At 59.5% G+C, this 45,354-nt stretch carries 43 protein-coding genes; 35 read left to right on the top strand and 8 right to left on the bottom strand.

The window, feature by feature from the left end:
- The first annotated feature begins 74 nt into the window (after positions 1–74).
- From AK2_RS13365 to AK2_RS13355, 3 genes are all read left to right on the top strand, one after another.
- Complete coding sequence (locus tag AK2_RS13365; RefSeq protein WP_157076347.1) at positions 75–728, top strand: hypothetical protein; 654 nt, start codon at positions 75–77, stop codon at positions 726–728.
- Positions 729–904: 176 nt separating this feature from the next.
- Positions 905–1,576 carry a menaquinol-cytochrome c reductase cytochrome b subunit gene (qcrB, locus tag AK2_RS13360; protein ID WP_067929048.1) on the top strand — a complete coding sequence of 224 codons (672 nt, stop codon included), beginning with the start codon at positions 905–907 and terminating at the stop codon, positions 1,574–1,576.
- Positions 1,577–1,648: 72 nt separating this feature from the next.
- Positions 1,649–2,419, top strand: a complete 771-nt coding sequence (locus AK2_RS13355; RefSeq protein ID WP_067935324.1) for a menaquinol-cytochrome c reductase cytochrome b/c subunit — start codon at positions 1,649–1,651, stop codon at positions 2,417–2,419.
- A gap of 68 nt (positions 2,420–2,487) precedes the next feature.
- On the opposite strand, the gene AK2_RS13350 is transcribed toward AK2_RS13355, so the two are convergent.
- Entirely contained in the window at positions 2,488–3,333 is an 846-nt protein-coding gene (locus tag AK2_RS13350) for a YitT family protein (protein WP_067935321.1), read from the bottom strand.
- Positions 3,334–3,404: 71 nt separating this feature from the next.
- A complete protein-coding gene (locus tag AK2_RS13345; protein WP_067935318.1) occupies positions 3,405–4,493 on the bottom strand; it encodes a YkvI family membrane protein in 1,089 nt (362 codons plus the stop codon).
- Between the two features lie 121 nt (positions 4,494–4,614).
- Between AK2_RS13345 and AK2_RS13340 the strand changes: the two genes are divergently transcribed.
- A complete protein-coding gene (locus AK2_RS13340; RefSeq protein WP_067935313.1) occupies positions 4,615–5,418 on the top strand; it encodes an undecaprenyl-diphosphate phosphatase in 804 nt (267 codons plus the stop codon).
- Positions 5,419–5,612: 194 nt separating this feature from the next.
- Positions 5,613–5,807 carry a protein kinase family protein gene (locus AK2_RS13335; RefSeq protein ID WP_067935309.1) on the top strand — a complete coding sequence of 65 codons (195 nt, stop codon included), beginning with the start codon at positions 5,613–5,615 and terminating at the stop codon, positions 5,805–5,807.
- A gap of 63 nt (positions 5,808–5,870) precedes the next feature.
- Here AK2_RS13335 and spoVV read toward each other — a convergent pair whose 3' ends face one another.
- The gene (gene spoVV / locus AK2_RS13330; RefSeq protein ID WP_439645105.1) at positions 5,871–7,127 is read right to left on the bottom strand and encodes a dipicolinic acid transporter SpoVV; all 1,257 of its coding nucleotides are present in this window, start codon (positions 7,125–7,127) and stop codon (positions 5,871–5,873) included.
- Positions 7,128–7,283: 156 nt separating this feature from the next.
- On the opposite strand from spoVV, the gene AK2_RS13325 reads away from it, so the two are divergent.
- From AK2_RS13325 to ku, 9 genes are all read left to right on the top strand, one after another.
- Positions 7,284–7,583 carry a nucleotide pyrophosphohydrolase gene (locus AK2_RS13325; RefSeq protein ID WP_067935341.1) on the top strand — a complete coding sequence of 100 codons (300 nt, stop codon included), beginning with the start codon at positions 7,284–7,286 and terminating at the stop codon, positions 7,581–7,583.
- Between the two features lie 126 nt (positions 7,584–7,709).
- Positions 7,710–8,423, top strand: coding sequence for a 4-hydroxy-tetrahydrodipicolinate reductase (gene dapB / locus AK2_RS13320; protein ID WP_067935304.1), 714 nt, complete (start codon positions 7,710–7,712; stop codon positions 8,421–8,423).
- 20 nt (positions 8,424–8,443) lie between these two features.
- Positions 8,444–8,851, top strand: a complete 408-nt coding sequence (gene mgsA / locus AK2_RS13315; protein ID WP_067935301.1) for a methylglyoxal synthase — start codon at positions 8,444–8,446, stop codon at positions 8,849–8,851.
- A 2-nt stretch (positions 8,852–8,853) separates the two neighbouring features.
- Positions 8,854–9,984 carry an N-acetyl-alpha-D-glucosaminyl L-malate synthase BshA gene (bshA, locus tag AK2_RS13310; protein ID WP_067935298.1) on the top strand — a complete coding sequence of 377 codons (1,131 nt, stop codon included), beginning with the start codon at positions 8,854–8,856 and terminating at the stop codon, positions 9,982–9,984.
- Complete coding sequence (locus AK2_RS13305; RefSeq protein ID WP_067935295.1) at positions 9,981–11,309, top strand: CCA tRNA nucleotidyltransferase; 1,329 nt, start codon at positions 9,981–9,983, stop codon at positions 11,307–11,309. Before bshA ends, AK2_RS13305 begins: the two co-directional genes overlap by 4 nt.
- Positions 11,306–12,343, top strand: coding sequence for a biotin--[acetyl-CoA-carboxylase] ligase (locus AK2_RS13300; protein WP_067935292.1), 1,038 nt, complete (start codon positions 11,306–11,308; stop codon positions 12,341–12,343). The genes AK2_RS13305 and AK2_RS13300 overlap by 4 nt, the downstream gene beginning before the upstream one ends.
- 87 nt (positions 12,344–12,430) lie before the next feature.
- Positions 12,431–13,609: a tetratricopeptide repeat protein gene (locus tag AK2_RS13295; protein ID WP_067935289.1), complete on the top strand. Its 1,179-nt coding sequence runs from the start codon at positions 12,431–12,433 to the stop codon at positions 13,607–13,609.
- Positions 13,610–13,659: 50 nt separating this feature from the next.
- Positions 13,660–16,512 (top strand): ATP-dependent DNA helicase DinG, encoded by a 2,853-nt coding sequence (dinG, locus tag AK2_RS13290; RefSeq protein WP_067935286.1) that lies wholly within the window; start codon positions 13,660–13,662, stop codon positions 16,510–16,512.
- Positions 16,513–16,557: 45 nt separating this feature from the next.
- Positions 16,558–17,400: a non-homologous end joining protein Ku gene (gene ku / locus AK2_RS13285; protein WP_245632911.1), complete on the top strand. Its 843-nt coding sequence runs from the start codon at positions 16,558–16,560 to the stop codon at positions 17,398–17,400.
- Positions 17,401–17,403: 3 nt separating this feature from the next.
- Here ku and AK2_RS13280 read toward each other — a convergent pair whose 3' ends face one another.
- A complete protein-coding gene (locus tag AK2_RS13280; RefSeq protein ID WP_067935280.1) occupies positions 17,404–18,291 on the bottom strand; it encodes an ATP-dependent DNA ligase in 888 nt (295 codons plus the stop codon).
- A gap of 76 nt (positions 18,292–18,367) precedes the next feature.
- Here AK2_RS13280 and ligD point away from each other — a divergent pair, with 76 nt between their 5' ends.
- The 4 genes from ligD (at position 18,368) to AK2_RS13260 (ending at position 22,555) form a co-directional block, all read left to right on the top strand.
- Positions 18,368–19,276, top strand: a complete 909-nt coding sequence (gene ligD, locus AK2_RS13275) for a non-homologous end-joining DNA ligase (protein ID WP_067935275.1) — start codon at positions 18,368–18,370, stop codon at positions 19,274–19,276.
- A gap of 76 nt (positions 19,277–19,352) precedes the next feature.
- Positions 19,353–20,153, top strand: coding sequence for an S-methyl-5'-thioadenosine phosphorylase (mtnP, locus tag AK2_RS13270; protein WP_067935272.1), 801 nt, complete (start codon positions 19,353–19,355; stop codon positions 20,151–20,153).
- Position 20,154: 1 nt separating this feature from the next.
- Positions 20,155–21,243, top strand: coding sequence for an S-methyl-5-thioribose-1-phosphate isomerase (gene mtnA / locus AK2_RS13265; RefSeq protein ID WP_083521199.1), 1,089 nt, complete (start codon positions 20,155–20,157; stop codon positions 21,241–21,243).
- A complete protein-coding gene (locus AK2_RS13260) occupies positions 21,227–22,555 on the top strand; it encodes an amidohydrolase (RefSeq protein WP_067935268.1) in 1,329 nt (442 codons plus the stop codon). The genes mtnA and AK2_RS13260 overlap by 17 nt, the downstream gene beginning before the upstream one ends.
- Positions 22,556–22,576: 21 nt before the next feature.
- On the opposite strand, the gene AK2_RS13255 is transcribed toward AK2_RS13260, so the two are convergent.
- Positions 22,577–22,759, bottom strand: a complete 183-nt coding sequence (locus AK2_RS13255; RefSeq protein WP_067935265.1) for a hypothetical protein — start codon at positions 22,757–22,759, stop codon at positions 22,577–22,579.
- A gap of 129 nt (positions 22,760–22,888) precedes the next feature.
- On the opposite strand from AK2_RS13255, the gene surE reads away from it, so the two are divergent.
- The 13 genes from surE (at position 22,889) to AK2_RS13190 (ending at position 37,141) form a co-directional block, all read left to right on the top strand.
- Positions 22,889–23,866 carry a 5'/3'-nucleotidase SurE gene (surE, locus tag AK2_RS13250; protein ID WP_083521198.1) on the top strand — a complete coding sequence of 326 codons (978 nt, stop codon included), beginning with the start codon at positions 22,889–22,891 and terminating at the stop codon, positions 23,864–23,866.
- Positions 23,867–23,870: 4 nt separating this feature from the next.
- A complete protein-coding gene (locus AK2_RS13245; protein WP_157076346.1) occupies positions 23,871–24,383 on the top strand; it encodes a hypothetical protein in 513 nt (170 codons plus the stop codon).
- A gap of 94 nt (positions 24,384–24,477) precedes the next feature.
- Positions 24,478–24,999: a hypothetical protein gene (locus AK2_RS13240; protein ID WP_067935259.1), complete on the top strand. Its 522-nt coding sequence runs from the start codon at positions 24,478–24,480 to the stop codon at positions 24,997–24,999.
- On the top strand, positions 24,996–26,534 hold the full coding sequence (locus AK2_RS13235; protein WP_083521197.1) for an ATP-dependent metallopeptidase FtsH/Yme1/Tma family protein: 1,539 nt from the start codon (positions 24,996–24,998) through the stop codon (positions 26,532–26,534). Before AK2_RS13240 ends, AK2_RS13235 begins: the two co-directional genes overlap by 4 nt.
- A 208-nt stretch (positions 26,535–26,742) precedes the next feature.
- Positions 26,743–28,032 carry an asparagine--tRNA ligase gene (gene asnS, locus AK2_RS13230; RefSeq protein WP_067935338.1) on the top strand — a complete coding sequence of 430 codons (1,290 nt, stop codon included), beginning with the start codon at positions 26,743–26,745 and terminating at the stop codon, positions 28,030–28,032.
- A gap of 26 nt (positions 28,033–28,058) precedes the next feature.
- Positions 28,059–28,811 (top strand): DnaD domain-containing protein, encoded by a 753-nt coding sequence (locus AK2_RS13225; RefSeq protein ID WP_067935256.1) that lies wholly within the window; start codon positions 28,059–28,061, stop codon positions 28,809–28,811.
- A 176-nt stretch (positions 28,812–28,987) separates the two neighbouring features.
- Positions 28,988–29,944 (top strand): ZIP family metal transporter, encoded by a 957-nt coding sequence (locus AK2_RS13220; protein WP_067935254.1) that lies wholly within the window; start codon positions 28,988–28,990, stop codon positions 29,942–29,944.
- Positions 29,945–30,069: 125 nt separating this feature from the next.
- Positions 30,070–31,443 (top strand): 3-phosphoshikimate 1-carboxyvinyltransferase, encoded by a 1,374-nt coding sequence (gene aroA, locus AK2_RS13215; RefSeq protein ID WP_067935335.1) that lies wholly within the window; start codon positions 30,070–30,072, stop codon positions 31,441–31,443.
- A 30-nt stretch (positions 31,444–31,473) separates the two neighbouring features.
- Positions 31,474–32,160 carry a response regulator transcription factor gene (locus AK2_RS13210; RefSeq protein WP_067935249.1) on the top strand — a complete coding sequence of 229 codons (687 nt, stop codon included), beginning with the start codon at positions 31,474–31,476 and terminating at the stop codon, positions 32,158–32,160.
- A complete protein-coding gene (locus tag AK2_RS13205) occupies positions 32,157–33,566 on the top strand; it encodes a sensor histidine kinase (protein ID WP_067935244.1) in 1,410 nt (469 codons plus the stop codon). The genes AK2_RS13210 and AK2_RS13205 overlap by 4 nt, the downstream gene beginning before the upstream one ends.
- Positions 33,567–33,732: 166 nt before the next feature.
- Complete coding sequence (locus tag AK2_RS13200) at positions 33,733–35,211, top strand: efflux RND transporter periplasmic adaptor subunit (protein WP_083521196.1); 1,479 nt, start codon at positions 33,733–33,735, stop codon at positions 35,209–35,211.
- Entirely contained in the window at positions 35,211–35,933 is a 723-nt protein-coding gene (locus AK2_RS13195) for an ABC transporter ATP-binding protein (RefSeq protein WP_067935238.1), read from the top strand. Before AK2_RS13200 ends, AK2_RS13195 begins: the two co-directional genes overlap by 1 nt.
- Positions 35,930–37,141 (top strand): ABC transporter permease, encoded by a 1,212-nt coding sequence (locus AK2_RS13190; RefSeq protein ID WP_067935234.1) that lies wholly within the window; start codon positions 35,930–35,932, stop codon positions 37,139–37,141. Before AK2_RS13195 ends, AK2_RS13190 begins: the two co-directional genes overlap by 4 nt.
- A gap of 145 nt (positions 37,142–37,286) precedes the next feature.
- Here the strand turns inward: AK2_RS13190 and AK2_RS13185 are convergent, their stop codons facing one another.
- Positions 37,287–38,423 (bottom strand): MFS transporter, encoded by a 1,137-nt coding sequence (locus AK2_RS13185; protein ID WP_245632910.1) that lies wholly within the window; start codon positions 38,421–38,423, stop codon positions 37,287–37,289.
- A gap of 343 nt (positions 38,424–38,766) precedes the next feature.
- On the opposite strand from AK2_RS13185, the gene AK2_RS13180 reads away from it, so the two are divergent.
- Both AK2_RS13180 and AK2_RS13175 read left to right on the top strand, forming a co-directional pair.
- Positions 38,767–39,264, top strand: coding sequence for a MarR family winged helix-turn-helix transcriptional regulator (locus AK2_RS13180; RefSeq protein WP_067935230.1), 498 nt, complete (start codon positions 38,767–38,769; stop codon positions 39,262–39,264).
- A 207-nt stretch (positions 39,265–39,471) separates the two neighbouring features.
- Complete coding sequence (locus AK2_RS13175) at positions 39,472–40,689, top strand: murein hydrolase activator EnvC family protein (protein WP_157076344.1); 1,218 nt, start codon at positions 39,472–39,474, stop codon at positions 40,687–40,689.
- A gap of 227 nt (positions 40,690–40,916) precedes the next feature.
- Here AK2_RS13175 and AK2_RS13170 read toward each other — a convergent pair whose 3' ends face one another.
- Positions 40,917–41,900, bottom strand: a complete 984-nt coding sequence (locus AK2_RS13170) for an aldo/keto reductase (protein ID WP_067935224.1) — start codon at positions 41,898–41,900, stop codon at positions 40,917–40,919.
- Between the two features lie 74 nt (positions 41,901–41,974).
- On the opposite strand from AK2_RS13170, the gene AK2_RS13165 reads away from it, so the two are divergent.
- The gene (locus tag AK2_RS13165; protein WP_067935221.1) at positions 41,975–42,649 is read left to right on the top strand and encodes an aminoglycoside 3'-phosphotransferase; all 675 of its coding nucleotides are present in this window, start codon (positions 41,975–41,977) and stop codon (positions 42,647–42,649) included.
- Positions 42,650–42,897: 248 nt separating this feature from the next.
- Positions 42,898–44,085 carry an ABC transporter permease gene (locus AK2_RS13160; protein ID WP_157076343.1) on the top strand — a complete coding sequence of 396 codons (1,188 nt, stop codon included), beginning with the start codon at positions 42,898–42,900 and terminating at the stop codon, positions 44,083–44,085.
- Between the two features lie 634 nt (positions 44,086–44,719).
- Here the strand turns inward: AK2_RS13160 and AK2_RS13150 are convergent.
- Positions 44,720–45,022 carry a hypothetical protein gene (locus tag AK2_RS13150; RefSeq protein WP_067935210.1) on the bottom strand — a complete coding sequence of 101 codons (303 nt, stop codon included), beginning with the start codon at positions 45,020–45,022 and terminating at the stop codon, positions 44,720–44,722.
- Between the last annotated feature and the right edge of the window lie 332 nt (positions 45,023–45,354).

The following is a 45,354-nucleotide window of genomic DNA, read 5'->3' as shown; positions in this document are numbered from 1 at the left end:
ACCGGCCCATTCTTTCTATGGTATTGTCAAGATAAGCACTCTGGATGACGTACGCCCTGAGAGGGAGCGAGAAAGTGGAGCTTCAATGGTGGACACCGCACCAGTACCAGAAGATCCGGCCCTATGTGGACACTGTTTTGCTTGGCACCTGGCAACTGAAGCCTTTTGATGTGGCTATTCCATACGGTGCATCTCGCATCATCTGCCAGGAAATCGTCCGTCGCTTGTCAGAACGTTATCAGGGACGAATCGCCTCATTGGAGCTGGGAGCCACCCTTCATCTCCCGTCTGCGCCAGAGGCCCCAGCTGTACCCCAGTGGTTGGACAATGTGCTGCACGATTCGATAGACCCCAGTATCCGCTTTGGCATCATGATGGTCGACAGGCAATTACCCAGGGGATTCGAACGGCTGCAGAGCGGCGGCATGGAATGGCTTTTGTGTGATTGGTGGCAGTGGCTATCACGGCGAATACCGTCTGCCAGACATCTGGATGCCTGGATGTACCTGTGCATGACCTCGGTGGAATATCGGTCTCAGCCCGGGTTCCACAGCCTTGGTGTCTCACCGGCCACTGCCGAGTCCATGTACAGGGAGGGAGAGCGCATCATGGAGGCCTGGGTGCGAGTTGCCGCAGCGGCGGTGGAACGCATGTGGCAGGAAACGGCCCATGCTCAGGGACAGCGGCAAGCTCCGATTGGCGCAGACCAATCCCAACTTGACACGTGAAAGTTGCGAAAGATAAGATGAAAGCGTGCAGTAGGCGCTCGTTTACATACTCTCGTCGGCACTAGAGAGCTAGACTCTGCCACTATTTGCAGGAAAATTTCGTGTTGAAGGCTGAGTATGTAAAATTGAAACATCAAGACAGGGATATGGAAGCTCAGGGCAGGTGATGAAACAGAATGCTGAAAAAGGCGTATGATTGGATTGATGAGCGGTTGAATGTCACTCCGCTGTGGCGCGATGTCGCCGATCATGACGTGCCGCCTCATGTCAATCCAGCTATCAAGATGTCGGCTTTTATCTACTGCTTTGGCGGTCTCACCTTTCTAGTCATCACCACCCAGATTCTCTCCGGCATGTTCTTGGCCATGTATTACACGCCCGACATCAACAATGCCTGGTACAGTGTGAAGTACATCGACGACCAGGTGCTGCTCGGCCAAGTTGTACGGGGAATGCACTTCTGGGGGGCCAGCTTGGTCATTGTCATGATGTTCCTGCATATGCTGCGCGTGTTTTTCACGGGCGCCTACAAGAAACCCCGCGAGATGAACTGGGTAGTTGGGGTCCTCATCTTCTTTGTCGTGCTTGCCTTTGGATTTACCGGTTACCTGCTGCCGTGGGATCAAAAAGCCTATTGGGCGACCAGCGTGGGTGCACAGATTGCAGGATCCATCCCGTGGATTGGCCCTTGGATTCAAACCCTGCTGCTCGGGGGCCATTACGTCGGGGCTTTGACCCTGTCTCGCTTCTTCGCCATCCACGTCTTTTTCCTGCCCGCCGCTTTGCTTGTCCTGTTGGCCCTACACTTTATCATGATCCGGACCCAACACATTTCAGGGCCGCTGTGATGGCAAGGGGCAGGCGAGCCATCATCGAAACGTCGCAGCGCCGATTGTGCCTGAAAGCGAGGAGATACGGATATGGCTGAAGGCGAGCGCATTCCAGGTACCCCGAGGTACCGGCACAGTTTGCAGGTCCATTCAGGCTTTGAGCCGTTTTTTCCAAATTTCTTGCTCAAGGAATGGATAGTCGGTGCTGTATTCCTTTTTGCGTTCGCGCTGTGGATTGTGTTCAATCCGGTGGATTTAGGACCCAAGGCCAACCCGGATGACACAACGTTCATCCCGATTCCAGATTGGTATTTCCTCTTTCTCTACCAGATTCTAAAGTATTATCCGGGATCCCAGATTGTGGTGGGTGTCGTCCTCGTGCCGCTCATCGGGACGTTGCTTCTACTGTTCACGCCTTGGCTGGATGTTTCCACAGAACGGCACCCCTATAAACGCCCAATTGCCACAGCTGTCATGGTGCTCGTGACCTTTCTCGTCATCTGGCTGACCAACGAAGCGCGCGTTCAACACCTGGCGGAAACCGGGCAACTCAGCAGCAACGCCAATCTGCCGCAATTGAAACCGGTGTCCGCTTCGCAAATCAAGTTCAGCGACACCAACATGCCCGGATACAAGCTGTTTGAGTCCACATGCGCTACTTGCCACGGATCGAAAGGAGAGGGCCATATCGGGCCCCCGATTTACGCCATCGGTCACTTCTGGAATGAACAACAACTCAAGGACTTCGTTGAAAATCCAAGCGGCGGCATGCCGCCCAAGGGCGGACTGCCCAGCGACAAACAAGTTGACCAGGTGGTGGCTTGGCTCGTCAAGCAGAGCCACAGTGGCGGAGGGTATTGAGAGTTCGCACCGACAGCCAGATCCTCATGGGGGCGTGCGGCGCCCCTGTGCCCCTTCCCATGTACGGATTAGTCAAAAGTAAATCCTTCGCCCAGCACCTCATGCACATCATTAATGACGACAAACGCCCTTGGATCCGTTTCCGTCACGATTTGTTGAACCCGGGTAACCTCTTCCCTTGGCACCACACAGTAAACGACGGAGCGATCCTGTCCGGTGTAACCCCCTGTGGCCTTCAGGATGGTAGTTCCGCGTTCCAATCGCTCATGAATCGCGGATGCGATTTCCAGGTTGTGGTCCGAAATGATGGTCAACGCCTTGCCGGTCTTCACGCCTTCTATGACGAAATCAATCACTCGGCTGGCCACAAACAGAGCCACCAGCGAATACATCGCAACTTCGCGTCCCACCTCAATGACGACCAAACCGATGACACACAAATCGATGGCAAACAGGACTTTGCCCATGGCGATCCCGTACCTGTGGCGCACCAAACGGGCAATGATATCGGAGCCCCCCGTGGTTGCGCCGGATCGAAAAATCAATCCCAGGCCCAAGCCGGTCACGACTCCGGCGTACAGGGCCGCCAATAATGGGTCATGGGTGGGGACCTTGAGGTCACTGGTCAGCGAGGTGAACAATGAGACAGCTCCGACTCCGACCGCCGTCTTCACGATGAATCCGGCGCCGAAGACGCGGGCGCCCAGAAATAAAAGCGGGATATTGATGATGAAGAAGGTGAGCCCGACTGGCCAATGGAGCTTGTAATACAAGAGCAGTGAGATGCCGACAAAGCCGCCTTCAGCGAGATGATTGGCTACCAAAAACGCATTGAGTCCGAGTGAGTACATCAAGGAGCCGAGCAGGATTTGAAGCCATTTCCATATTTCTTTCCCGAGGTATTGCCGCCGCATCCAAAAACTCCTTTAACCGATAGTGAACACAAGTCGTCCAGAAGACGCATCATTCCCCATTTTAACCTCCATTATAGATTTTGGCAGTCATTGGGGCAAAATCGGTGCGGCCACATGAGCGCCAACAGCAAAAGCAGGCTGACCCAGCCAAACAGCGTGTAACCGAACGCCACCATGCGAGTAAAACCCACGCTGCTTAACGCCGCGGCCAACAGCAACAGGACCAGGTGGTAGAGGTCCTGAACCCAATCGGAGCGGGTCCATCGTCGGGGGATGGGTATCTGGCTGCCGATGGCGTACACGTTGCCCACCAACGTGGAATAAATCTCGCCCCACAAAATGAAGCTGAACAGCCATTGCAATAAGCCGCCGTACTGCGATGCGATGAACCCCATGGGAACCGCATAACGGACCGCCTGCGGGTGATGGGCCAAGAGCATAAACGTCACGGCAACCAGCATGAAACCGAGCGCCGCCGCACCAGACCGCGCGCCCGCCTGCAGCACGCGACGCTCCTGCACCTTGCTGCCAAGCGGTATCAGAACGCCGGCGGCCAGTCCGGTATTGAAGGCCACGTACAACACGGCGTACATGCCCGCCGTGAGGGGCTTGGGCGTCGAAAGGAGAAAACCGGCCTCCAGCGCGCGATGGATGCCGTTTGGGACGCAGGCGGACCGGATTGCGGTCGTCAGGATGACGGCAATCAAGACGGGTACGATGACGCTGTTGGCGCGCATCACGCCGGACATACCACGCAACAGGGTGAGAAAAGTGACAGCCAAGGTCACCCACACGCCGACTGCGAACGGCAAGCCGAGGCTCTCCCGCGCCAATTCACCGGTTCCAGCCATCATGGTGGCGCTCACGCCGAACAGCATCAACAGAAGAATCAGATTCACAGCGCCCCCCAGCCAACGGCCGAACAGGTGGATGGCCACATCGCGAAAAGATTGAGCCTGCAAGGAGGCCCCCAAGGCCATCATGCGATACCCAATCCAACTGAAAAAGGCCACAGAAGCCAGGATGGCCAATACCCCCCAGAATCCAAACCGGCCGTAAAACTGGTAGATCTCTCGCCCCGAGGCAAAGCCGGCCCCCACCACTGTGCCGATGTAGGTGCAGGCGACCTGGAAGGCGCGCACGCGCTGTGCACCGGTCATGGGACATCCCTCCCCCTTACACCATATGGCCGAGCCCGCGGGTTCAGACCGTGGACATGTTTGCCGAGACAAGCCATATACATAAAGCGATCCCGTTTAGGATGAAGCGAGGAGGGATGCCATGACCCATCTCCAAGCCGTTGTCTTGGGCGTTGTGCAGGGACTTACAGAGTTCCTGCCGATCAGCAGCTCAGGACACCTGGTTCTGTTGCAACGGATTTGGCACATCGGAAACGAGCAACTGTTGTTTGTGGTGTGCGTGCACGTGGGAACCTTGGTGGCAGTGTGTGCGGCCTTCCGGCGAGAGATCCGATGGCTCGTCCAACATCCCTGGTCGTGGACAGCGCGCATGTTGTACGCGGCGCTGATTCCCACAGCCGCAGCCGGCATCTTGTTGGAAGACTGGTTTGAGAACGTGTTTGCCCACGGTGGGACGGTGGGGCTGGAATTTGTCATTACCGGTGTCATCCTCTGGTGGATGGACAGTGCCCCCACGTTCGGCAAGCTGGAGGAAGACATGCAGGTTTGGGACGCCCTGTGCATTGGGGTCTTCCAGGCAGCCGCCATCCTGCCCGCATTATCCCGCTCCGGTCTGACCATAGCCGGCGGGTTGTGGCGAGGAATGGACCGGCAGGCGGCCGGACGCTTCTCCTTTCTGCTCTCCATACCTGCCATTCTGGGAGCGACGGCAGTTCAGCTGGAAGAGCTGATGGAAACCCCGTCGGTTCTCGCGCGCGTTGAATGGTCCAACCTCGGATTGGGTACGGCAGCGGCCGCAGCGAGTGGATACGTGGGCGTACGCGCCACCTTGTGGTTGTTGCGGAAGGCCCGCATGCGCGTGTTCGCCGTGTATGTATGGGCGCTGGCCGCCTGGATTCTTCTCGACCAAGTGACGTTTCATAGGTGGTTCCCGCCGCTGTTTTGATCCGCGCACCCAGCTAGCCGGCGAAATGCCTACAGATGTGGTTGTGGGCATTTCGCCGCTTGCCCCTTCTTCGCGTTGAAAAACCGGCGGCATGGAGCTAGAGGGTCATGCCCGAACGACCTGCCGAACGAAGTGGGGGCATCCAGCATTCAGACACAGCCGGTCTAAACGTGGCGAATCAGGGAGACATGGCGATGTTTCTGCAACTTCTTTTTTTAGGAGAAAACGAGGGGACATTGTCTGCCGTGATCGACTCGGGAGATGTCCACCTGGGCCATCCGCCGAGTGACCTTGCCGCGGCCTTAGCCTACAGTGTCTTGCCTGAGCGGGCGCGGGCCGTGTTTTGGCGTGTCTATGGCCGCGCTCCCGAAGCGAGGTACAGGCGCTGACTCGATTCGGCGCGTTGGGCGACATAACCTCAGGGCGAGCACAGATACGCCGTGCCCAGGCGCTCAACGCGCGCGTCTTACCAGCAGGCGCAGTCTCTGCATCAGGGTCCACACCAGCGACAGCGCAAGCAGACCGGCAATCAGCCAAGCCCAAGCCGTGACCCCGCGCCACATCGTCACTGCCCATGGCGCTCCGCTTGCCCCGCTTGCGGCAGCGGCAAACACGGGCACCTTATCGGCTAGCGCGTGCGCTACCGGTCTGCCCACACCCAGCAGCCAAAACAAGACGGTCAACCCTGCGGCCAAGACGGCATGCAGAAACCGGGCCACGAAGTAGGGCGTCATGCGGATATCCGTCTGGGTCAGGACGCTGGCGACCTGAGCGTGAACCGCCAAACCGCTCCAGGCAATAATGCCGCTGACCAGGGCAACTTTCTGCAGCATAGGTGCACTGGAGGCCGCAGCCTGGGCTGTGCCGATGTCAATCTCCAAGAGACCGGCCATTGTAGGGCTCATAAGACTAGGATGAACGCCCGACAGTTGATACAAAAAGGCCACTGGCGAACCGATGACACGCATCAAGCCGGACAAATTCAGGATCTCGATAAGCACGGCAAAAAACACGATGAAGCCGCAGATCATCAACAGCGTCTGCACCGACTCCGTGACAGCCGCGCCGAGCAATTTGCCGAACCCACGGCCATCTTCCTCCCGAGCTTTCAGCATCTCCCGATAGGCGCGGCGCAGGATATTCCCGCGTTCCCGAACCGGCTGCGAGCGAGTGACGTCGCTGCCGCGCCCCCAAAACTTAAAGGCTACGCCCACCAGGAAGGATGAAACGTAGTGTGCAACGGCAAGCAGGGCTCCCAGTTCTGGACTCTTGAACATCCCCACGGCCACGGCTCCAAACATGAACAATGGGTCTGCCGTATTGGTGAAGGCCAACAACCGCTCTCCTTCTACTTGTGTGCACATCCCCGTTTCACGAAAGCGCGCCGTGACCACGGCATCCATCGGATAGCCGGCCGCCAGCCCCATGGAGAGGGCGAAGGCGCCCACACCGGGCACGCTGAACAGGGGACGCATCAAGGGCTCCAGCAGGACGCCAAAGCCGCGTACAATCCCTAGGCCCAGCATCAGTTCCGACAGGATGAAAAATGGCAGCAAAGACGGGAACACGACATCCCAGAACAGCTTGAGCCCAACTAATCCCGCCTCCACGCTCTGCTTGGGATAGATCACCAAAGCTATCGTGAACACGACGACAGCTGTCCCAAGCAATAGAGTCGAGAGCTGGCCGCTTTTCCACCATCGCTTCAACCGCTTCATCTCCTTCATCGCGGCACCCGGCCACAGGTCCAAGACATTCACTAAAACATATGTCCAAGCCCAAGGTTTATGTTTTGCGGCCGCAGTTCGCTATAATAGCAGACAAAGGCAGGTCAGAAACGGGGGACGGACGTGACACTCAACGAGATGCAAAAACGCATCGATGCCTATATCAGCCAATTTCGCGAAGGCTACTTTTCCCCGATGACTTTGGTCGTGCGGCTTTCCGAAGAGCTGGGAGAACTTGCGCGCGAGGTCAACCACGCATACGGAGAAAAACCGAAAAAGCCAGACGAGCCAGAGGGCAGCATCGCCCTGGAGCTGGCCGACATGCTGTTTGTCATTGGCTGCCTGGCCAATCGCTTGGGGATTGATCTCGACGAAGCCTTCCAGTCCGTGATGCATAAGTTTGAGACACGGGACCACGACCGCTGGACCCGCATCTAACCTGCGCCGGCAGTCCGGCCCCGTGCCGACGGGTGAACCTGCGTGGGAGGTTGCGTTACATCCAAACAGCTAGCATGCTCGTCCGGTTGTTGCAGAGACAGCGCTGAGAGAAGCAGGAGGATATAAATGCCAGGTCCAATTCGAGTCGCGATTGCAGGTATTTACGGCAAAATGGGGCGCGAGGCAGCGCAGGCGCTGAGTGCCGACGAGCGTTTCTCCGTTGTGGGTGGGCTTGTGCGCAGCCGTGGACAAGCCCGCCAAGATTGGCCCGTGTTCCAGGACAAGTCGGAATTGTTAGCAGAAACCCGACCGGATGTATGGTTGGACCTGACCGATTCCACAAGCGTGGTCGAGAACATTGATTTCGCTATTGCCAACGGTGTTCGACCGGTGGTTGGGGCCACCGGCTACGGGGAAGCGGATGTCAAGCGGTGGCACGAGGCCTGTTTGGAGCGGGGAATCGGCGGGATCGCAGCCCCTAATTTCGCCATCGGGGCCTTGTTGATGATGCGGTTTGCCCGCGAGGCCGCTCGCTTCCTGCCAGCCGCAGAGATCATTGAATTGCATCACGATGGGAAGAAGGACGCCCCGTCCGGCACCGCGCGCAGAACCGCCGAACAGATGCAAGAGGAACTGGGGAGGGACGTGCCCATCCACAGCGTTCGCCTGCCGGGCTTGGTGGCGCATCAGGAGGTGTTGTTCGGCGGCGCCGGCGAGACATTGACCATTCGGCACGACTCGCTGTCACGGCAAAGCTTCATGCCGGGCATCTTGGTCGCGTGCGCAAAGGTCGGCCGTATTCGCGGCATGGTCCATGGTTTGGAACACATTCTCTGGTAACCGGACAGGAGTGGAACAAAATGAACATCGCACTCATTGCGCATGACGCGAAAAAGGAACAACTGGTCAATTTCGCCGTCGCTTACCAGCACATCTTTGCCCAGCACACCCTATTCGCCACGGGGACGACAGGGCGGCGCATCATGGACGCAACGGGTCTGCATATCCAGCGCGTCCTCTCCGGTCCATACGGCGGAGACCAACAGATAGGCGCGAAGATAGCGGAGGATGCGATGGACCTGGTCATCTTCCTGCGCGATCCGCTCACCGCCCAGCCGCATGAACCAGACATCACAGCTCTCCTGCGCTTGTGCGACGTCCACGACATTCCGGTGGCCACCAATCTGGCGACAGCAGAAGCGTTGATGCGAGCGCTTGAACGCGGTGACCTGAACTGGCGCAAGGCGGTGCACCCGAAGGAGTCGTAACGATGCGGATTGGCATCAGTTGTTACCCGACCATCGGAGGGTCTGGCGCTGTGGCGACCGAACTCGGCAAAGCCCTTGCCCGTCGCGGCCATCAGGTCCATTTCATCGTCACAGACGTGCCCTTTCGTCTAGGTGAGTTTCATCAAAACATTTACCTGCACGAAGCCGATACCATGACCTATCCGGTCCTGCGTACGCCGCCCCACGATTTCACTCTGGCGGCGCTGATGGCCGATGTGATCTTGCAGTACAATTTGGAGATCCTGCACGTCCATTACGCGCTCCCGTTCGCCGTTTCGGCCTTTCTCGCGCGGGAGATGCTGCCTGGCCACCCGGTGCGCGTGGTGACAACCCTGCACGGCACCGACGTCACCGTGCTCGCGCAGGACAAGAGCCTCTACCGCGTGATTCAGCTGGGACTGACCAAAAGCGACGTCGTGACCGCCGTCAGCCACAGCTTGGCCCGCCAGACGCATGAGTTGTTTCACATCGACACGCCGATTCAGTGTGTGCACAACTTTATCGATCCGAACGTGTTCCATCCGGCTGCGACGGACCTGCGTGAATGCTTTGCACGGCCCGGAGAGCGGATTTTGTTGCACATTTCGAATTTCCGCAAGGTCAAACGGGTGCTGGACCTGATTCAGGTGTTTCACCTGGTCAACCAGCGCATCCCGAGTCGGTTGTTGTTGGTAGGAGAAGGCCCGGAATTGAGCGCAGCGCGGGAGCTGGTGTCCGGATTGGGATTGGAAGGGAGGGTCCACTTCCTGGGCAAACAGGACGAAGTCGCGGAGCTCTATCGGGCCTCAGACCTGTTTCTGCTTGTATCCGAAAAGGAGAGCTTTGGTTTGGTCGCGCTCGAAGCCATGGCGAGCGGACTGCCCGTGGTTGGCACCACCGCCGGTGGCATCCCCGAGGTGGTGGCGGACGGCGAGACTGGCTTGCTGGCGCCAGTCGGGGACATTTCGCGGTTGGCTGAACTTGCGATGCGATTGTTGACGGACGAAGCCCTGCACCGGCGCATGGGGGAGGCGGGGCGAGCGCGGGCCATACAACGGTTCTGTCTGGAGGACAAGGTGGCCGAATACGAGCGACTGTACGAGCAGGCTCTTTGTCAGGGGAAAGCCACATGACCCCCCCATGTCCCCGCTTGCCGGAACTCCCCGACGACGTGGCCGGTGTCATGCGGACGTTGCTGCGACACGGGAGCCAGGCCTATCTGGTCGGCGGGTGCGTACGCGATGGATTGCGCGGGCAACCGGTCCACGATTACGACATCGCCACCGATGCACGTCCGGATCGTATCCAGCAGTGGTTTCCACGCACCTTTGCGACCGGCCTGCGGCACGGGACCGTCACGGTGTGGACAGGCAAGCGCCCGGTGGAAGTGACCACCTTTCGCACGGAATCGGCGTACAGCGACGGCCGCCGTCCGGACAGGGTGACGTTCACAGACGACCTCGCCCAGGACCTGGCTCGCCGCGATTTTACCGTCAATGCCATGGCGGCTGACGTCTCCGGCCGCATCATCGATCCGTTCGGCGGCTTGTCCGACCTGGCGCAAAAGTGCCTGCGAGCGGTGGGGGATGCCCGCCATCGCTTCGCCGAAGATGGCCTGCGCATTGTCCGAGCCCTGCGTTTCGTCAGCCAGCTCGGTTTTACGATTGAGCCACAAACATTGGACGCGATGCACCAAGAGGCGCGACGGCTGCGAAGCGTTTCCAGCGAACGCTTGGGACAAGAAATGCGCCGGATGGTGCAAACCCAGTGGTGGCTGGCCTGGCCCCTGTGCAGTGCCGGCCCGTGGCTGACCGTGTACCCGCATCCGTGGCCAAAGTGGCAGCGTGCAATGCGGGAACAGACCGCCGCCGTCGGAACGACCGAGGCTGCAAAAGCGCGCTTTGGCCAACGCTGGCAAACTGTTCTCTTGGACTTGGGCTGGCAACACCAGTGGGCGGCGGTCAGCGCATGGATGTTCTGGCTGAGCCGCCTGACGGGGGCGTCCGCCGACGAGACGGTCGAGGCCGTCCGCCGCTTCGCTTGGCCCAAGCAAGTGGGACGAGACGTCCAGGACATGATGTCCCTGGCCGCAGAGGATCCGGTCGATTGGTCCGATAGGGCCTGGCGTGAAGCCTTGTTTGGACGTCCGGCCGCCCTGGTCGGTTGGGTGTGCTTTGTGTGCGACGCGCTGTCGCCGGTCGCCGGAAACCGGCTAGCCATGTTCAGGGACCGGCTGCGCACCCAGCCCCTGCACCGGCTGTCGGAGTTGGCTGTGAACGGGCACGATGTGGCCGCTCTTGGTTTGCGTGGGGAGCAGGTGGGATCTGCGCTTCGCATGTTGGCGGAGGCCGTTTTGCAGGGTGAGATTGAGAACCAACGACGACCCTTGTTGCAATGGCTGACGCAGCGATTGCCAGACCTGCACGCTTCGCACCGCGAGGGAGGAAACCTAGGATGAGCATGGAATCCGCCCATTCTTCTAATCCGTGGGAAGTTCCTGTGCGCGATCAAATTCTTACGGCTTTTCTGGCCGCCAAGGAACACCGTGTCTCGGGCGCCCAGTTGAGCCGACAGCTGGGCCTGACGCGCGCTGCTATCTGGAAGCAAATCCATAGTTTAGAACAATTGGGGTTTCAATTTTCTGCCGCCACCCGTCGCGGTTATCAGCTGGAGAGGGTTCCAGACTTGCTGCTGGGCCCCATTCTGAGGCAGCACCTGCCCGAGCAGGTACGGTTTGGCCGCACCGTGGTCTGGCAACAGGAAGTCGATTCGACCAACGTCTTGGCGCTCCGCTTGGCCCAACAGGGTGCGCCACACGGGACTTTGGTCAACGCCCTGGTACAGACTGGGGGACGCGGTCGACGGGGCCGGAGGTGGGTATCCCCGTCCGGGGGGTTATGGATGTCGCTGATTCTGCGCCAATCGCTGCCCCTGGCGGTGGCGCACGAGTTGACCTTGGTGACTTCGGTGGCCGTATATCGTGCCATCCAAAAGCAAGCTGCATTTCCGCTCAGCATCAAGTGGCCCAACGACATCCTCTGCGACGGGCGGAAGGTCTGCGGCATTCTGGCTGAGATACGAAGCGACGGCGAGTCGGTGGATTACGCGGTGCTGGGCATCGGCATCAACACCAATGTGCAGCCGGGCGACCTGCCGACGGACCTGAACACCAAGGCTGTCTCGCTGGCCGCGTACTGCGGGAAGCCGATTTCCCATGTCGACCTGGCAGCGGACATCCTGACCGAATTGGAGCCGATGTACAACCGGCTGGTCGCGGGTCAGTCGGCCTTTTCGCAGGTGGCGGACGAGTGGAGGGCCCACAGCGCGACGCTGGGGCGGCGTGTGGAAGTGACTGTAGGCCACAACACCTATCGCGGACTGGCAGAATGGCTGGATGACGACGGGGTCCTCCAGCTGCGGCTCGACGACGGTGCCCGGCTGCCAATCCACAGCGGGGAAGTGCTGTGGGCTGAAGGCGAGTCCCATCCTTAGCCCAACCGATTTCCGGCCTGCTTCGGATGCCCCGCATCCACCCCGCCCAATCAGTCCATCCTAAGCTGAGAATGGGAGGGGGTCCTCATGCCGGGAGAAACGGAAAGGGTCCTACGCGCCCTGCAGGACATTGAATCCAGGCTGCAACATGGAGAGGCTGGTCCGCAATCCGGTTTGCTCACAAGTTTGGAGCGATTTTGGCGAATGGCCCAGGAGAGGATGCAGGAATGGTCAGATATCTGTGACCACATCCTGGACCTGGCCGCCCGCTGCGACGAAGTCAGGGAGCGTGCTGAGGATGAAAAAGCGGCGTCCCTGGGCCACTGGTTGTCCACAGTGCTGCCACCGCTTGATTCCGAGGACGCTGGATGGTTGGATTCCCTGCGCCGAGGGCTTGGCTATTTCGATCTCGCCATGTACGACGACGCCATCTCCTCGCTTGCCCAAGCGGTATCCTCTGCCCCGTATTCACTCCCCGCCCGTTTGCTTTTCGCTTCCGCCCTGCGCCTGGCCGGGCAACCGCAGGCGGCCTTGAACCAGGTCCGCTCGATTTTGGCCCAGCAGCCTGACCAGATTGAGTACTGCGCCGCCTGCGAGATTGCCGCACAGGTGTATTTTCAATCCGGTGAATTCACCAAGGCCGTTCGCTGCCTGAACGAAGTGGTGGCCGTCCTGCCCGATTACCCCGATACGTGGCATAATTTGGGGATCTGCTATGGAAAGATTGGCGACTGGCCAGCGGCGGCCGCCGCCTTCCAACAAGCGCTGGAGCTGGACCCAGGTCCGGACACGGAGACGGCCTGCCTTCTGGTGCAGGCACTGATGAATCTGGGCGAACACGAGGAAGCCAGACGGGTGGCACTCCAGGCCCTGCAAGAGCGCCCTCGGCATCCAGGGCTCCTGTCTTTGCTGTGGCGGCTGGCGGTCGAGTCTGACGACTGGCAACGGGCACAAGGCTACGCTTGCAAACTGGTGGAAGCCGCACCGGCCGATGCCGGCAGTTCCATTCGGCTGGCGTTCTCCCTGTGGCACACCGCCGGTCCGGGAACGGCCGTCGCCGCGTTGAAGAAAGCCATTGCGGTGAATCCCGGACAAGCGCGCCTGCTGTCTGCGTTGGCCATTCTTCACTGGCTGAAGGGAGACGTGGCCGCGGCTTGGCGCGTAATAGGGGCGTTGCCGGAGGCCGTTTTGCAGGGACCACTGATGCGGACGCTGGTATCTCGCATGAACCCGGATAGGGCGGATGCCGGTGTACCGCCCCACTGAGCCCCATTTTGGTACAATAGGGACAAGCCACAGGTAGGGGGCCCGCATCTGTGAAACTCGTGGTCATCGATGTTGAAACCACCGGTTTGTCTCCGGATGAAGACGAAATTATAGAAATCGGCGCGGTGGAGTGGACGGAAGACGGAATTGGGGAGCAATTCCACAGCTTGGTACGCCCGACTCGTCCGGTCCCTGATTCTGTACTGGAATTGACCGGCATTGCGATGGCTGAACTCGCATCGGCCCCCACCTTGGAAGAGGTGCTGCCGCGCTTTTTGGCCTTTATCGAAGGAAAACCGTTGGCTGGCCACAATGTTGATTTTGATATCGAATTTCTGACCCGCGCATGCGAGTCGGTTGGCTACGTGCTGCCGACGGCCGCGGATGGCTTGGATACGAGGGACCTCTCGCGCATCCTGTTTCCCTTTGCGGGCAGCCACCGTCTGCAGGACGCCGCTGCCCGGCTGGGCATACAAGTGGAGCAAAGTCATCGAGCGCCAGCGGACGCCCTGACCACCGCCCACGTCATCAGCGGTTTGTCGGAAAAAGTCTTGGCTTTGCCTCACCTCACGCTGCAGGCGTTGGTTCGCTTGGCCGGCTTGTATTCGGCCGTCACCGGGCAATGGTTGGCGGAACTGGCGGATCGGCAGGCCGCAGAAGCTCCCGACGCCTTGCCAGAAGGGTGCGAGACGATTGACCGGCTCGTCTTCCGCTCTGCCAGCCCGCGCCCAACCAGCAGGCCCAGCCAGACGCCAGCGAGTGAAGATTGGACGAGTGAATCAGAGCACCTGCTGGCGGCGGACAGCCCGTTGGCGGCCGCCTTGCCGGGGTTCGAGGTGCGGCCCGGCCAGCAGAAGATGGTCACTGCCGTGGCGGCCGCCTTGCAGCAGGATCAGCACCTGATTGCCGAGGCGGGTACCGGTACGGGCAAATCGTTGGCATACCTCATCCCGGCCGTGCTCTATGCCAGGCGCAACGACACGCGGGTGGTGATTTCCACCCATACGATAGCCTTGCAGGATCAGATCGCCGAGCGGGACTTTCCGACACTGCGGAGCGTCATTGCCGAACCCCTGAAACTCTCCGTGTTCAAGGGCCGAACCCACTATATTTGCATGCGAAAGCTGCGACACGAGTCGGAGCTTCTCGGTTGGACGCACGCGCCGGAGGAGGTGCGGGCGTACATGCGCCTGCTGGTCTGGCTGACAGAGACCGAGACGGGCGGCCGGGAAGAACTGGCCATGACCGGATCCGAGCAGCGGGTGTGGCCGCGAGTGCAAAGCGAGAGCGAAACCTGCATCAACAAGCGTTGCCCGTTCTTTAAGCCTTGCTTCTACTTTCGGGCGCGCGCCCAGGCTTACGACGCGGATGTCGTCGTCACAAACCACGCCCTGGTTATGACGGACCTCAAGGCCGAGAACCGGGTCCTTCCGCCGTACGAAAAGCTCATCGTCGACGAGGCCCATCACCTGGAGGAAGAGGCCACCCGACAGCTGGGGGAAGAGGTGCGCTACGGGCAGATACGCGCCCTTTTGGCACGATTAGTGCGTGATCACGGTCGGCAGGGTGTCCTCCCCGAACTGCACGAGCGGCTCACAGAACAGGGACGGACCAGCCTCGTGGCCGACGTATCCGAATTGATGGATATCTGTCAGGGGTTCGAGTCGCAGTTGAACTACGCGTTTTCCGCCCTGGCCAAACTCATCCCCTCGCATGTCAACGAGCTTCGGTTGACAGCGCAGGTACACAGCCACCCGGCGTGGTCCCAGTATTCCGGCGCCGTGGCAGAACTCAGCCAACTCTGGCAGCGGGCGCAGGGCAAACTGTCGCGTCTGGCCGACGCAGCCGCGGCCAGCGATGACGAACTGGCCGGGCGCATGCTGGATGCGGTCGGCTCCTTTCCCGCGGTGGAGGCCGCCATCGAAACGATGGACAAGGCGCGGGAGGAGACGCCGGAATGGGTGACGTGGATTGAAGCCGGCGCCGAAGTCCGAGGCATGCCCGGGGCGTCGCGGAGCGTGAATCTCTACCGGACACCGTTGGACATCGCGCCTATCCTTGAGGAGCAACTGTTCTCGAAGAAGAGTTCGGTTGTCTTGACGTCCGCCACACTCTCCGTCGAAGGGCGGTTCTCCTACGTTGCCCGCCGACTTGGCCTGGGCAACTTTGCTAAATCTGGACGATTGGCAGAAGTAAGAGTGCCGTCTCCGTTCCAACTGCGGCGTCAGGCTTTGCTCTGCGTGCCCAACGATGCGCCGGAGTTGGCCAAGATGGAGACCCATGATGCGGCTTTGTGGCTGGCCGGGTCGGTGTATCGACTGGCCATGGCCAGCCGCGGCCGAATGCTCGTGTTGTTCACCAGCCATCAACTGCTCAGGGCCACCGCTGCCCACGTGCGCGATAAGCTTGTCGGCGCTGGCTTTCAACTGTTTGCGCAAGGACTGGATGGGAACCGCTCGCGCCTTTTGCAGGCGTTCCGCCAACACCCGCATGGGGTGTTGTTCGGCGCACAATCGTTTTGGGAAGGCATCGACCTGCCGGGGGACCAGCTGCGCACCCTGGTCATCGTCCGGCTGCCGTTTGCGCCGCCGACGCATCCGGTCACCAGGGCGCGCCATGAGCAACTGGAACAGCGGGGGGAGAGCGCCTTTTGGCACGCCAGTCTGCCCGAGGCCGTGGTGCGGTTCCGCCAGGGATTCGGGCGGTTAATTCGTACGAGTTCGGATCGGGGCGCTGTCATTTGCTATGACCGGCGATTGGTCGAGAGTCGGTACGGCCGCGTCTTCGTCCGCTCCCTGGACGGTGTGGTGCCCATGTACGCGCCGGAATCGGAGATGATTGGCAAGGTTCAAGCGTTCTTCCAAGTGTCGGATACATGTTCACCCCAGCGCGCCGCACACTAACGGTACAGGATGGGTGACCGGAGGGAGGCGCTTGCCGTGCACACGATGTGGAAGGGAGCGGTCAGTTTTGGATTGGTCAACGTGCCGGTGCGGATGTTTGCAGCAACCGAATCGAAGGACATCAAGTTTCGGTACCTGCACAGGGAGTGCAAGACGCCGATTCAATACACGCGCACCTGCCCGCATTGCGATAGGCCCGTGGAGTGGAATGAGATTGTCCGCGGGTACGAATATGAACCGAACAAGTTCGTGATCTTCGACGAGGACGACTGGAAACAAGTTGAGAAATCCAGGTCGCACACGATTGATATTGTGGGTTTCGTGAATCTGGCCGAGATTGATCCGGTGTATTACGACAAGACGTATTACCTCGCGCCCGAGGCGGCCGGAGTCAAGGCGTACCAACTGTTGCAGCAGGCCATGCGGGAAACCGGCAAGGTGGCCGTGGCCAAAACCGTCCTGCGCAACTCGGAAACCCTGGCGTGCGTGCGCGTTTACGGCAGCGTGCTGGTGGTGGAGACCCTGTTCTGGCCGGCCGAGGTGCGGGGCACGCAGGAGTTACCCAACATCGACGCCCAACCCGCGGTGAGTGACCAAGAATTGAGTATGGCTGTCATGCTGATCAACCAATTGGCTGAGCCGTTCGATCCCGCCAAATACACCGACGAGCGGCGGGAGACGCTGCTGGGCATGATTGAGAAAAAGGTGCAGAACCAGGAGGTGGCCATAGCCCCGGCGGCGGAAGAGGCCGAGACCAATATCGTGGACCTGATGCAGGCGCTCCAGGAAAGCATTCGCCGCAGCGGGAACAAGCCAGATTCCGCCCTGACCGCCGCTCTGACAGAGGGTGTCAAGCCCAAACGAGGGCGCCGGAAGCGCAGCTCGTAACGGTTACGGCGCTGCAGACGTGGGCCATTGAATGGCTTCGACCACCGGATGGCGCAGGGCCCCGGCGTCCGTCCAATCGAGATAGCGGATGTGCAGGCGGATGCCGGGAGGGAGGGGACGCAGCTCCTGCGGTCGTGATGCGGTAAGGCCCGGTCCGGCGCTATCCCACAGTGCGGCCCAATCCTCCTGGCGAATCCCCGTCGCCACTGCACCGGCCGGGTGTTCCAAATCCGTCCATTCCCCAACCAAGACCGACGCGGGCCGGCCGTCGCGCACCGTGAGAAATAAAGCGTCAAGGGTGATATGGCGCCAACACTTGACCTTCTGCCAATCGGCCCGCTTTTCCCCCGGGTAGTAGCGGCTTCCCGCCCGTTTGCCGACCACGCCTTCCAAACCGTGGGCCTGCATGCGTTCATAGAGGTCACGCCCGTCACTATAGTTGTCACACACCTGGACAAGCCCCGGTTGGCTGACAGCCTCGCGCAGGGCTTCCTGGCGCAGCTCAAACGGGGTTTCTAACAACGGCTGTCCCGCTATCTGCAGGCAATCAAAAGCCATGTACACCACGGGGACCTCCAGCCGCGGCCGCCTGGCCAGGTCTCGCCGCAACACACGTCGAAAGTCGGGCCGCCCGTCCGCCCCCAGACTGACAACCTCGCCATCAATCACAAACGCATCCTGCGCCTGTTCCTTGGCCCACGCCACCAGTTCCGGATAGAGGTGGGTGCGCGCCTTGCCTTTGCGGTTCCACAACCTCACTTCGTTCCCGCGCCGCTGCATCAGCAACCGCACCCCATCCCACTTCACCTGGAAAATCACGCCCTTGTCCGCGCTGGGGGCGGACGCGAGCACCGGTTCCATTGGCAGCAGTCCCGACCAGTCGTCTGTCATCGCACTCTCCTGCCACAGATTGCTTGTATGCCTGCACCGTGTGTGCGCACACCTATAGCGAACGGAGGCGAGACACATGCGGACGCAGCGCGGCGAAATCCTGACCAATCCCCACAAACTCATGTGGCCCAAAGCGGGAGTGACGAAGCTGGATTACGCCCGTTACCTGCTGGCGTTGGCACCGTACATGCTGCCGCACCTGCGCCGGCGGCCGATCACGATGGTCCGCTATCCCGACGGGGTTGCAGGCCCATCGTTTTACCAACGGGATGTTCCGCCGGGAGCGCCCGATTGGGTGCGCACCGTACCTGTATGGTCGGATGAACGGCAGGCGCATATTCACTACGTGCTGGTGGAGAATCCAGAAACGCTGCTCTGGCTGGCCAATCTGGCCTGCCTTGAGTTGCACATTGGCTTCACGCGCGCCGGCAACGACCAGGAGCCTGTGGCCGTCGCCTTTGACCTCGATCCGTCCGTGCCCGGCTTTGAGCCTGTGCGCGAGGTGGCGATGCGGCTGCACGAGCTGTTGAGCGACCTGAACCTCCCGCACGTCGCCAAGACATCTGGCGCCACCGGGCTGCAGGTGTTCATTCCGTTGGTCCCAGGGCACACGTTTGCTGAAACCCGCACCTTCACCCGAAAAGTGGCTCATTACCTCGAGCAGCAGCTGCCTCGTTGGGTGACTCTGGAGCGGCGCAAGCGGGATCGCGGGGACAAGGTGTACGTGGATTATCCCCAGTTTGGCCGCCACCGAACCTTGATTGCGCCATACAGCGCGCGGGCGACGGAGCGGGCAACCGTATCGGCGCCGATAACCTGGGATGAGCTGGCGCGCGGAGCCTGTCCGGAGTGGTTTCGGATTGACAATATGGCGGAACGGGTCCAGCGGGTGGGCGACCTGATGACGCAACAGCCGCCTGCAGACCTGACTGAAGTGTTACGGCTTCTCGCGCGGACTGACAATTCCGCCCGCAATCCCGTATAATTTTGATCATCCCGCCAACCTCCGCAAGGGACTGGCAGGATGCATACATACCCAATACGGAAACAGGAGCGAATCGATGCAAGCACAATACGCCATCATCGGTGGCACCGGCGTATACGACCCGGCGCTGCTTGAACAACCGGAAACCCAGGTGGTTGACACACCGTTTGGAAGCGCCGAAGTTACGGTGGGACGCTTTCGCGGCAAAAACGTCGCGTTCATTCCGCGGCATGGGCGCGGGCATCAGGTGCCGCCGCACCGCATCAATTACTGTGCGAATATCTGGGCCTTGAAGCAGTTAGGCGTGGAGCAGGTGTTCGCCACCACGGCGGTCGGATCGCTGAAACCGGATATCCACCCCGGATCGTTTGTGATTGTGGACGATTTTTTGGATTTCACCCGTTCGCGGCCGCTCACGTTTTTCTCCGAAGGCCGCGTGGTGCACATCGACATGTCCGATCCGTACTGCGGCCGGTTGCGCGCGCGGCTGCGGGCAACCGCCGAGGAATTGGGCATCCCGGTGCATGACGGCGGAACGTACGTGTGTACGGACGGACCCAGGTTTGAAACCGCGGCTGAGATCCGCATGTACGCCAGCCTGGGCGGGGCCGTTGTCGGCATGACCAGCGTCCCGGAGGTGGTGCTGGCCAAGGAGTGTGAATTGTGCTACGCGACGGTGTGCATGGTCACCAATTACGGCACCGGCCTGTCGCCTACGCCGCTCACCCACAGCGAGGTGGTGGAGCAAATGGCCGTCAATGTCCCGCGCCTGCGCAACCTGTTCTTCACGGCCATTGATCAACTGGACGAATCCCGTACCTGCGCATGCCCGCACGCCGTCAGCGGACAGGGTCAGTTAACCAAGGAGGGGAAATGAGCTGAACGCACTGGAATGGACCGGGCGTACACTGCGCCTGCTGGACCAACGCCGGCTCCCTCACCAGACGGTGTGGGAGGAATACTCGGACGCTGACGAGGTGGCCGAGGCCATCACCGCCATGAAGGTGCGCGGAGCGCCTGCCATTGCCGCGGCCGCAGCCTACGGAACCGTGTTGGCCGCCATGCGGCTGACGAGCGGCGACGACGCCCGAGCACAACTGGAGCAGGTGCTGCAGACGATGGAACAAACCCGCCCCACCGCCGTCAATTTGTTCTTTGCGACGCAACGCATGCGCGAGGTTGTACAGAAGTGGGACGGTGCCAGCCTGAGCGCTCTGCAGCAGGCGCTCACCGATGAAGCCAACCGCATGGCGGAAGAAGATCTGCGCATCAATCGCGCCATTGGACGCCACGGAGCGGATTTGTTCCCGCAGGCAGCGCGGGTGACGCTGCTCACCCACTGCAACACGGGTGCGCTGGCGACCACGGGCTACGGCACGGCGCTCGGTATCGTCCGCACACTGCACGAGCGGGGTCAGGTGGCTCGCGTCTACGTGGATGAGACACGCCCGTATTTGCAAGGGGCGCGCTTGACCGCCTACGAATTGGATCAAGAGGGCATACCCCATACCCTGATCACGGACAGCATGGCCGCCTACTTCATGCAGCAAGGTGCCATTGACGCGGTGGTGGTGGGAGCCGACCGGATTGCGGCCAACGGCGACACCGCGAACAAAATCGGGACCTACGGGTTGGCAGTGCTGGCCGCCTACCACCACGTACCATTCTATGTGGCCGCGCCGGTATCCACCTTTGACCTCGATGTGGCGACCGGATCGCAGATCCCGATTGAACACCGGGGAAGCGAGGAGGTCACACACTTTCACGGGTTGCGGGTGGCTCCGGAGGGCACCTCCGCTGCGAATCCAGCCTTCGATGTTACCCCTCACGGGTTGATCACGGGTATCATTTGCGAACGAGGGGTTATCCGACATCCCAACGCGCAGCGGATAGCCGCCGCCATTTCGACAGGAACGGCCAAAACGGGAGCGAAGGACGGGAGAGGGCTGCATGAAAACCATTCTTGAAGTGGGTGCGGCTGTGTGCTCAGCGCAAGAGGTGTACAGCGAGCCTGTACGCATCGTCATCGAAGACGGCACTATCCAAGCGGTGGCGCCGCTGACACAGGTAGCGGCATCCGCCGACGGGGCAAGGACAGACTTCGAGCATGGGAAGGCGGGGGTACAGTACATACGCCGCCCCCGCACCGTGGCCATACCGGGCCTTGTAAACACACACGGGCACGCGGCGATGACCCTGCTCCGCGGGGCTGGAGACGACCTGCCGCTGATGCGTTGGTTGGAAGAAAAGGTGTACCCCATGGAAGCGAAGCTGACCCGGCGAGCGATTTACTGGGGAACCCAGCTGGCCTGTTGGGAAATGATTCGCTCAGGCACGACCTGCTACACCGACATGTACTTCCAGATGCACGACGCAGCCCAGGCGCTTCTGGAAAGCGGAATGCGCGGCGTGCTGAGCTGGGGCATCGTGGGACTGGACGACTCCGGACGCGCGGCGGGCGTGGCGAATTCGCGATCGTTCGTGAATCAGTGGAAAGAGGCCAGCAGCCGCCTTGTGGTCACTCTGGGGCCGCACGCCCCATACACGTGTCCGCCTGACTATTTGCGCGAAATCGCCGATCTCGCAGGGGAACTCGGGGTACCGCTGCAAATTCACCTGTCCGAAACCCGGGGCGAGGTGGAGCAAAGCCTGCAAACCTATGGGAAAACCCCGATTGCCCAGGTCGAGGCGTGCGGTCTCTTGCAACACCCGGTGTTAGCGGCCCACTGTGTGCACGTGAATGAAGACGATATGGACATTCTGGCCGCGCGAGGGGTGCACGTCGCGCACAGCCCGCAAAGCAACCTCAAACTGGGCTCCGGAGTTGCGCCTGTGGCCCGCATGCTTGAAAAGGGCATTGTCGTGGGATTGGGTACAGATGGAGCCGCGAGCAACAACAATCTGGACATGTTTGAGGAGATGCGGTTGGCGGCCACTCTGCATAAAGGCGTAACGATGGATGCAACGGCGGTGCCCGCCCCGGCCGCCTTTCGCATGGCGACCGAGGAGGGCGCCAAGTGTGCGTTCTTGCCGGCTGGGCACGGTACACTGACGGTCGGGGCGTGGGCCGACATCACCCTGTTGGACTTGGACAGCCCACACTTCGTGCCGAACTACGATTGGCTTTCCAATGTCGTCTACGCAGCGGGAGCGGACGACGTGACCGACGTGTTTGTGGCCGGGCGGCAACTATTGTCCAACCGCGAACCCTTGACGCTCGATGTCGAGCGCATTCGGTATGAAGCCCGGAGCCTCGAAGCACACTTGAAAGCACAGTGAATCCAACCGCTGCGGTGACCATCAGCGGACCCTCGGACAGGCCTGTCCATCCTGGGACAACGTCGCTCGCAAGGAACGCATCGTTTGCAAAGGGTCTGCTTCGTCTGAGTCCAAAATCGCCTCCAGCCACCAGCGGATATTCTCGGCAGGCCGCGAGGGTGGGTTCCCGCGCGGCCGTTTATCCAGGTTCTGGCGTTTTGGCATTCAGCACCCTCCTCTTGGCGCATGACCAGGCGGTGTTGTCGACGGTCCGCTTGTGTGGCACGTGCCCCTAGTATGAGCGAGGGGTTTGGACGTATGTGACGAGAAAGCTGGCAGGAGAGGAGACAACTCATGCGCATACTGGTTTGCAACGACGATGGTATCCAAGCGCCGGGGATCCGCGCGCTCGCACAGGCGTTGGCCGACCTGGGGGAGGTCACCGTGGTGGCGCCCGATGGTCAACGCTCGGCATCCAGCCACGCCATGTCTCTGCACGCAACCATCTGGACAGAGCGGCAGAGTCTGTCCATCCCCGGGGTTCAAGCGGCATACGCGGTCGCCGGCACGCCGGTGGACTGCGTGAAATGGGCCATAGCCGAGTTGGCCGCACAAACTCCGTTCGACCTGGTTGTCTCAGGGATTAACCAGGGCCCCAATCTCGCCACCGACGTCCTCTACTCGGGTACGGTCGCCGCTGCGGGAGAAGCGGCCGTACAAGGCATCCCGGCCGTGGCGCTGTCTCTAGACGGACCGCCGTTTCCGTTTGCGGAGGCGGCGGCAAAGGCGCTGCAGATCATAAGGGATTTGGATGGATTCGCATGGCCCGCGGATACGTTTTTGAGCGTGAACTTCCCGCCGAACGTCCATGCGGACACCAAGATCGCCGTGACTCAGTTGGGTGTCCGCGGTTTTCGCGATTCCTTTGTGGTCGCGGATGAGAACGGGGAGCGGACAGGCTACCGCTATACGGGCGAGGAGTTGCAGGAGCCGGGAGGAGAAGAGACGGATGTCGCGGCCGTACGGCGCGGCGAGGTGAGCGTGACGCCGCTGCGCTACCATTTTACAAATCACCAGATCATTGATAGTCTAAAGTTGTATTTTGCAGATGATGCGATAGGTTCAAGCGCGAGCCCCCCGCCTGTGGGCGCACGGGCGGCCGGGGCGCACGAGCGTGTCGTCATCGGTACGCACGCCTGTACACGAACCGATGATTTGTATCAATTGGTCGATTTCTTGAACCGCAACCTAAAGAATAAGGATGTCATCTTTGGCCTGTCGTTAGACAAACAGCAACCGGATAAAATGATTTTAACGTTGTATCGGGCGTGAACAGATGAACGCGAGTAAGATATGGGTGATTACAGGTACCCTCATCGTCTTGATGGCACTTATAGGCATAGGCATGACCCTGTGGAACGAAGTCCGCGAGGAGTGGGATGTCGAACAGTCTGCCGCCCAATACGCCCTCAATCATTCTCCGCTGGAGCGCATCGAAGGCCATGCACTCTCCACAGGCGCAGGCGTCCAGGAAGTGTTTTACGGGCGCGACATGTTCGGACGGTCGTGGTACACGTTTGTGACGGACAATCCTCGCCGCGCCTACGCAGTCCCGGCTTCGCAAGTGTTGGCCAAGAGCAAGGTGGAACAGCTGGCGGAGCGTGCTGGCGTCACGCCTATTGACGCGGAGCCTGCGTACGTTCCATCCTCCTTGGCGAAGACACTGCCAGCCAGCCGTCATGTGGTTTGGGAAGTCTACGGAAGACAGCGGAACAGTGGGCGATCGGAGTACATTTTTTATGACGCTGTAAACGGCAAACGCCTATGGCAATATGTGTTGTCAACATAACATGGGTTTGCGTGGTATACTCAGCATGTACCAGTCCGGTTCGGTTCCCATCTGCAGGCAAGCCCGGCTGGTGGTTCGGAAAGGGGCGAGGTAGGTGTCGCGAGTACGCCTCGTGCCAATCATCTTCATCGCCGTCATCACGCTCGCCATCCTCTTCGGCGGTTGGCAAGCGTACCTTCACTTCAACATGATTGGACCGCTGGAAAGCCATCTGTCCAGGATCTCCGGTGTTCGCTCAGCTGTGGTGCAGAGTGGTCAGCCGACCACGGTGCGCATCCAACTGGGTGACGTCGATGATTTGGAGACAACCTATCAGAAGATCTACGATCAGGTCTCCCAATCGCTGGGCAGCAGCGTTTCGATATCCATTGCGGATACGCGCGATGCGCGTTTGGTCAAGGAATATCAAAAGCTCACGCCCGCCCTGCTTGAGGGCTTGGCCAAGGGAAACTACACAGAAATGATTGCGGCCGTGGAAAAGCAGGCAGCCAAAGACGGGATTCAGGCCGTCATCACGATGGACAAAACGTACGTCTACGTGCAAATGGATGATGGGAAGCATCATCTCTATGACGTGTTTAAATATACCACGCGGCAAGGGGGTGCGGTGTCATGATGAAGGAGTGGCTGATAGGCATCGGGATCGCCCTGACGCTGTTCTTGTTGTACCTGCGAATCAATGTGCTCCCCCTGATCTTTTTGATTGGGTTGGGAGTGTTCATGTGGATGCTCCTGGAACGCCGCGGCCATCCACTGGCCAGTTCACGGGAGGCCCCGGTCAAGCATCCGGTCACGTTTGCAGACGTCGGCGGCCAGGAACACGCGAAGCAGGAGCTCATGGAGGCGCTGGATTTTCTGCGCTACCGCGACCGCATACAGTCCCTTGGCATTCGCCCCTTGAAGGGCATCCTGTTGACAGGACCGCCGGGCACCGGCAAGACGTTGATGGCCAAAGCGGCTGCGACGTACACCGACTCGGTGTTCTTGTCGGCAGCTGGATCGGAGTTTGTCGAAATGTATGTGGGCGTCGGCGCGCAGCGAGTGCGGGAACTGTTCCGCAGAGCTCGCACCATGGCGAAAAAGGAAAACAAAGACAGTGCCATCATCTTCATCGACGAGATTGACGTCCTGGGGGGCCGGCGCGGCCAGTACAGCCATCAGGAGTACGATCAGACGCTCAATCAGCTGCTGACCGAGATGGATGGCATGTCCACGACTCAATCTCCGTTGGTTCTGGTTATGGCCGCGACAAACCGAGCGGACATTCTGGATCCGGCTCTCCTGCGGCCAGGGCGGTTTGACCGGCAAATCCAGGTGGACCTACCGGACAAGGACGGGCGTCTGCACATTCTCCGCATCCAGACCAAAGGGAAGCCGCTGGCTCCCGATGTGGACCTGGAACACATCGCCAGGGAGACGTTCGGCTTCTCTGGAGCCCAGTTGGAAGCCTTGGTCAACGAGGCGGCCATCATGGCGCTGCGCCAGGACAAATCCGAAATCTCGCAGGAGATGTTTCGGGATGCGGTGGACAAGGTGCTGATGGGGGAAAAGACGGGACGCAAGCCGACGGAAGACGAGCTGCGCCGGGTCGCCGTGCACGAGTTGGGGCATGCCATCATCAGCGAATTGATGAAACCCGGTACGGTTTCTCACATCACCATTGCTCCACGCGGAAACGCGCTTGGGTTTGTGCGTCAAATTCCCGAGCATGACCGGTATTTGTACACGCGCGAACACTTGTTGCAGCAGATCAACGTGGCGCTGGCAGGGTGCCTGGCGGAAGAACTCCACTACGGAGACCGCAGCACCGGGGCTCAAAACGACTTTGTCCAAGCCTCCCAGTTGGCTCGCACCATGGTCAAGTGCGGGCTTTCGCGCATCGGCATCGTGGACGAGGAGCACCTCCCCGAGTCCGTCTTGGATACAGAGGTCCGGCATATCCTGGCGGAGCAGGAGCGTGTCACCCGGGACCTGCTGGCACCATTCAAGGCGGATATTGCGCAGTTTGCGTTCCACATCGTGGAGGTTGAAAGCATCGGGGGCGACGAGTTCCGGCGCTGGCTGCGCGGCGTGCAGAAGGCGCTGCCAGCCCCCAAGGAATCAATTGCGGTGTGCCCGCAACTCAGCCACGGCGTAACCATTGGGGTCTAGCTGGCTGCCAAACGGTGGCTGGTCGACCGTTTGCGAAGGCAATAAGTGACACCATGACCGTCTTAGGCGCGTAGATCCGTTGGGGGTTCCAGGTGCCGGAGGCGGTCGTTTGGTGTCGATGGAGGACGTTCACTGGCGACCTGCGGTTTTTGCTATAATCAAGTCATCGTTTCTGATGGACATGCGGAGCGGAGGGACTGGAGTCAGCATGCGCACTACCATTGGCCAAATTGGCAGCTTTGTTGGAGAAACGGTCACCCTGGAAGGGTGGCTATACAATAAACGCAGCAGCGGGAAAATCCTGTTTCTTCAGGTCCGTGATGGAACGGGCTTGATTCAGTGCGTGGTCGTACGCAGCGAAGTGGGAGACGAGGTGTTTGAGCGGTGCCGACGTCTCACCCAGGAGTCTTCCATTGTCGTGACTGGAGTGGTTCGTCGAGACGAGCGCAGCCAATCCGGGTACGAGCTTTCCGTCACGGATGTCACTGTGGTGCAGGAATCGGCCGACTACCCGATTACCTTGAAGGAACACGGAGTGGACTTTCTCCTTGATCACCGTCACCTATGGATTCGCACGCCTCGACAACGCGCCATCCTGAAGATCCGCTCCGAAGTTGAGCGGGCCATCTCTGAATTCCTGCATGAACAAGGTTTCACGCGTGTGGATCCGCCCATTCTGACCCCCTCTTCTTGCGAAGACACGACCGAATTGTTTCATACCCAGTACTTTGATGAGGAGGCCTATCTGACACAGAGCGGCCAGATGTACTGCGAGGCCGCGGCGATGGCGCTGGGCAAGGTATACTCCATGGGCCCGACGTTTCGCGCGGAGAAATCGAAGACACGACGCCACCTGATTGAGTTCTGGATGGTGGAACCGGAAATGGCGTTTTACCGACATGAAGACAATCTGGCGTTGCAGGAACAGTTCGTTTCTCACATCGTCCAGCACGTGTTGGAGTGTTGTTCCTACGAATTGGAGGTGCTGGGCCGGGATACGTCAAAACTGCTCCAGGTGCGTCCGCCGTTTCCGCGGCTTACCTATGACGAGGCCATTCGCTGGCTGCAGGACCACGGTCACGACATCCAATGGGGGGACGACTTTGGGGCGCCACACGAGACGGCGCTGGCTTCGCAGTACGACCGTCCGTTGTTCATCGAACGCTATCCAACGCAAATCAAGGCGTTCTACATGCAACCGGACCCGCAGCGACCGGAAGTGGTGCTCTGCGACGATCTCCTGGCCCCGGAAGGGTATGGGGAGATCATCGGCGGCAGTGAACGCATCCATGACTACGACCTGTTGCGGCAACGCTTTGAGGAGCATGACCTGCCGCTGGACGGCTATGGCTGGTACCTCGACCTGCGGCGCTACGGATCGGTACCGCATGCAGGCTTCGGCCTTGGGTTGGAACGGACGATTGCCTGGATCTGCGGACTTGAGCACGTGCGGGAAGCCATCCCATTCCCGCGTCTGTTGTACCGTTTGTATCCTTGAGTCCCGCCAAAGAAGGAATGTCCGCCATGAAACCTCCTGTTCGTTCTGCCGATAACGCCGATTTTTTGGCGCATCCGTTTGTGGCGGTCCCCATCGATCTGATTCGGCGCTGCGGCGACCTCGGTCTCTCGCCGGCGGAGTTTGTCGTACTGGTGCAGGTTATCGCCTCTGTACAGACGCAGGAAGAACGATTCCTCACGCCGGCGGACCTGGCGGCTCGCTGTGGCCTGAGCCCTCGGGAGGCCGGGGACACGGTGGCTCGGCTCGTCCAACGGAACCTGTTGTCCATCGGGGAACGCTTAGAATCAGATGGAACACGAACCAATTATTATGACCTGAGCCCGCTATGGCAAGCGTTGCGGGGCCGCCGGGAGTCGGCGGTCAAGCAACCGCAGGCAGGCCCGACAGACTTGTTCAGCCTGTTTGAACAAGAATTCGGCCGCCCCCTGTCAGAGTTTGAATTTGAGCAGATTCGTCACTGGTTGGATACAGACGGGCACCCGCAATGGCTGGTCATGGAGGCGTTGCGCGAAGCGGTTCTGGGCAACAAGTTCAGCTTCAAATACATCGACCGCATCTTGTACGATTGGCAGCGGCACCGCGTGCGGACGCGCCAGGAACTGGAGGCTTACCGGGAAAGTTACCGGGAACGCCAGCAGGGCCGGGAACAAGTGGCGGCCGCCAAGGCACGCCCGGTACAGCGGAGACGCGGCCAGAACCAAGCCCCAACCCGTGACGAACGGTATGAAGCATTTTATCATCTATTCCCTGATGCCTGAACCCAACCCGGTCACCCGAGTTTTTCCACTCATTGGAAAGCGATAACCATCCAATCGACCGATCTTCCTGCTGCACATGAACCAGGCGTCTGTCCGCACAGGCGCCTGTTTGCCGTGCAAGCGGGCCTCTGCCGCTGACCGCGGACCCAACAGCTACATGCAATGGGGGAGGAGGGATGAACAATGCCGAATATTGCGTACGACACGGCTCTCGCGTTCTGTGGCCTGCCACACGGATTGATCCGCCGCCCCATCGCCGGTCCCCCAGTTCCTCGATGGCCGTGGGGAACCATCGGACGGCCACAGCCGCTCCCGCTTCCACCGCGTTGGCCCAGGTGATGGCTATGCCATTGTGGCCAGCCGTGGTAGCCGCAGGGGTCTGCGCCCTGGCCATCCTGGCCGGCGGGGCCTGGGGGGTGAGGCAAGAGCGGCTGGCGGACATGTCTGGCAGCCGCATCTGGACCGTGTTTGGATTTGGAACGGGCGTGTTCTGCGCCTTGGTGGTCGTGGATTTTTTACCCGACGCCGTCCAGTCGAAAGCAGCGGGCATACCGTACGCGGTCTTGGCCGGAACGGTTTTCCTGTGGGCGCTCACTCACCTGATTGACCGGCGGTTTGATGCGGCAGAGCCGGCCCAGGCGCCAGCAGGAGCCGCCTCCGCTGCGCCCGCTCCCCGCATCCTCAGCCGGGCCAGCAGCATCGTGATCATGGTTTCGCTGGCCTTGCACAGTTTGCTGGAGGGAGGAGCGATGGCAGCCGCCGTCACGGCGGGCGAGAAGGAAGATTGGGTGTTTCTCTTGGGGATGGTCATCCACAAGCTCCCAGAAGGCGTTTTGTGGGCGCTCGCTCTGGTATCCGGATTCCCTTCGCTACTCGGGCAACGGCGCCGTGTGGTCAGTATGCTTTGTGTTCCCGGAATCGCTGGCATCATCGGATCAAGTGTGGGAATCGAAGTGTTGCCCCATATCATGGCCAGCCTGCAGTGGGTCATGGCCGTCCTCGCCGGGTGCTTGCTGTACATCGCGTTTTCGGAACTGCTGCCGGCCCTGCGCGGGAATGCGTCACGGGCCGTACTGGTGCCGTTCCTGTTCGGCATCCTCGTGATCTGCCTGCTGACGATGTGGGTGGACTAGGCTAAAATGGGGGATAGCAAGCTTGTTCCGCGAATGAGCGGATGGCGAGCATGATTCGACGAGAGGAGTCTCCGATGCGAATGGCGGACCAATCCGGCCACGACCGACTTGCCACATTCATCCCTATGGCCGCCTCCAAGTCAGACCCAGCAGCGGCTGACCTGGAGGCCCGCTCCCCGTGGGCTGCCCTATCCGGCATAGCTGCCGTGTCTTTGTCACCCCTGGAACGTCCCGTCGACGCCGAGATCGCAATCCCGGGAAGCAAGAGTTTTACCAACCGCGCCCTAGTGATGGCCGCGATGGCTGACGGCACCTCCGAAATCAACGGCATCTTGAAATCAGACGATTCGTATTGGTGCCTGGATGCGTTCAAGAAACTCGGAGTACACTGCCACGTGAACGGCGAGACCGTGCGCATTGAAGGTGCCAGTGGAGAGTGGCCGGTGCGCGAATGTGAATTGTACATCGGAGCCGCTGGCACCAGTGCCCGTTTTCTACCCGGGGCCTTGGCCGTAGCGCACTCCGGACAATGGCTGCTGCGGGGCAGCCGTAGGCTGAGTCAGCGCCCGCTGAGGCCGCTCCTGGACGCCTTGCATACTCTCGGAGCCGATATTCAATCGCTGCGCGAGCCAGGCCAATTGCCGCTGCGCATTCACGGGCGGGGACTGTCTGGGGGACGAGTTGAGATCTCAGGAAAAATCTCCAGTCAATTTCTCAGCGGACTGCTCATTGCCGCGCCATACGCCGAAGGTCCTGTGGAGATTGTGGTCAGCGACGAAATTGTCCAGCACGCGTATGTGAGAATCACACTCGACATGATGGCAGCCATGGGCGTGCCGGTTGAGGTGGATGACCGGTTTCGTCGGTTCTTCGTCCGTCCTGGCCGCTACCAAGGCCAGCCCCTGTCCTTGGAGGCAGACGCCTCGACCGCCTGCTACTTCTTTGCGCTGGCAGCAGTCACCGGCGGGCGCATGCGTGTCACGAATTTGTCGCGGGATACGCGTCAACCGGATGCCCGCTTTCCGGAGATCCTCGCCCGCATGGGCTGCCATGTCCAGTGGGGAGATACGTTCATTGAGGTCGCAGGTCCGCCGGTGCTCAAAGGTGGACTGGAAGTAGACATGAAGGAACTGTCGGACCAGGCCCTGACGTTGGCAGCGGTCGCTGCCTTTGCGGACGCGCCGGTGACGGTCACCGGAGTGGGGCACATCCGTCACCACGAGTCCAACCGTATCCAGGCGGTTTGCGAATCGTTGAACCGGTTGGGCATTGAGGCCCGGGAGCGGGAGGACGGATTTACGGTGGTGCCCGGCCCCATCCGTCCCGCTTGTTTGGCCTCCTACGACGACCACCGGGTGGCCATGTCGCTGTCTCTCATCGGCGCTCGGGTACCCGGTGTTCGCATTCTTGATCCCGGGTGCGTCAGCAAGACCTGTCCAGGCTACTTCACGATGCTGGAGACACTCGGAGTCGGAGTAGACTACCACGGAGAGTCCTAATCCTACACCATCATCTGGAAGAGGGACAGTATGCGGACAACGTTGCTGTTGGTGGATGACGAACCGAAAGTGATTGATGTCATGAAGCCCTTCCTGGAGGAGGAAGGGTTCGAGGTGCTGACCGCGTTCTCGGGACCGCAGGCGCTTGAGATGGTCGAGCAGGACAGGCCGCACCTGGTCATTTTGGATTGGATGCTGCCCGGAATGAGCGGCCTTGATGTGTGCCGGGAATTGAGGCGGCAATCGCAGGTGCCCATCATCATGGTCACGGCCAAAGGGGAAGAGACGGACCGCGTGGTTGGCCTGGAAGTCGGGGCCGATGATTACCTCGTCAAGCCGTTCAGCCTGCGCGAGTTGGTTGCCCGCATCCGGTCGGTTCTCCGGCGCACACAACCCCCGACGGAAGAGAGCGGTGTTCTGCGCTACGGGAACTTGACGATTGACGAAAATCAGTTTCGCGTCGTCAAAGATGATCAGGAGGTCGTGTTGACCCCAACGGAGTTTCAACTGCTCCTGACCCTGGCCCGCAAACCGGGTGTCGTGTACAGCCGCCTGCAGTTGCTCAAAGCCACCATGGGCGACGCCTACATGAACTACGAGCGCACCATTGACAGCCACATCAGCCACTTGCGGAGAAAGCTCGAGTCCGATCCGGCCAACCCCGTGTTCATTCAAACGGTTCACGGCGTCGGTTACCGGTTTGGAGGCGGCCAATGAAGGTCCGCAACAAGATTTTCCTCGGTATCGCCAGTCTCGTCCTGTTTCTGGCGGCGGTGGACCTGCTCATCTCGTACACCTACTTCGGCGGGCTGTTCCGCAAATACGCGCAGGCGGCCGAGCAAGGCACGGCCGCGCAATGGGCGCAATCGCTTGCCTACTACTATCACGCCAACCACGACTCGTGGACTGGTGTGGACCAGTACATATCAGGGATCTTTGAGCAGGGTGAGGGCATGCCCAGCGCGCGCCGGTTGGATCAACTCATTCTGCAGGATGCCAACAACCATGTCATTGTCTTCATCGGCCATCCTGACACCGACCATCGGCTGCTTCCCAGTCCACTTGGGGGCAATGGCGAGGTCGAGGTGCCGGTGACGGTGGGCAATCAGGTGGTGGGCCATCTGTGGATACGCGACCGCGGGTTGGACGCCCTTTACGCGCTGAAGCAAACGGTGGTTCATTCGATGACCATGGCCAGCGTTGTCGGCACGGGGTTGACAGTCGGCATCGCCCTGCTCATAGGGGCTTGGTTCTCGCGCCGGCTCACCCGCCCCTTGCACCAAATGATCAACGCTATCCACCGCATTGGTGCGGGGGACCTAGCCATCCAATTGCCGGTCGACACCCGAGACGAGTACGGGGAAGTGGCGCAAGCGTTCAACGACATGGCATCCCGTCTGCATAGGACCGAGGAGGCGCGCAAACACTTGGTGGCAGACGTGGCGCACGAGTTGCGCATCCCGTTGACCATTATGCAGGGGCAATTGGAGTTGATTCAGCAAAGAGTTCAACCCGCCGGCCCGGAGACTCTGTTGCCCATCCACGACGAGGTGATACGCCTGACGCGTTTGGTGCAGGACCTGCACCAACTCACCCTGGCCGAAGTGGGCCAGTTGCCCTTGCACATTCAATCCACTGAAATGAACGCGCTGCTCGCGCGTATCGTCGACAATTTCCAGGTCGAGGCAGAGGCCAATGGGGTGGATCTGTCCTTCCGCTCCCTTGTGCCGAGCGGCATACACGCGGCGGTCGATCCGGACCGCATTACACAGGTGTTTGTCAACCTGATTGGCAACGCCCTGCGCTACACCTCCGCCGGCGGCCGAGTGCAGGTCACCATGGATTTGGAAGCCGACACGATTGTGGTGTCGGTCCAGGACAGCGGTCCCGGAATCGCGCTTGAGCACTTGCCGCACGTCTTTGATCGCTTTTACCGTGGCCAGGAGGATAGGTCAAGGGAGAGTGGCGGTACAGGCCTGGGACTGGCCATCGCCAAAGAATTTGTGGAGGCACACCAAGGAACCATCAAGGCGCAATCGCGGCCCGGAGAGGGCACGACTTTCGTGGTGCGGCTGCCGCGCAGTCCCGCCGTTCCCGAGTCGTCGCCGGACACGGAATCGTAGGTTCCCTTCACAATTTCTCCACATAATCTCCACAAATCGTCCACCACTTTTCACCTTGTCCTTCCTAAAATTTGGTCAAGATCCGCCGTCAGACGCGGACACATGGGTTAAGCGGGAAGCACGTGGTGCGAAGGTTCCGGCCGCCCCGTAGAGGGAGGACGGTACCATGTCAGAGACATCGAATGCTCAACCACCAGAGACAAAACGACGATGGTGGGCACGGCCATGGCCATGGGTGGGTGCGGTCATCGTGGTGCTTGGAGGGGCCGGGTACATGGTCGTCGGTCATCGCCACACTGTGTCCGCCTCTGCGGTATCCATCCGCTGGACCACCGTACAGCGGGGGAATGTGGTCAACACGGTGAGCCTGACAGGCACTCTCACGCCGGCTCACGAGGCGACCATCACCACCAGTGGGACACTGACCTCCGTGTCTGTACAGGTAGGAGATAAGGTCAAGAAAGGCCAGGTCATCGCCCACGTGGACGATACCGACTACGAAAACCAGCTGCAGCAGGCGAAGGCCCAATTGGCGGAAGCCGAGGCGAAGCTGGCGCAGTCGGAAGAGGTCACCACTACGACCAACAGCCGTGGCCAAACCCAGACCCAGCAGCCGGACGCCAATGCAGTGGCGGAAGCGCAGGCCAATGTGGATGCCGCGCAGGCGAGCGTCGACCAAATCGAAGACGAGATAGCCGCTTGCACACTCAAGAGCCCCATCAGCGGCACTGTATTGCAAGTTGCAAGTGTGAACGGCGGGGAGACCTCAAACAGCAGTAGCTCCTCCGCATCGTCCAATTCATCTTCCAACTCCAGCGTTGGCAGCGGGAACACTGTCGCCGTCATCGCCAACCTGAGTTCTGACGAATTTTTAGTCTCCGCCAACGTAGCCCAAGCAGATATCGGGCAATTGAAGAAGGGGCAAAGTGCCACCATCTCGCTCGGTACAGGCGGTCCCGTGTTGACCGGCAAAGTAGATACCATAGGTTACCAGCCGCAGACAGAAAACGGGGTCACCCTGTACCCTGTGACCATCAAGGTGAACGCACCGGATAACCAAAATGTACAGCTCCTGCCTGGAGAGAGCGTGTCCGTCAACGTGACCGTGCAAAGCCGAAGCAACGTACTGACCGTGCCGACAGCGGCCATTGTGTCGCAGCGCGGTCAAACCGGCGTATACGTACAAGCGAGTCAAAACAATGGCGCAGAATCCAGCGGTACAACAGCGTCAGCGAACGAAGGCAGTGGATTTTCAGGAACCCGCATTCCAGAGGGGCTGACGTTTGTACCCGTCCAGGTGGGCCTGTATGGGGGCAACACGGTGGAGATTCGGAGCGGCCTCAAACAGGGTGAACGAGTGGCCATAGTCACTGTCGCCTCCTCCACCGCTGGACAGAACCAATCGAGCACGAACGCCGGCGGACTGAGGTCGTTTGTGGGTGGCTACGGCGGCAGGTTCTCCGGCGGAGCCATGGAGGGCTACGGCGGATCCGGCGCCACCGGGTTTAGCTTCCGCGGCAATTTCGGACAGGGCAGCAGCAGAGAGCCCGTCAGTAGTGGAGGTTTGGGCGGCGGAACTTCCACCGGATTCGGCGCATACTCCGGCGGGAACGGTGGGTATGGAACCGGCGGAGGTGGCCACTGATGGCTGTCCTGCGCTTGGAACACGTCAGTAAGCGCTATGGGGTCGGAGACCAAACTGTGCAGGCGGTCCGTGATGTCACGTTGAGCATTGATGCGGGAGAATTTGTGGCTATTGTCGGACCGTCCGGATCAGGAAAATCGACCCTGATGCACTTAATGGGCCTGCTGGACGTCCCGTCAACGGGTCATGTCCTCGTCGACAATGTAGAGGCATCGTCGCTGCGAGACAAAGACCTGGCGCGGCTGCGGAATGAAAAGATTGGCTTTGTATTTCAAAATTTCAATCTGTTGCCCCGCACCAGCGCGGTGGAAAATGTGGCTTTGCCGCTGTTCTATGCGGGGTACCGGACGCAGCCGGCTTTGGCCAAGGCGCGGGAAGCCTTGGCCCGAGTGGGGATTGATCCCCACCTGCGCGGCCACCACCACCCCAATCAACTCTCTGGCGGACAACAGCAGCGCGTGGCGATAGCCCGGGCGATTGTCAACCAGCCGCGGGTGGTCCTGGCGGACGAACCCACGGGCAACCTGGACAGCCAGGCGACGGACGACATCCTGGGCCTGTTTGCCTCCTTGAACCAAGAGGGAACGACCATTGTTCTGGTCACCCATGAGGACTATGTGGCTCGACACGCGCGCCGCATCGTGAGCGTCCGTGATGGTCTCATCGCGTCCGACGAAGCGGTGGTCCATTCAGCCGGCCCACAAGCGGGGGTGGAGGCATGAGACTGAACCGCATCCTCCGCACCGCGTTTTTGGGGTTGGGCCACAACCCGCTCCGCACAGCCCTGACCTTGCTGGGCATCATTATTGGCGTGGCGGCTGTGGTGGCGCTGCTGGGCGTCGGACAGGCGGCCACCGCCAGCGTGACCTCGCAGATTCAAGGGTTGGGCACGAATGTGCTGGTGATATCCCCAGGTCAGAGCACTGAGAATGGCTTCAGCCAGGGGCTCGGGAGTTCCGCGTCGTTGACAGACAGCGACGTGAAGGCGCTGCAGAAAGACAACGCCCTCGCCGCTGTGGCAGGAGACGTGACCACGCGTGCGCAGGTTGTCTATGGATCTGTCAACTACCAGACCCAAGTGGAGGGGACTACGCCCGATATACAAACCATTCGCAACCTGTCATTGGCGGCGGGACGCTTTTTCAACACCGTGGAAGCTAATCACGACGGCTATGTGGCGGTCATCGGGCCAACAGCCGCCGAGAACCTGTTTGGCACACAGTCACCGGTCGGGAAGACCATCTGGATTGACGGACTGGCGTTCGAGGTGGTGGGGGAGTTGGCTTCCGAAGGCAGCAGCGGAGCGACCAACAACGATGACCGCATCCTGATTCCTCTGCAAACCATGCAGGCCCACCTGCTGGGCGGGGATTCCCTGACCACCATCTACGCTTCAGCGCGCGATAGCCAGTCGATGACCCAAGCCCAGCTGCAAGTGGAGGCGACGCTCCGCCAAGCGCACGGCTTGCGATTTGGCGAAAGTGACGACTTCACCGTGACCAACCAGGCGACGCTGCTGTCCGCCCTGTCCAACGTCAGCCACACCCTGCAGGTGTTCTTGGGCGGCATCGCCGGCATCTCGCTGTTGGTGGGGGGCATCGGCATCATGAACATCATGCTGGTGACCGTTTCGGAGCGCACCCGAGAGATTGGCCTGCGCAAGTCCCTGGGGGCCACGCAAGGCTCCATCCTGGGCCAATTTCTTACCGAATCGGCCGTCGTCGGTCTATTGGGAGGATGCATCGGAATTGTCGTGGGCATCGTGGGGGCTCAAGGCATCGGCCGCTTTCTGCAGACCTCGGTTCCCATCAGCCCGTCGAGTGTCTGGATTTCGTTTGTGGTCGCAGTGGCCGTCGGACTGGTGTTCGGCGTGTACCCAGCCCTGCGCGCAGCCCGGATGTCCCCAATGAACGCTCTGCGCTACGAGTAGTCGCCCCGGGCCATGCATCATGGTCCGATCCGTACGCATTGCAGAGGAGCTGCCGCAAATCCAGGGTGTGCAGGATAAAGGGCGGCGGGCGCCGCGGGAGATCCGGCCGCCGCTCACCGCCCCCTGGTGCCATTAGGACGGGTAATCAGACTTGCTTGAGAAAGCGTCGACCTGAGAAGACGACGAGGATGGCTAGGCCGAGCGCCACGGCGCCAACATAGAAGGAAACGTGGGGATTGTACCACTCCGCCAGTTTGCCCGCCAGCCACGGCGCCACGGCCCCGCCGACAAAGCGCACGAAGCTGTATGCCGCAGAGGCCACCGGCCGCTCGAACGGCGACACTTCCATGACAGCGGTGGTGACCACCGTGTTGTTCACTCCTAAAAACGCTCCTGCCACGATGATGGCCACAATCACCACAGTCTGGGAGGTGGTGAACAAACCTATGGTCAACAGATCCAGGCCAAGCAGCAAAAAAACGATGATGAGAACGGGTGCCGTACCAAACCGCGCCTGCAGCTTGGGGGCCACAAATACCGAGGTGATGGCCAACAGAACCCCCCATCCGAAAAACACATAACCGAGACCGTAGATGTCCAGCGTCAAGACAAACGGCGAAAAGCCCAGCAACGTAAAGAATCCGAAGTTGTACAGCAGGGCCATGATGCCCATAGTCAAAAGACCTTTGTGTCGCAGCGCCATGGCGGGAGCCGCCAGCGAGTGCAGCAAGTTGTCGTGCGCCGGCTTCGGAACGCCACGCAGCAAGACGAGAATGAGAACAAAACCGATAGCCATGAGAAACGCCACGCCGTAAAACGGTCCGCGCCAGCTGATGTTGCCAAGCACTCCGCCGAGCAGCGGGCCGACCGAAATGCCAAGCCCCAGTGCGGCCTCGTACAGGATGATGGCGCCGGCGGTGCCGCTGCTCGCCACGCTGACAATCACGGCCAGGGCCGTCGCGATGAACAGCGCGTTGCCCAGTCCCCATCCGGCCCGGAATCCGACAATCTGCCAGATGGTTTGGGAAGAACCGGCCAAAGCCGCAAAAGCGACAATCAAAAACAATCCGGTCAAAAGAGTCCATTTGGGACCAATGAGGTGCGACACGAAGTTGGTGACCAACATCGCCACACCCGTCACGAGCATGTAACTGCTGAACAGGAGTTCGGTCTGACTCGGGGTCGCATGTAGCTGCGAAGCAATCGCCTTGAGAATTGGATCGACCAGTCCCAATCCCATGAAGGCGATGACGCAGGCAAACGCGACCGCCCAAACGGCCATGGGCTGACGCAGTAACTGAATCTTCTCATCACCAGCTCCGTGATGGCCCGACGACTGGTCTCTGTGCTTAGGAACCGATTGCGCCGCGGTATCACTCTGCATCCCCAAATCCCTCCACATCCGTTGTTTATACGGTAAAGCGCAGCGGGCCATCCTGAATTTACCCAAGATAATATATGTATTATACAACCGAAATAAAAATCGTCAAGAGAGCCTAAACCGTCAACTGGCTGCCTAACCCCGCGACTCCGGCAGGGTTCCAAAAAGCAGGACAGGTGACAGACCCAAAGACGAGAAGGTATGATAAGGATACTGCGGCGGGAACGGACAAGGGGGAGAACTTGTGGAAGAACCTTTTCCACCAATGGATGCGATTGACCTGATTCAACAACAGATCTCCATTCTCATCCGGCGCTCAGAGTCAGAACGTACGGCTAAACAAAACACAGACCGGCTGGACCGGTCAGCCTACCTGATGCTGGGCTTTCTCGTGAATGAAGGCACATTGACCGTGGGCCAGCTGGCGGAATTCTTGCAACTGGACATTTCCACGGCCAGCCGGCAGGTGCGCGCTTTGGAGGACAAGGGACTGGTCGCGCGTACCCCTGATCCACGCGACGGGCGCATCAGCCGCGTCTCCCTGACCGAAGAGGGACAACAGCGGTTTCTTGCGGCCAAGTCATCCCGCCTGCGCCGCTACCGCCAGTTGCTGAGCGACTGGTCAGAGCCGGATCTCGCGCAGTTTGGTGCCTATCTGGTGCGCCTCAACCAGGCGTATTACGAAGCCATCCACAATTCTTCCCCCGAACAGCCGGGCGAGCGCAAGGAAGCGGGCCGGTAATGGTCTTGGCCCCGTCCGCCCAGAAGGAATACCTCAACAGGGAGGTCCCGGTCACCCTCTTCTGTCATGCTTACCATTCTTAGTGAGTGAGCCTACGGTGGAATGCTGCCTGTACCCTTGCCCATGGACGGTCAGAAACGGCCGACGGCCACGAACAGATATACGTGAGGCCAAGTTTGGAACCGCGAAGGGGAGTGAAAGCACACCGTGCGAGTGACCGGAAAGCTGGCAGCGTCTGCAGCCGCCGTGTGTATCGTGAGTGGTTGGTGCAGCACGATGGCCGACGCCAGCAGCCTGAGCGACAAACAGCACGAGATGGCTCAACTGCAACAACGAGCCAGCCAAACGGAGCGACAATTGGAAGAACAGCGTAAGCAAGTCGGAAAGCTGCAGGGGCAAGTGGCGCAGACGCGTCAGCAAATCTCTCAACTCTCGCAGGAAATTGCACAGAACCAGACGGATATCCAGGGCCTCGAGCACAGGATTGCCGCGCTCAACGAACGGATTGTGCGTCAGCAACGGCAATTGGACCGGGACAAGCACAATGTCGAGTCGATGCTGAAAGCGACGTATGAATACGGGAACGTGCCGCTGCTGCAGGTTTTGTTCCAAGCGTCCGGATGGGCTGATTTGCTCAGCCGGGTTCAGACCCTCTCCGCCGTCACGGAAAGAGAGCATCGGCTGATGCAGGAAGTGGAACAACTGGAACACGATTTGCGGGCGGACAAACGTGAACAGGAGAACAACTTGCAAAGCCTGATTGCCAAGGGAAGAAACCTGGTGGCCTTAAAGCGCTCGCGGCTGGCCCTGGAACGACAGCAACAGTCCTCGCTGGAGCTCGCGAATCGCGGTATCTCCTCGTTGATGCAACAACGGCAGGAGTTAACATCGCGTATTCAGCTGACACGACAACAGATTGCTGAATTGAAACGCCAGGCGGCGCAACAGGAGCGTATCATTGCCACGCCGTCGGGGGATGTGACCGTTCCGATTCTGCGTTGGCACGACCTGTCCGTGGACAAACTGTATGCTTACGTGCAGCAACAGGGGTCCACGTTCTCCCGGGCGGACATCGAAACCATCTGTGCGGCGGCGCGGCGCTACGACGTAAACCCGGCCTTGCTGGTGGCGATAACGGGTCAGGAACAAGCGTTTGTGCCGCCTGGCCCGGATGCTGATTTGATTCGCAACAACCCGTTCAACGTGTTCTACAGTTGGCAGGTGTACAACACGACACTGGCGGACGCAGCGAACATCGCCGCCGACACGATTCGCCACAAATTGTCCACTCCGCCTCCGAAGGGAGAGGATGCAATCCTCTGGCTGAACGATCCTCATAACCCTTGGGGAATCTACGCCACCGATCCCAACTGGGCGTACGGTGTCCGACGCTACTTTAACAGCATCCTTTCGTTCGTCGGTTGAACTTGCTCTGTTTCGGGAAAACCGGCAGTCGGTCCGATGGGGAGCACCCTCTCTGCCGTGCCACCATGCGCAAATATGATAGCGCTGATACGGGCTCAATAAGAAATGCTTTTGGCCTCGGGGCCGCCCCCACCATGTGTGGAATGGTTCCGGGGTTGTGGTACCCGAGGCCATACCCAGGGCCCCAAGGTCAACCGGTCATGCCCGCGCCCAGGCTGCCCGCCGGTTCAGTAGGCCCCGCGAATGAAAGGTGCCACGTCACGCTCATAAAACTGGCGCAGGCGTTGCTGCTCTTCCGGATTGAATGCAGGTACATCGAGGGTGGCCAGGTTGTCTTCCACCTGCGCCACATTTTTGAACCCTGGAATCACGCAGCTCACCTCGCCATGGTCCAAAATCCAGCGCATCGCGGCGCGCGCCATGGTGCCGCGGCCTGCGGCAATCCAACGCAACTGGTCCGCCAATTCCACGCCCTTTTCGAACGGAAGTCCGGCAAACGTCTCCCCGACATTGAAGGCCTGGCCGTCACGGTTGAAATTGCGGTGATCATCTTCAGGAAAGGTATCAGTCTTTTTGAACTTCCCGGTCAAAAGCCCGCTGGCCAGTGGAAGACGCACAAGAATCCCGACACCTTGCGCTGCCGCCTGCGGGAACAGCTCCTCGGCCGGTTTTTGCCGGAATATGTTGAAAATCACCTGCAGCGCGCGAACGCCTGGGTACTGCAGAGCCGTCTGACCCTCGGCCACGGTCTCGACGCTCACTCCATAATAGCGGATCTTTCCCTCCTGCTGCAGCTTGTCCAATACTTCAAAGACCGCGCCCTGGCGAATGATGTCGTGAGGCGGGCAGTGCACCTGGTAGAGGTCTATCGTGTCCCGCTCCAACCGACGCAGGCTGGCTTCGCAAAAGGCGCGCACAGAGGCCTCCGAGTAGGTGGCCGGATCGTGAATATCACCGGCGCGACAGAACTTGGTGGCGATATAGATTTCGTGCTCACGGCCCTTGGTGGCTTTGGCCAAGAGGCGCTCGGCACGGCCGTCCCCGTACACGTCCGCCGTATCAAAGAAGTTGACACCCGCATCGATGGCGCGAGCCAGACCATTGAGGGCGTCGCTCTCCGCCACGGAACCCCAAGCCCCACCAATGGCCCAGGTACCGAAGCTGACTTCGCTGATTTGGAGTCCGGTGTTCCCCAGTTCACGATAACGCACACGATTCGCCCCCCTAGCTCGATAATTCGCTTTCATTTTATACTAAAGTGTATCCAGAGTGGGAGGAGTGTGAAGTGGAGTTGCCCAACCTTGCACATATCCTCCCGGACGACTTGACACAGAAGGTTCGGGGGTGGCAGATATGCGAAAATCAGACGGGCCATTCATCCAGCCAGGTGTACCGGCTCGTGCCCCCAACTGGAAAGGCCCTCTATTTGAAGGTGCAGAATGCCGCCACCGGGAGTCTGGAGCCGGAGCGACGACGGCTCGCTTGGCTGCAGGGAAAACTTCCGGTACCGAATGTCCTGGGCTTTTACGTCCATGGGTCCTATCAGTTTTTGCTCATGTCCGAGGTTCCAGGCCTGCCGGCTTCGGATCCGGCCTGTCTGCAAGCCCCCAATGAACTGGTGAAGCTCCTTGCCTTGGGTCTGCGCACCATTCACGCGTTGGCTGTGGACACGTGCCCTTTTCGACTGCAGGAGGACAAGGGCAGGGGAGAGCGGGATCTCGTGGTCTGTCACGGCGATTATTCGCTGCCCAACGTACTCATCTCGGACGGGGCCATCAGGGGATTTATCGACCTAGGACAATTGGGCGTGGGCGACCGATACTGGGACTTGGCCACAGTCCGCCGTTCCTTGCGCTACAATCGCCTGCCGGAAACGTGTTTCTCGGTGTTCAGCGAAGCATACAGGCTAAGCGCAGTGGATGAGGAGAAACTGGAATTTTATGAGCGTGCGATGGGGTAGTGGAGTCAGACGGACGGGTCTTGGGCCACGTGGGGTACCTGCCGGAAGCCATTGCAGCAAGCACCATATGGCTGGATAGGTTTGGAGTTGCCCACTACTGGGACAAACAGATGTCGTAATTATCCAAAGGTAATAAACAGAAGGTGCAATTCATCGCAGCGATCATACACAGTCCACAGCTCCTCATTCTTGACGACCCGTTCAGTGGACTGGACCCGGTTAACGTCTCTCTGTGCAAGGAGGTGTTCTTGGAGACAGTAATAGGGCTAGTTATGCTTGTTGCTTTCACCTTCCTGCCGTCATTGATGAACTGGTTGCAGCGTAACACAAAGACCGAGGTGCTGATTGCGGATCCACAGCAGATTGTAGCACCCACGCTGCAAAAGACGGTGGAGGCAGCCCCCGACCGGTTTGACTTCAGGTTATCCAGCACAAAAGCCGCCGGAGTCAGCAGGTTCAATCAGACACACATGCAGACATTCATGAGAGACCATCACGTCAGTCTGGTGGTTGCCGTCAACGGGGACAAGACGACTGACGCTTCGTTCGTCATTGAAGAAAACGGACCCATCGATCCGAGCATGTTACAGAGTCTGCAGACGCTGTTGCAACAGTCAGTGACCCAAGCGCGGATTTCCACGTTGCCGCAAGCCAGTCAAGCGACGCTCGGGGCACCGATTACAATCGACACGCATCAGTGGAAGAACGGTGCAAAGTCGACGGCACAGATTGTTCAATCAGAGATTGTTGTCTACTTTATGCTGATCCTGCTGTTTGTTACCGTAATGATGTACGGCAACTGGGTCGCGCAAGGAGTGGTGGAAGAAAAGTCGAACCGTATTATTGAAATGATGCTCATCACCTCGAAGCCATGGCAGATCTTGTTCGGAAAGGTGATTGGAATTGCGCTGGTCGGTTTGCTGCAGTACGCCATCTGGATGACGGTTGTCGGCTGTATACGGTTGATTTCCGGCAACATGGGCGGACGATGGTTACACAGTGTGCCCATCTCGACACTCGCCTGGTTCTCGGTGTTCTTCGTGATTGGATATTTTCTCTGGGCCATTGGCTATGGCGTCGCTGGATCTTTGGTCACTCGCGCAGAGGAGCAGCAAATGGCCGTTTCACCCGTGGCGCTCGCGACACTGATTGTCTTTTACTTGGAGCTGTTTGCGGTGCTGCCGCACCCTGATTCACTGTTCTCCAAGGTGCTCTCGTTCATTCCAATGGTCACCCCATTCTCCATGCCCGCGCGCCTCGCGCTTTCAGACGTACCGGTTTGGGAAGTCTGTGCGGCGATTCTGCTCAACATCGCCTGCGCCTGGCTGTTGGTTCGCATCGGCGCACACGTGTATAGTCGGTTCGCCTTGCGCACGTCGGGCCGCTTGAAGTGGCGAAATCTGTGGAGAGTGAAACAGGCTGATGTGTCAGAGTAGCTGATATGTCAGAGCAGAAGAAACAAGGGTATTACGGGCCATATCTATCGAATTGACATAACGGATACAAGGATTTTGAAACGGAGCCGGAAGCAATATCATCGTAACTCGGAGGAGATTCCGACACAACAAAGGTGTTTCATCCGTCAGGAGGATATATGATGTCCAAAGTGAACCATTGCGTCATGTGTGGACGACCAATTGAAGATAAGAATGATCTCATCGTATCCATCTACAGTCTACTATTTACTCCGAAACCCTTGCATAATGACTGTTATGCAGCGGCTGTACGAGGAAAAGAAGTTTTTTTGATGGGCAGGATGCCGGTCAACAGCCTCGGATTCAATGTGCTCTGCATAGTGGATCTGATCATAATGATCTGGCTTCTGTTTGAGTCTTTGTACATTTTATTGATAATTATGTTAATTTCGATTATTTTACGCATCTTCTCATGGTTTCTGTATGAGAGACAATACCGCGTATGAATTCTTGAGACGCCTTCCAAGGTGATTCATAATACTGCCAGGGCAGGCGCACATGTCGTTTCATATCTACGAGACCAAGGGCTGAACACAAAGAGGACTGTCCCCTCTTCCATCTGACGATGGGTCTTGGAACAGCCCCATTCTTAAAATTAATTTCCGTTAATCTCTGGCGTCTGTTTGGGAGTGTTTTCGGGATCTGCGACCGGCTCAATGGCCGTTTTAACTTCCAGTTTCGTGTTCGACAAGTCTTGGCTTCCACCCCCGTGGGAGTCTTTACCCAGGACGCCAGCCGTAATGCCACCAACGTGTTGCATCGTATCCAGTGTGGTAGCAGTTCCCTTTACCATGAACCGGCGCAAAGCGCTTCTGGCTTGAGGTGAGAGCACCAGGATCAGGCCTGCAACCGTAATTGCGATACCAAGCGGCGACGAGAAATCAATTTTCTTTCCCAAAATGACTTCCCTAATGCGAAGCTCCTTGAGGTATTAGGCCTGTCGGTACAAGGTTCTAGGCCATATCTTAAAGTCCTCAAGAATGCACTTGCTATCAAACAAGTTTATGGAGCTCATGTTCCAGGCGACAGCAGTAGATAGCAGCAGACACGAGACAGATTAAGCCATTTACGCCGATGTTTGAGTTCTACTTCCTGGTGACTAGTACCTTTATGGTACTTCCGGGCAGGTTCAGGTTAGTGACAGAAGCTCAGACCGTCACAAATGGAATAACGGCAGTTGGCTAGACGGGAAATTCATATAACTGGAGATTGGTTCGAAGTGGAAGAAAC

It is taken from the genome of Alicyclobacillus kakegawensis NBRC 103104, assembly GCF_001552655.1.
GTDB lineage: Bacteria > Bacillota > Bacilli > Alicyclobacillales > Alicyclobacillaceae > Alicyclobacillus_G > Alicyclobacillus_G kakegawensis.
This window is presented reverse-complemented; position numbering and strand designations above follow the sequence as displayed.

What these genes read in the sequence shown, in the direction of transcription:
- qcrB (WP_067929048.1), top strand. Translation starts at nt 905, where the DNA reads ATGCTGAAAAAGGCGTATGATTGGATTGATGAGCGGTTGAATGTCACT.
- AK2_RS13355 (WP_067935324.1), top strand. Translation starts at nt 1,649, where the DNA reads ATGGCTGAAGGCGAGCGCATTCCAGGTACCCCGAGGTACCGGCACAGT.
- AK2_RS13350 (WP_067935321.1), bottom strand. Translation starts at nt 3,333, where the DNA reads ATGCGGCGGCAATACCTCGGGAAAGAAATATGGAAATGGCTTCAAATC.
- AK2_RS13345 (WP_067935318.1), bottom strand. Translation starts at nt 4,493, where the DNA reads ATGACCGGTGCACAGCGCGTGCGCGCCTTCCAGGTCGCCTGCACCTAC.
- AK2_RS13340 (WP_067935313.1), top strand. Translation starts at nt 4,615, where the DNA reads ATGACCCATCTCCAAGCCGTTGTCTTGGGCGTTGTGCAGGGACTTACA.
- AK2_RS13335 (WP_067935309.1), top strand. Translation starts at nt 5,613, where the DNA reads ATGTTTCTGCAACTTCTTTTTTTAGGAGAAAACGAGGGGACATTGTCT.
- AK2_RS13325 (WP_067935341.1), top strand. Translation starts at nt 7,284, where the DNA reads ATGCAAAAACGCATCGATGCCTATATCAGCCAATTTCGCGAAGGCTAC.
- dapB (WP_067935304.1), top strand. Translation starts at nt 7,710, where the DNA reads ATGCCAGGTCCAATTCGAGTCGCGATTGCAGGTATTTACGGCAAAATG.
- mgsA (WP_067935301.1), top strand. Translation starts at nt 8,444, where the DNA reads ATGAACATCGCACTCATTGCGCATGACGCGAAAAAGGAACAACTGGTC.
- bshA (WP_067935298.1), top strand. Translation starts at nt 8,854, where the DNA reads ATGCGGATTGGCATCAGTTGTTACCCGACCATCGGAGGGTCTGGCGCT.
- AK2_RS13305 (WP_067935295.1), top strand. Translation starts at nt 9,981, where the DNA reads ATGACCCCCCCATGTCCCCGCTTGCCGGAACTCCCCGACGACGTGGCC.
- AK2_RS13300 (WP_067935292.1), top strand. Translation starts at nt 11,306, where the DNA reads ATGAGCATGGAATCCGCCCATTCTTCTAATCCGTGGGAAGTTCCTGTG.
- AK2_RS13295 (WP_067935289.1), top strand. Translation starts at nt 12,431, where the DNA reads ATGCCGGGAGAAACGGAAAGGGTCCTACGCGCCCTGCAGGACATTGAA.
- ku (WP_245632911.1), top strand. Translation starts at nt 16,558, where the DNA reads ATGTGGAAGGGAGCGGTCAGTTTTGGATTGGTCAACGTGCCGGTGCGG.
- AK2_RS13280 (WP_067935280.1), bottom strand. Translation starts at nt 18,291, where the DNA reads ATGACAGACGACTGGTCGGGACTGCTGCCAATGGAACCGGTGCTCGCG.
- ligD (WP_067935275.1), top strand. Translation starts at nt 18,368, where the DNA reads ATGCGGACGCAGCGCGGCGAAATCCTGACCAATCCCCACAAACTCATG.
- mtnP (WP_067935272.1), top strand. Translation starts at nt 19,353, where the DNA reads ATGCAAGCACAATACGCCATCATCGGTGGCACCGGCGTATACGACCCG.
- AK2_RS13260 (WP_067935268.1), top strand. Translation starts at nt 21,227, where the DNA reads ATGAAAACCATTCTTGAAGTGGGTGCGGCTGTGTGCTCAGCGCAAGAG.
- AK2_RS13255 (WP_067935265.1), bottom strand. Translation starts at nt 22,759, where the DNA reads ATGCCAAAACGCCAGAACCTGGATAAACGGCCGCGCGGGAACCCACCC.
- surE (WP_083521198.1), top strand. Translation starts at nt 22,889, where the DNA reads ATGCGCATACTGGTTTGCAACGACGATGGTATCCAAGCGCCGGGGATC.
- AK2_RS13245 (WP_157076346.1), top strand. Translation starts at nt 23,871, where the DNA reads ATGAACGCGAGTAAGATATGGGTGATTACAGGTACCCTCATCGTCTTG.
- AK2_RS13235 (WP_083521197.1), top strand. Translation starts at nt 24,996, where the DNA reads ATGATGAAGGAGTGGCTGATAGGCATCGGGATCGCCCTGACGCTGTTC.
- asnS (WP_067935338.1), top strand. Translation starts at nt 26,743, where the DNA reads ATGCGCACTACCATTGGCCAAATTGGCAGCTTTGTTGGAGAAACGGTC.
- AK2_RS13225 (WP_067935256.1), top strand. Translation starts at nt 28,059, where the DNA reads ATGAAACCTCCTGTTCGTTCTGCCGATAACGCCGATTTTTTGGCGCAT.
- AK2_RS13220 (WP_067935254.1), top strand. Translation starts at nt 28,988, where the DNA reads ATGAACAATGCCGAATATTGCGTACGACACGGCTCTCGCGTTCTGTGG.
- aroA (WP_067935335.1), top strand. Translation starts at nt 30,070, where the DNA reads ATGGCCGCCTCCAAGTCAGACCCAGCAGCGGCTGACCTGGAGGCCCGC.
- AK2_RS13210 (WP_067935249.1), top strand. Translation starts at nt 31,474, where the DNA reads ATGCGGACAACGTTGCTGTTGGTGGATGACGAACCGAAAGTGATTGAT.
- AK2_RS13205 (WP_067935244.1), top strand. Translation starts at nt 32,157, where the DNA reads ATGAAGGTCCGCAACAAGATTTTCCTCGGTATCGCCAGTCTCGTCCTG.
- AK2_RS13200 (WP_083521196.1), top strand. Translation starts at nt 33,733, where the DNA reads ATGTCAGAGACATCGAATGCTCAACCACCAGAGACAAAACGACGATGG.
- AK2_RS13195 (WP_067935238.1), top strand. Translation starts at nt 35,211, where the DNA reads ATGGCTGTCCTGCGCTTGGAACACGTCAGTAAGCGCTATGGGGTCGGA.
- AK2_RS13190 (WP_067935234.1), top strand. Translation starts at nt 35,930, where the DNA reads ATGAGACTGAACCGCATCCTCCGCACCGCGTTTTTGGGGTTGGGCCAC.
- AK2_RS13185 (WP_245632910.1), bottom strand. Translation starts at nt 38,423, where the DNA reads ATGGCCGTTTGGGCGGTCGCGTTTGCCTGCGTCATCGCCTTCATGGGA.